Genomic DNA, 57671 nt, shown 5'->3' on the forward strand with positions numbered 1-57671 from the left:
CGTACCGGCGAGTTCATGTCCGTGCTGCGCCGTACGCTCACCTCGGCCGAGCCGTTCGATCACGAGGGTGAGTTCTACCGGTTCGAGGGCGCCTACAGCTCGGTCAGGGCCGACATTCCGCTCTACTTCGGCGGGGCCTCCCCGGCGGCCGTCCAGACCGGGGCCGAGCACGCCGACGTCTACATGCTGTGGGGCGAGCCGCTGGCCGAGACCGCCGAGCGGATCCGGCGCGTCAGGCAGGAGGCGGCCAGGCACGGCCGGGAGATCACCTTCAGCCTGTCCACCCGGCCGATCGTCGCCGCGACCGAGGCCGAGGCGTGGGAGCGGGCCGAGCGGATCAGGGCCGCGACCGCCGCGCGCGTCTCCGGCGGCGGACTCGGCTGGAGCAAGGGGAAGAGCGAATCGACCTCCGTCGGAGCCGCCAGGCTCCAGGAGCAGGGCGCCGAGCGGGAGGTGCACGACGAGCGGCTCTGGTACGGCGTGACCAACCTGATCGGTCCCGGCGGCAACTCCACGGCCGTGGTCGGCACCGCCGAGCAGGTCGCCGAGGCGCTGCTGAAGTACCACGACCTCGGCGTCACGACCTTCCTCATCCGCGGCTTCGACCCGGTGGACGACGTCGTGCGCTGGGGTGACGAGCTGGTGCCGCTGCTGCGGCAGGGGGCCGAGCGGCGCGAACCCGCGGGCGTGGGCGCGTGAGCGCGACACGCGCGGCCAGGGGCGCCGGACCCGAGGAACCTGGGCGCCTCCGGCCCGGCAGGGCCGGACACTCGCGGCGAACCGATCATCAGGGACACGGCACAGGAGGTGGTGGCACGATGAGCGCCGAGGCGGTCGGCGGCGGGCAGCCGCGCGATGTCTTCCTGTCCGCCTTCCGCAGGCACGCCGCCGGGGTCGCCGTCGTCACCGCCCCGGGTCCCGCCGGTTTCACCGCGACCTCGCTGACCTCGATGTCGCTCGATCCGCCGCTGCTGTCGTTCGGCATCTCGGTCGGCTCGTCGAGCTGGCCGGCGATCCGGGACGCGGACGCGTTCGTCGTCCACATCCTCGCCGGAGACCAGCGGGACGTGGCGGAGCTGTTCGCCAGGAAGGGCGCCGACAGGTTCGCCGACCGGGATCGCTGGGAACCCCTCCCCGGAGGGGAACCCCTGCTGTACGGGGTGGCCGCGTGGCTGCTCTGCCGCACCCAGGAGCGGTTCATCGCGGGGGACCATCGGCTGGTCGTCGGCCGGGTCGTGGGGGGGCACACCGACCCCGCCCACCCTCCGCTGCTGTACCACGATGGAGGTTTCGGCGCGCTCGCGCCGCACCCTTCCGACCGAGCCAGGAGTGACTGATGCCGATCGTCCTTCCCGAAGACCCCTTCCACCGCCGCCTGCACCACATCGCGCCCGGCGGTCTCACCTCCGAGACCGCCCAGACCGGCGGTATGCGCCGCCGCGCGGCCATCAGCGGAGCCACCGTCGGCTCCAGCCGTCTGTGGATGGGGCAGACCCACGTGGCGCCCGCCACCGCCTCGGCGAACCACCACCACGGCGAGTCCGAGACCGCCATTTACGTCGTCAGCGGCCACCCCTCGTTCGTCTTCGCCGACATCGAGGGGGAGGAGCCCGTCGAGGTGCGCATCGACACCGAACCCGGCGACTACATCTTCGTGCCGCCTTTCGTCCCCCACCGGGAGGAGAATCCCGACCCCGACCTGGAGGCGATCGTGGTCATCGCCCGCAGCACCCAGGACGCCATCGTGGTCAACCTGGACGATCTCACCTGGACGGGACCGGTTCTGACCTCACGGTGACGGCGGCCCGTCGCGGGCCGCCGTCACCGTGAGGTCAACGGGAAGTCACTGGGGGATCATCGCGAGGTCATCGCGTGCCCGCCGCCCGGAACGCCGGGCGGCGTCCAGGCCGGTCGCTTCTCGCCCACCGGCGCGGAGGGTGCGCCGGTGGTGAAAAGATCGCGGGCGTGTCCGAGGCGCCGGGCGGTGTCCGACCGGCCGTTCACCCGCCGGTGTCCCCGGCCGCCAGGCCGCCGGCCGCATCCCCGGCCAGCCGGTCGTCCGCCACGACCCCGGCGTACACCAGGGCGGGAGGTACGTTGCGCCAGATCGGCCCCAGGGCGTCGACGGTGGTGAACGTGCTGTTCATGAGGCCGCGGAAGTGCCGGGAACGCTGGAACGGCATCACGGTCAGCGTCGTGATCGTGCTGAAGGCGCCGCCGGGGGCGAGACAGGCCGCGATCTCCTCCAGAACGCGTTTCTGCTGGGCCTCCTCGAACAGGGTCCAGGGGAGCGAGGAGACGATCGCGTCGGCGTGGGACAGACCGGCCTCCCGCAGTATCTTGCCGAGGTCACCCGCGTCCCCGCAGATCACTTCCAGCCAGGGCCTGCTGCGCCGCAGGTGGTGCACCATGCCCTCGTTGAGCTCTATGGCGAGCTGCCGCCCTCCCACGGGGAGACGGTCGCGGATCGCGTCGCTGATCACTCCGCCGCCGGCGCCGAGTTCGACGACCGTGGCTCCGGGGGTTGTGGGAACGATCGAAGCCGCCAGGCGTGCGACGGCCTTCGAACTGGGAGCGATCGCCCCCAGCTGGTGGGGATTACGCATGATCGCACCGAGGAATGTGAACGTGTCACTACCGGCAGGACGATTTTGAGAGAGCATCGACAGCTTATTCCCCCTGTTGAGGGGGTTATGCCAGATAACGGGCTTCGATGATCGGGGTTCCACCGCCGTACGGTCGCCGTACAGGTGCCGGTCCGCCTGGCGAAGGAAACGGACGTTCCGGCGGCGGTGTGGTTCACCGTCGGTGACGATCGCGACCCTCCTCTGCCCCGGGAAGGCGGGGCGAGGTACCGTCGTCTTATCGGATCCCGGTCATGAGGGGAGCCGCCATGCCAGACGATTCCGATCACGTGCTCGACTCCATCGACGGTGCGGTCGACGAATGGCTCGCGATGAGCGACGACTCGATGCGCTGGACACCGCCGGAGAAGGCGCGGCCGAAGCCCCAGCTCGGCCTGCCGGTGCCGCCGCTGCCGCAGGTGCTGGAAGACTTCATTCAGGAGGTCGGAGCCCGTCTCGGCCCACCCGCCCAGGCCGTGGTCGACGCGTTCCGTCCGCTGGGGGAGGGGGTGGTCGACGCGGTCTCCACGTTCCTCGACAGCCCGCCCGTACGGCAGCTTCTCGATCCGCCCGACCCGTCGGGCGATCGGCCGGAGGCGCTCGGGGTTCACGCGTTTCCCGACACGTTCGGAACGCCGCCGGAGGGCGCGTCCAGGCCGCCGCGTATGATCGAGTCACGGCTGGAAGAGGTCGAGCCGCCCGCGGGCCCGTCCGATCGCGAGGGTCCGCTCGGGCCGCCGGATCGGTCCGGGGCCTCTCCCGTGCGGGAGCGACCGGACGCCGGGCCGTCAGGAGACGGGGATTCTCCGGCCGGGTCGCCACCGGCGTAGGTTCCGGGGACTTCCCGGTCGTCTCCGGTCATCGAGCCGGGTCGGCCAGGGCCGCAACCGCTCGCGCAGGGGCCCTTCGGACAGGGGCCCTTGGAAGGGACCCCTTGGACGAAGCCTCTTGAAGGAGGCCCCCGTTGGAGCGGGTTGGACGGACCCTCACCGTGGCCGGTCGCCGACGGTGCTTTGTTCGAAACTCCGGTGAGATCTTTCCGCGGAAACAGGTGAGTCTTCCCGTCGGAGGGGAAGCGGGTGTGTCCCGATCGCGGGGGAGCGGGCGCACAGTTTCACTTTCGCCCAAAGTGTGCGGTGAAGTGCGAAACTCCCTTTTTCGGGCAAAGAACAAAAAACGCATTAACCGGCGTAGTTCAGGGGTGATGAGGCAATGGCGGGTCTGGCGGGGCCGATCGCGGTCGGCGTCGAAGAGGAGTTCCACGTCGTCGATGTCGACACCCGGCACCTGGTCCCACGGGCCGGTGTCCTGCTGGAACAGCTGCCGGCCGAACGCTTCACCCATGAGCTGCAGCGTTCCGTGGTCGAGGCCAACAGCAGACCCTTCATGCACCTGGAGGACCTCGGGCACGACCTGACCGCGCTACGCCGCACGGTGATCCAGGCGGCGGACGGACTCGGCCTGGGAATCGTGGCGGCGGGCAGCGTACCGATGGTGGATCTGGAGGCGCTGAAGATCTCCCCTGACCCCCGCTACGAGCAGATGCTCGCCGACTACCAGCTGCTCACCCGCGAGCAGCTGATCTGCGGGACGCAGTTCCACGCCGACGTCGAGGACCGTGACCTGGCCGTGGCCGTCGCCCATCGCCTCGCCCCGTGGCTGCCCCCGTTGCTCGCCCTCAGCTCCAGCTCGCCGTACTGGCTGGGGTCCGACACCGGGTATGCCAGCTACCGCCCGCTGCTGTGGCAGCGCTGGCCCACCGCCGGCCCCGTCCCCAGGTTCGAGTCGGCCGCCGAGTACGACCAGGTGGTGCGAGACCTCGTCGCCTCCGGAGTGATCACCGACCCCGGCATGATCTACTTCGACATCCGGCCCTCGGCGCACCTGCCCACCATCGAACTGCGGGTCTGCGACGCCTGCCCCCGCGTGGGTGACATCGTGCTGATCGCCGGACTGTTCAGGGCCCTGGTGGCCAGGGAGCTGGACGCGGCGCAGAACGGCCCCGAGCGCACGGTCCGCCTGGAGATGGTCCGCGCCGCGTCGTGGCGGGCCTCGCGCTCCGGGCTGGAGGGTGACCTCGTCGACCCGGTCGAAGGCACCCCGCGACCGGCCGCCGAGGTGATCCGGCGGATGGTGAACAGCCTGCGCCCGCAGCTGGAGCAGTACGGCGACTGGGAGCTCGTCACCTCCCTGGCCACGGAGTCACTCGCCAGGGGGAGTTCGGCGGCCCGCCAGCGGCAGGCGTACGCCCGCGGCGGCCAGTTGTCCGACGTGGTCGACCTCGTCATCGCCGAGACGCGATCGGAGGAGTGGGAGACCGCCTTCGGCGGGCCGACGCCGAGGATGCACACCAGTCTCCTCGACGGCTACGAGGCCCCGGGCGACGAGGCGATCATCGAGGGCACGGTGCGCGAGTCCTACCAGCCGGTGCTGCGGGTCCTCGACCGCCTGGGCGTCGAGGGACTGCGCGAGCGGGAGGGCAGGCGCGACGCCTACCAGCGCGACAACGGCATGACCTTCCAGGTCGAGGGAGGCGGCGAGAGCCGGATCTACCCGTTCGACATGGTTCCCCGGCTCGTCCCGCCCGGCGAGTGGACGGGGATCCAGCGGGCGCTGCCGCAGCGGGTGCGCGCGCTGGAGGCGTTCCTGCACGACGTCTACGAGGGACGCGAGATCATCAGGGACGGCACGATCCCCGCGTGGGTGGTCGACGAGTCCCCCGGCTACCGCAGGCCGGGCCGCAGGGTGCCGCAGGGCACCGTACGCTGCGCCGTGGCCGGACTGGACCTGGTCCGCGACAACGTCGGCCGCTGGGCGGTGCTCGAGGACAACCTCCGGGTGCCCTCCGGGCTCGGATACGCCGTGACCAACAGGCGGCTGATCAACGAGCTGATGCCGGAACTCGCCCCCGGCGAGGAGGTCGCCGACCCGGGCGCGGGCCTGCGGATCCTGCGGGAGGCACTGCTCGCGGCGGGCTCCGGTGACCCGTCGGCCCTCGCCGTCGTCTCGGCGGGACCCGAGGACTCCGCCTACTACGAGCACAGGATGCTCGCCGAGGAACTGGGAGTGGTCCTCGCCGTACCGGCCGACCTGTCCTTCAAGAACGGTCATCTGGAGATCGACGGGCGCAGGATCGAGGTGCTCTACCGCAGGATCGAGGAGAGCGCGCTGCTCGGCGGGCGCCTCGGGCTGGAGATCATGGACGCCGTCGAGCGTTCCGCGCTCGTCCTGGCCAACGCGCCGGGCAACGGCGTGGCCGACGACAAGTGCCTGTACCGGTACGTGCCGCGCATCATCGAGTACTACCTCGGCGAGCGACCCCTCATCGACAACGTCCCCACCTACCTGTGCCGTGACGCCGCGGACCGCGAGCAGGTGCTCGACCGGCTGGCCGAGCTGGTCGTCAAGCCGGTGGACGGGTTCGGCGGGCAGGGCGTGGTCGTCGGCCCCGACGCCTCCGCCGACGAGCTCGAACAGGTCAGGAAGACGATCCTCGCCGCCCCCGAGGGGTGGGTCGCCCAGGAGACGGTCCGGTTGTCGACGCACCCGACCTTCGACGGAGACCGGTTGAGCCCGCGCGTCGTCGACCTTCGGGCCTTCGTCTGCTTCGGCGAGACCGCGAAGGTGCCGCCGACCGCGCTGACCCGCGTCGCCCCGGCCGGCAGCATGATCGTCAACTCCTCCCAGGGGGGTGGTTCCAAGGACACCTGGCTGCCGAGTGGGGACGTCGAGGTGGGGCTTGAGCGATGAGCTCAGGCGTGAGCCCGAGGCGTGAGATGTGCGATCTGAGCGGTGAGTTCCGGCGTGAGCCGGTCACCGGGGGGTTTCGATGTGTGGTTTGAGCGGTGAGCTCCGGTTCGACGGCCGCCCGGCGGACGTCGCCGCAGTGGCCCGGATGAACGATGTGATGCACGACAGGGGCCCCGACGGGGCCGGCCTGTGGTCGCTGGGGCCGGTCGCCCTCGGCCACCGGCGCCTGAGGATCATCGATCTGTCGGACCGGGGTGCCCAGCCGATGGTGGACAGCGACCTCGGCCTGACGGGAGTCTTCAACGGATGCCTGTACAACTACCGTGAGTTACGGCGCGAGCTGGAGGGTCTGGGCTACCGCTTCTTCTCCACCTCCGACACCGAGGTGCTGGTGAAGTCCTTCCACCGCTGGGGGAGTGGCTGCGTCGACCGCTTCAGGGGCATGTTCGCCTTCGCGGTCGCCGAGCGCGACACCGGCAGGCTCACCCTCGGCAGAGACCGGCTGGGGATAAAACCGCTGTACGTCACCCAGGACGCGAGGCGGCTGCGTTTCGCCTCGTCGCTGCCCGCGCTGCTCGCCGGGGGCGGGGTGGACACCGGCATCGACCGGGTCGCCCTGCACCACTACATGACGTTCCACTCGGTGGTGCCCGCCGAGCGCACCATCCTCGCCGGAGTGCGCAAGCTCCCCCCGGCCACGGTGCGCACCGTCGAACCCGACGGCACCGTCACCGACCACCTCTACTGGCAGCCGCTCCACACCCGCTCGGCCCTGCCCGAGTACGTCGGGCTCACCCCGGACGAGTGGTGCGAGGCCGTGCTCGACCAGCTGCGGACGGCCGTACGCAGGCGCATGGTCGCGGATGTGCCCGTGGGCGTGCTGCTGTCGGGAGGCCTGGACTCCAGCCTGATCGTCGCGCTGCTGGCCGAGGAGGGTCAGGCGGGCCTCGCGACCTTCAGCATCGGGTTCCCGTCGGCGGGAGGGGAGCGGGGGGACGAGTTCGTCTACTCCGACCTGGTCGCCAGGGAGTTCGGCACCGATCACCAGCGCATCCTCATCGACGACACCCGCATGCTGCCCGCCCTGGAGCACGCGGTGCTCGCCATGAGCGAGCCGATGGTGAGCCACGACTGCGTCGCCTTCCACCTGCTGTCGGAGGAGGTCTCCAAGCACGTCAAGGTCGTCCAGTCAGGCCAGGGCGCCGACGAGGTGTTCGCCGGCTACAGCTGGTATCCGCCGCTCGCCGGCGTGTCGCGCGAGGACGCCGCCGCCGTCTACGAGAGGGAGTTCTTCGACCGCTCGCACGCGGCGCTGGCCGGGATCCTGTCCCCCGAGTACCTGCTGGACGAGGACGTCAGCGGCGACTTCGTCCGCCGCCACCTCGCCAGGCCAGGCGCGGACACCGCGCTCGACGCGGCGCTGCGCCTGGACACGAACGTCATGCTCGTCGACGACCCGGTCAAGCGCGTGGACAACATGACCATGGCCTTCGGGCTTGAGGCCAGGACCCCGTTCCTCGACCACGAACTCGTCGAGCTGGCGGCGGCCTGCCCGCCCGAGCTCAAGCTCGCCTCCGGCGGCAAGGGCATCCTGAAGGGCGCCGCGCGCAAGCTGCTGCCCGCCGAGATCATCGACCGGCCCAAGGGGTACTTTCCGGTCCCGGCCATCAGGCACATCCACGGCCCGTATCTGGAACTCGTCAGGGAGGCGCTGACCGGCCCCGCGGCGAGGGCCCGCGGTCTGTTCGACCAGCCATATGTCGACAAGTTGCTGGCGGCTCCGGACGAACACCGCACTACCCTGGGTGCGAACGCGTTGTGGCAACTCGGACTCCTGGAGCTGTGGTTGCAGGCACAAGGAGTTTGATGACCGAAATTCTCGGCGCCCGTTCCCGCCCCTCGATGGGCACGGGCCTGACCGCCTGGAGCTGCCGGGCGCCCGCCCTGGCGCCCGACCTGAGCGCCGTCGCCTTCATCGGCGACAGGGACGGCTCGCCGAGGGTCTGGATCCAGCCCCTCGGAAGAGACCTGGAGGCGTGGCCTCCGGGAGAGCTCGAGGATCTCCTGGATCTCCACCAGGAAGACCGAGGCGCCTGGCCGATCGACACGGGGGCCGAGCCCGTCGCCGACGTGAGCTGGTCCCCCGACGCCCGGCGGCTCGCCGTCCTCGTCGTGCCCGGCGGCGGGGAGCACACGCAGGTCTGGACGGTGAGGGCCGACGGCGGCGACCTGCGCCCGCTGGCCGCGCCCGAGGGCGGGTCGGCGTCGTTCGTGCGCTGGACGGGCCAGGGGGAGGTCCTCCTCGTCGCGGAGGTCTCCTCCTCCGGCCGTACGGACGCGGTGCTGATCGACGCGGGCTCGGGAAGCCGGGAGGTGATCGCGGCGGGGGCGCTCATGCACCCGGCCGCGGTGAGCCGTGACCACCGGCGGATGCTGCTGCGGCGCGGCCCGCGCGGCGTGCGCCGGATGTACGTGGCCGATCTTCCGGCTCTCGCCGGCGACCCCACGGGCCACCCTCCCGCCCTCGCCGGCGATCCCGCGGGGCCCGGCGCCCTCGTGCCCGGCCTGTCCCATCCCGGGGATCTCGCCGCGGACCCGTCCGGTGACCTCTCCGCCGACCTTCCCGCCGGGATTCACCTCGACCTGTCCACCGAAGATCTCTCCGATCTCTCGCCCGGCCTGCCCGCCGACCCTCCGGCCGGGATTCGCGTCGATCTTCCCGCGGGCCATCTCGAAGATGTCCCGCCCGGCCTGCCCGCGAGCCTTCCCGACGAGGCCGCCGGTGACCTGCCGGGCCACGGGGAGCTGCCGTTGCTGGCCGGGCTGACCGGCACCACCGACTACGGCATCCTCTCTCCCGACGGGAGCACCGCCTACCTGCTGTCCGACGTCGGCCGCGACCGGGCCGCGCTGGTCGCGGTGGGCGAGGACGGGGTGGGCGTCGTGCTGGTCGAGCGCTCGGACGCCGAGCTGGACCAGTTCGCGCTGAGCTCCGACGGCCGCCGCGCGGTGCTGGTGTGGAACGACTCCGGCCGCTCGGGGCTGGAGGTGATCGAGCTGGACACCGGCCGGACGCGTCCGCTCCCGCCCCTGCCCGCCGAGGTGGTGTCCTCGATCAGGGTGTCCCTGGACGGCAGCCTCGCCGTCCTGGCCGCCGAAGGGCCCGGCCACCCCTCCCACGTGCTGCTCTGCGACCTGGAGGTGGGCGGCTACCGGCGGATCGCGGGATCGGACCGGATCCCCGAGGCGGCCGGCGCGGAGCTGATGCGCTTCCAGGCGGGCGACGGCATGGAGCTGACCGGCTGGCTCTACCGTGTCCCCGGCGTCCCCGGCCCCGCGCCCTTCGTCGTCTACCTGCACGGCGGCCCCGAGAGCCAGGAAAGACCCACCTTCAACCCGCTGTTCCAGAACCTGCTGGCCGCCGGGATCGGGGTGTTCGCGGCGAACATCCGCGGCTCGTCGGGTTTCGGCCGGGCCTTCCGCAACGCCGACAACCACGCCCTCCGCTTCGACGCGATCAACGACGTCGCCGACTGCGCCCTGGAACTGGCGCGGGCGGGCATCGCCGACCCGGCCAGGATCGCCTGCATGGGCCGCTCCTACGGGGGCTATCTCACGCTGGCCGCCCTCGTCACCCACCCGCGCCTCTTCCGCGCCGGAGTCGACGTCTGCGGCATGGCCGACTTCGAGACCTTCTACGAGCGGACCGAGCCGTGGATCGCCGCGGCGGCGGTCAGCGAGTACGGCCACCCCGTCACCGACCGCGAGCTGCTGCGGGCCCTGTCACCCCTGCACTCCTTCGACCGGCTCGCCGCTCCGCTGCTGGTCGTGCACGGTGCCCAGGACACCAACGTCCCCCTGTACGAGGCCGAGCAGGTGCTCCAGGCGGCGCGGGCCCGTCAGGTGCCCTGCGAGCTGCTGCTGTTCGAGGACGAGGGGCACGAGATCCGGCAGATCCCGAACCGGGTGACCTTCGTCAAGAACGTCGTCGAATGGCTCAGATGGCACCTCGCGGTCCCCGATTCGGAGTGAGGCCGCCTCACTCCGGCACCCCGGAGCGAGGCCGGTCACCGTGGCGAGGGAGGCCGTTGGCACCTGGCGGCCCCCGACCCGGCGTGAGGCCCGACACCGGTCTCACCTGGGCGTGAGACCACGAGGGGGATGATCGCGCCCATGTGGGGAGGGGCCCGACGCCGGTCTTAGCTGGGCGTGAGGCCGGTCACCGCGGCGTGGGGGGCGCCGCCTCCGTCTCGGTCCGGCCGGTCCTTGTGGCGAGCACCTCCAGGGGGTTGGCGAGGAGCTCGGAGAAGGCGAGTTCGGCCGCGCCGACCAGGGTGGCGTCGTCCCCGAGAGCCGAGACGCGCAGCCGCACCCTCTCCCGGGAGATCACCAGCACGTTCGCCTCCACCCGCCTGTGCACCTGGGCCGCCGCGCCCGGGTAGACCTCGCGCAACATCCCGCCGAAGATCACCAGGCCGGGGTTGAAGAGGTTGATCAGGTTCGCCACCCCGATGCCGAGCCAGTCGCCGATCCGGAGCAGCGCCTCCGTGGCCGCGGGGTCCCCTCGGTCGGCGGCCTCCACCACCGCCCGTACGCCCTCGCGGCCGGTGAGCTCGGAGGAGCGGCCGGCGGCGTCGATCAGGGCCTGCTCGCCGACCTCCGCCTCAAGACAGCCGCGCGAGCCGCACCCGCAGGGCCGCCCGTTGTACGGGTTCACCATCATGTGCCCGAGCTCGCAGCCGTACCCGCCGTCACCGTCGAGCAGCTTGCCGCCGACGATGATCCCGCCGCCCACGCCGACGTCCCCGTGCAGGTAGACCAGGTTCTGGAAGCCGACGCCCACCCCGCGTTCGAGCTCGGCCAGCGCGCCCAGGTGAGCCTCGTTGCCGACCGCCACCGGGAGCCCGAGTCCGAGCCTGAGACCGAGTTCGGTGCCGAAGGCCTGGTCCACCCAGCCCATGTTCGGCCCGAAACGCACCATCCCGTCACCGGGCCTGATCATGCCGCAGTAGGCGGCGCCGACCCCGACGCACACCGAGTCCGAGGGTGCCTCGCGGTCTATCTCGCGGGCGAAGGCGGCGAGGGTGCCGACCACGTCGTCGAGGTCGGCCCCGGCGCGGGGCCGGACCGCCTCCCTGCGGTCCAGGATCGTTCCGCCCAGCCCGACCCTGGCGGCGACCAGCCGGTCCACGCGCACGTCGAAGGCCATCACGTGGAACCGGCCGGACTCCGGGCGGACCACCAGCGACGGCCGGCCCGCCTTGCCGGTGTCCTTGGGGAGTTCCTCGCGGACCAGGCCCGCCGAGGCGAGGTCCCCGGTCAGCCCCATGATCGTGCTGCGGTTCAGGCCCATCCGGTCGGCCAGTGCCGTGCGGGAGAGCGGGCCGCCCAGGTGGACGTGCCGGAGCAGAACGCCAAGGTTGTGCCGGCGAATCTCCTCCTGGGAGCGACCGGCTTTCAGCATCGTGGGAATCCTGACGACTGAGGGCTTGCCAACGTGGTGCGCCACGACGGCGGGACAGGATTGCCACGCCGACCTGAGGCACTGCGATAGATCCTGTCACACCGGGGGAACCCCGGCCGATGGCTGCGGAAGCGTTTTCCGTCACTCCTGGCCGGCGCCTCGGGCTCGCCGTTCGGAAGGTGCCGGATCTCGCGATCACGGATTATGAATCTACATCGTAAAGGGCGTGGGCTGATGAAGAACGCCAGGGCGTACGGAGGTGTTCCGACTGTCGGAACTGTGAGGAGTGCGGTGCGGACAGCCACATTAGTGTCCGGACGTGACGACCGGCGACGCGGTGCAGGCACTCGTCGATCGTGTGGGCCGGCCGGAACGCGAAGAAAGGCGCTCGCGCGTTCGTCGGGCGCGGGCCTTCGGACTTCACCGATTCCTGACCATGCGGTGACATACCACCAAGCTGGAAAGGAAGACCGGTCCACCGGGCGGCGTCGGTACGGAGGGAAGGGAACAGTCACATATGTCAGGTCCTTTGGAAGGCGTCAGGGTCATCGACCTCGGCCGGGTCGCGTCGGCGCCGTTCGGAGCTCTCATACTGGGCGACCTCGGCGCGGAAGTCATCAAGATCGAGGATGTCAACGGCAGCTTCGACCGCCGGATCGGGCAGCCGAGCCGTAACGGTGTGGAGGCCTTCTTCATCAACACGAACCGGGGTAAGAAGTCCATCGCCCTGGATCTTCGTTCGCCCGAGGGGCGCGAGGCCGCACTCACGCTGATCGCTGATTCGGACGCGGTGGTCGCGAACTTCCGGCCGGGTGTGCTGACGGCGATGGGCCTGGACTACGAGGCGATCCACGCTCGCAACCCGCGGGTCGTCGTCGCCGAGATCACCGGCTTCGGGGAGAGCGGCCCGTACCGGGACATGCCCGCGTTCGATCCGGTGATCCAGGGGCTGGCCGGCATGATCGCCCTGCAGCGGCCGGCCGCCGGCGGGCCGCCGGACGTCATCCACAACATGATCGTCGACAAGATCACTTCGCTGTTCGCCGCCAACGCCATCAGCGCGGCCCTCTACGCGCGCGAGCGCACCGGTCTGGGGCAGCGGCTGGAGATTCCGATGCTCGACTCGGCCGTCTACTTCCTGTGGCCCGAGGGCATGGCGGACCAAACGTTCGTCGGCGACTTCGAGGCCGGCCGGATGGGGGTCAAGACGCTGCGGCTCACCGAGGTCGCCGACGGCTTCGTCGTCTACATGGCCATCGCCCTGAAGCAGCGGCTCGGTCTGCTCGACGCCGTCAACCGGTCCGACCTGCGCACCGACCCGCGGTTCGCCACGCAGAGCGAAATGATCAAGCGTGAGAATCTCGACGCGCTCGAAACGATCGTCCGCGAGGAGGCGTTGAAGTTTCCCAAGGAGGACTTCATCAAGCGCATGAACGACGCGGGGGTGCCCTGTGGGCCGGTGTTGGAGACCTCTCAGGTGGTGCGCAACGAACACGTCGAGCAGGTCGGTCTGCTGCGTCAGTGGACACATCCGGTCGGTGGTGAGGTGCGTTCGCCGCGCCCGCCGGTCCGGTTCAGTGACACCCCGGCCGATCCGACGCTGGAACTGCGCCCCTTGGGGGGCGACGGTCCTGATCTGTTGCGCGGCAGCGGCTACAGCGAGGAGCGCATCGCCGAACTGATCGAGGCGGGCGTGCTCAACCCGGGCGAGTCGCGGTAACGTCCGCGTGATCACGGCGGCACGCCGGAGCCGCCTGCGCTGCGCCGGTGTACGAGGGCCGGATCAGGCGGCCGGGGAGGAGTCCGGGCCGAGCACCGCCGGTCGGCACAGGTAAGCGGCGCCTGCGATGACGACGGCGGCCACGATCAGTGACGTCGGCAGTCCCGCCGTGTCGGCGAGTACCCCGGTGGCGGTGGTGGCTATCGGGCGTACACCGAGGAAGGCGAGGAACCACAGCGCCATCACCCGGCCCCGGACCGAGTCCGACGCCTTCTCCTGGATCAGCGTCGTGACGCAGATGAAGGCGAGGGTCATGCCGATACCGCTGAGTCCGAACGCCCCCAGCGCCACCGGCGGGATCCAGGCGACCGCGAGCGCGAGCAGCCCCACCGCCATCAGCAGCATGCTGGCACCGGTGAGACGTTGCATGCTGACCCAGCGGCGGATCACCCCGAACAGCAGGAAACCCACGCAGGCACCGATGCCGAAGCCGGACGTCAGCCAGCCCGCCAGCGCGGAGCCGCCACCGAGGTCGGCGGCGATCGTCGGGGACAGGGTCACCGACGGTTCCGCGGCGACCCCGATCGCCGCCACCGCCAGCAGCAACGCCGGCAACGGCGCATGGTCGCGGACATAGCGCAGCGACGCGGTCACCGACAGGTCGTCGGTATCGGTACCGACGGGTGTGGTGGCCCGCCGCACCCGCAGTGTCAGGACCGCGACAGCGTGGATGAGGTATCCCGCCGCGGCCACCAGCAGTGCCGCCACCGGTCCCAGATGCAGGGCCAGGAACGCGCCCGCCGCCGGCCCGATCGCCCGGGACAACGTCATCGGCACGCTACTCAACGCCATCGCCGCCGGCATCTCGCCGGGGCGGATCAGCAGCGGGATCATCGTCTGACTGGCCGGGCCGACGAGCACCAGACCGAAGCCCATCAGCGCCGCCGAGACGCACATCAAGACGGTGCCCTCGACGCTGCCGACCGGATCGAACGCCCACAGCCAGATCGCCATCGTCAGCGGCCCGACCGCCGACACCAGCCGGCCCAGCGCGATGAGCCGGCCGAGATGCCGGCGGTCGGCGAGTTTGCCGCTCAGCAGTGAGAAGATCTGCGGGACGTTCTGTGCCACGACCACCAGGGCGACGACGGAGGCGGAGTCGGTCAGTTCGTACGCCAGGATCGCGGTGACGATACTGAAGATCCACAGTCCGGTCGCGGCGCACGTGTTGGTCCAGAAGTACACTCCGTAGCGCGCGTCGAACATCAGCCGGTAGGAGCCCCGGGGGCGTGCCGTGCCGTGTAGTTTCGCCGTGGACACCGTGTTCCGCCTACTCCGCGACAGCGGTCAGCAGCGCCCACGTACCGCCGGTGCCGCCGGTGAGGGCGGCATCGGTCAGCCAGTCATCCCAGTGACGTACCGCCCCGAACTCGGAGCGCCATGCCAGAAGCCGGGTGGTGAACAGGTGGAGATCGTGTTCCGCGGTCGTGCCGATCGCCCCGTGCACCTGGTGGGAGTTGCGCACCACCACCGACGCCGCGTGCCCGACGCAGGAGCGCGCCACCGCCACCGCGAACAGGGCCTCGTCGGTCAGCAGCGACTTCGTCGCGACCCGTACGGCGGCGTCGGTCGCCGCCCGTGCCAGCGACGTCTCCGCGGCGAGATCGCTGACGAGCTGCTGCACCGCCTGCAGTTTCGCCAGCGGGCGTCCGAACTGCACCCGTTGCGTGGTGTGCTCGACGCACAGTTCGAGGATCTTCTCCATCGCGCCGCACATCTGCACCGTACGTGCCAGTGCTCCTCGCAGCCGGAACTCGGCGACGACCTCGTCGGCGATCGGAACCCCAGCGAGCCGGTCCGTGGCCACCGTGACATGGTCGCGGGGTTCCCCGGCGAGGTTGCGCCCGGGACGCAGGGAGACCTCGGCAAGTGCCACGTCCGCGGCGTACCAGGTGCCGCCGTCGGACCAGAGCACCACCAGCGACCGCACGTGGCGAGCCCAGGGCACGGCGGTGGCCGTCCCGTCGGCGTTCAGCACGCACGCCGAGCGCAGAGCGTTGTCGACGGGGAGCCCGGCCGTCTCCAGCAGCCAGCCGGCCAGCAGATCGTGTTCGGCCAGCGGCACCGTCGCGGCGTGTTCGGCGGCGGTGGCGAGCAGTGCCGCCGCCTCCGGCCAGCCCGCGCCGCTGCCGGAGTCGGACTCGCGGCCGGTCAGCCGGGTCAGGCCCAGCGATTCCAGGGTGTTCCACAGCTCGGCGTTGAAGGTGCGCTCGGTGGTCCGTGGACCGGCGGTCCGCGTGTGATCCTTGAAGACCTGCCGCATCATGTCGAGTAGTTCGGCGTTGTCGTGGCCGGACATCAGCGCATCCCCAATCCGCGGGCGATCACGCCGCGCAGTACCTCGTTCGTGCCGCCGCGCAGTGTGAAACCGGGCCGTTGGATCAGGCTCTCGCGCAGTAGTCGCTCGTAGCGTTCGGCGCCCAGTGTGTCGTCCGAGATCAGGTCGGCGAACTCCGCCAGGTCGCCCTCGGTCGTCGTGCCGAGTAGTTTCACCAGCGCCGCCGCCGTGTCCGCGGGCTCGTCCCGTTGCAGGGCGCCCGCCACCGCCAGCGACATGCGGTGCAACCCGGTGAGCCGGGCGAAGAGCCGTCCCAGGTTCGCGTCGCGGCGTAGTGAGCCGTCGCGCATCCCGTCGATGACCTCGGTGAACAGCTGGTAGGTCGAGAGCAGTCGCTCCGGGCCGCTGCGTTCGAAGCCGAGTTCGTGGTTGACCTGCTTCCAGCCCTCACCGATGGTGCCGAGCACCGACTCGTCGGTGACCAGCACGTCTTGGAGGAAGACCTCGTTGAAGTGGTGTGAACCGCCCATCGACACGATCGGCCGGATGTCGACACCCGGCGAACGCAGGTCGACGATGAACTGGCTCAACCCCTGGTGACGGTTCTTCGGGTCCTGCGGGGCGGAGCGGGCCAGTACGAAGAAGGCGTGTGAGCGGTGCGCGTTCGATGTCCACACCTTGTTGCCGGTGATCTGCCAGCCGCCGTCGACCCTGACCGCCCTGGTTCGTACGCTGGCCAGGTCCGAGCCCGAGTCGGGTTCGCTCATCCCGATACCGAAGTACGCCTCGCCGGCGGCGATCTTCGGAAGGTAGCGCTGTTTTTGCTCCTCGGTACCGAACGCGAGCAGTGACGGCGCGATCTGCCGGTCGGCGATCCAGTGCGCCGCGACCGGGGCGCCCGCGGCGAGCAGCTCCTCGGTGACGACGAACCGTTCCAGATGGGTGCGGCCCCGGCCGCCGTACTCGGTAGGGATGGTCATGCCGATCCAGCCGTGGGCGGCCAGCGTTCGGCTGAAGTCCTCGTCCCAGCCGGTGAGCCAGGTGTCCACCCCGGGGGTGAAAACGCCTTTCTGAGCGATCTCTCGGAGGAAACTTCGAACCTCAAGGCGGAGAGCCGTCATCTCTGACGTCTCCTCCAGAGCCGGAGGGACAAGATTGCCGAGCACCGTGCCTCCCTGATCGGTGGCAGTTTTTTCGTGAAAAACGCGTGAGGATCCTCAAAGCGCGTCGCCGCCGACTACAGCACACCGTTTATCCGGGTGACAAAGACGTTCTCGCAAACAATCGGATAGGAGCGACCTATGAGAGCGCCGAATACGTCCGCGTTCTTCGACGCCATAGGCGGCGCCTATCCGAATGTTCGACGGTTGCTCTTTGACGTTCCGGTGGCTCGTGCCGTGAACTGCTGTCGAGGATGGTCGGCTGGAGAGACGTCAAGGTCTGTGCGCCTTCGGCGGAAGGGAAGTGTCAGGCATGTCGAGCAGCACCGCAGCCGCCCCCGTCGGTTTCGCCGCCGTCGCCGCCGCCGATCCGGATCGTGTCGCCGTCATCGACACCGACGGCACGTCGATGACCTTCGGCGAGCTGGCGCGGCGGGTCAACCAGCTGTCCCGGGCACTGCGGGAGAGCGGCCTGCGGCCCGGAGAGTGTGTTGTGGCGATGCTGCCCAACCGGCGTGCGTACTACGAGTTGCGGCTGGCCACCTTCCAGGTCGGGCTTTACTTCACCCCGGTCAGCCACCATTTCACCGCGGCGGAGATCGCCTACATCCTGCGGGACAGCGGCGCCGGTGCCGTCGTCCTCGACGCGTCACTGATCGACGTCGTCGCGCCGGCCCTCGCCGAGGTGGACCTGGATCCGCGGCGGCGCATCTCTGTCGGCGGTACTCCCGGCTGGGTCGACTACGAGGCACTGCTGGCCGGGTATTCGACGGCGCCGCTGGAAGATCCGATCGCCGGTGAGTACATGGGCTACACCTCCGGCACCACCGGCCGTCCCAAGGGCGTCCGCAAGGGGTTGTCGGGGAGGGCACCCGCCGTGTCGGCGTTCACCCTCGGATTCATGGGGCGCCTCGGGATCCGTCCCGGCCGTGAGGTACACCTGGCGGCCGGCCCGCTGTACCACGCGGGACCGGGCACGTTCTCGTTCATGGCCCTGCAGTTCGGGCACACCGTCGTGGTCGCCGAGCGTCCTCGTCCGGAGAAGATCCTCGCCCTCATCGAGCGGCATCGGGTGTCGGTGACGTTCACCGTGCCGACGGTCGTGCATCGGCTGCTGCGGTTGCCCGAGGAGGTCCGCGCTCGCTACGACGTGTCCAGTATGCGTGCCATGGTGCTCTCCGGAGCGTCGTGCCCGCCGGAGGTCAAGCGGGCCGCCATCGCCTGGTTCGGGCCGGTCGTCTGTGAGTTCTACGGCACCACCGAGGGGTCGGCGGCCGCGCTGAACTCCGAGGAGTGGCTGAGCAAGCCGGGGAGCGTGGGACATCCCCTGCCGGGAATGCGGCTGCGGATCCTGGACGCCGACGGCGTCGAGTTGCCCACCGGAGAGATCGGCAACGTGTACTTCATGCCGCCGGTGCCGTTCGAGTACCACAACGATCCGGACAAGACCGCCTCGGCGATGCGTGACGGGTTCTTCTCCGCCGGTGATCTGGGTTACCTGGACGCCGACGGCTGGCTGTACATCGTCGACCGGCGCGTCGACCTGATCCTCTCCGGCGGAGTGAACGTCTACCCCGCCGAGATCGAGGTGGCGTTGATCACCCACCCGGCCGTCGCCGACGTCGCGGTCATCGGCGTGCCCGACCCCGACTGGGGGCAGCGGGTCGTCGCCGTCGTACAGCCCGAGCCCGGTACGCGGGCCGGCGACGCGCTCGCAGAGGAGCTCACCGAGCACTGCCGAGCCGTGCTGGCCGGATACAAGGTGCCCAAGGCTTTCGAGTTCCGTGGGGAGCTGCCCCGCAACGGTGCCGGCAAGCTGCGGCGCAGCGAGGTGCGAGAGACGTTCCTCGCCGATGAGTGAGATGAGTGACGAGTCGCACCACACCGTCGACCGCCGCGAGGCCACGATCGTAAGGGAAGAACCATGAGAGACGCGGTGATCGTCGACGCGGCCCGTACGCCGGTCGGTAAGCGCAACGGTGCTCTGGTCGGCCTGCATCCGGGTGATCTGTCGGCGTGCGTGCTGCGTGCGATCGCCGAGCGCAACGGCCTTGAACCCGCCGAGATCGACGACGTGGTGTGGGGCTGCGTGACGCAGGTGAGCGAGCAGTCCGGCAACATCGGGCGGGTGTCGGTGCTCAGCGCCGGGTGGCCCGAGTCGATCCCGGGCACCACCGTCGACCGGCGCTGCGGCTCGGGACAGCAGGCCGTGCACTTCGCGGCGGCGTCGGTGATCGCCGGGCACTACGACATCGCGATCGCCGGTGGCGTCGAGTCGATGAGCCGGGTACCGATGGGCTCCAACGTGCAAGACGGGCAGCAGTACCCGGAGTCGGTGCTGGAACGCTACGGCGTCGGCGGTTTCAACCAGGGCATCGGCGCGGAGCTGGTGGCCCAGAAGTGGAAGCTGTCGCGCGCCCGGCTCGACGAATACTCGGTGCGTTCGCACCGGCTGGCCGCGACGGCGATCGACGCGGGAGCCCTCGACGCGCAGCTCGTTTCGGTGAACGGGCTGCTCACCGCCGACGAGGGGGTGCGCCGGGGCAGCACCACCGAGGTGCTGTCCGGGCTGCGCACCGTGTTCCGCGAGGATGGTGTGATCACCGCCGGTAACTCGTCGCAGATCTCCGACGCGGCGGCGGCGTTGCTGATCACCACCGGTGAGCTGGCGGCGGCGCGAGGTCTGCGGCCGATCGCCCGGATCCACACGGTGGCGCTGGCCGGCGACGACCCGGTGATGATGCTGACCGCGCCGATCGAGGCGACCGCGAAGGCGCTGCGCCGGGCGGGCCTGAGCATTGACGACATCGGCGTCTTCGAGGTCAACGAGGCGTTCGCGCCGGTGCCGCTGGCCTGGCAGGCCGAGACCGGGGCGAGGACCGAGCGGCTGAACCCGCTGGGCGGGGCGATCGCGGTCGGGCACCCGCTGGGCGCCTCCGGCGGGGTGCTGATGACCCGGATGGTGCACCACATGCGTGACAACGGCATCCGTTACGGCCTGCAGACGATGTGCGAGGCCGGCGGCCTGGCGAATGCCACGATCCTCGAACTGCTGTAGACGGCGCTGGAAGAGACGAGACGATGAAGAGCACCCTGTACGGCCCCGATCACGAGGCGTTTCGCGCGACGGCGCGTGAGTTCCTCAACCGGGAGGTCGTGCCGCACTATCTCGACTGGGATGAGGCGAAGATCGTTCCCAGGGGCATCTTCCACAGGCTGGGTGAGCTGGGCGTGCTCGGTGTCCAGATCCCGGAGGAGTACGGCGGGGGCGGGCAGGACAGCTTCCTGTTCTCGGCGGTCTGGATGGAGGAGACCCAGCGCGCGTACGTGAACCTGGGCGGCCTGGCCGTGCACATGAACGTCGTGCTGCCGTACTTCCTGTCGTACGCGAACGAGGAGCAGAGGCGGCGCTGGCTGCCCGGCATGGCGTCCGGCGAGCTGATGACGGCGATCGCGATGACCGAGCCGGGAACGGGTTCGGACCTGGCCGGTATCGCCACCACCGCGCGGCTCGACGGTGAGCACTGGGTGCTCAACGGGGTGAAGACGTTCATCACCGGCGGTATCCACGCCGATCTGGTCGTGGTGGTGGCACGCACCGGCCAGGGCGGCGGACGTCGCGACGGGTTGTCGCTGCTGGTGGTCGAGAAGGAGATGGCGGGCTTCACCCGGGGCCGCAACCTCGACAAGGTGGGTCTGCGCACGCAGGACACCGCCGAGTTGTTCTTCGACGATGTCCGGGTGCCGGCGGCGAACCTGCTCGGTGAGGAGGGCGGGGCCTTCGGCTACCTGACCGGCAACCTGCCGCAGGAGCGTCTCGGTATCGCCGTCGCCGCGCAGGGCGCGGCGGAGGCGGCTTTGGCGGCGGCGCTGGAGTACGTGGCGAACCGCAAGGCGTTCGGTGTGCCGGTGGCGTCGTTCCAGAACACGAAGTTCGAGCTCGCGTCGTGCGCGGTGGAGATCGAGGCGGGCCGGGCACTGCTGGAGAAGGGCCTGGCGGAGCACGAGGCGGGCGAGCTCGGCCCCGTCGACGCCGCCAAGATCAAGATCTTCTGCACCGAGATGCAGTCCCGTGTCGTCGACCGCTGCCTTCAACTGCACGGCGGATACGGCTACATGCGCGAGTACCCGATCGCCCGGCTCTACGCCGACGCCCGGGTCACCCGCATCTACGGCGGCACCACCGAGGTACTCAAGACGATCATCGCGAAGTCGTTCGGGCTCTGACGGTCACAAGGGGAAGACATTGAATCTCGATGGACTCAACACGGCCGTCACCGGGGGGGCGTCCGGCCTCGGCCTGGCCACCGCCCGCCGGCTGATCGCCGCCGGCGGGACGGTCACCGTCATCGACCTGCCCACCTCCGACGGGGCCGCCGTCGCCAAGGAGCTGGGGGAGCGGGCGCACTTCGCGCCGGGCGACGTGACCGACCCGGAGTCGTTCGCCGCCGCCCTCGACGTCGCCGACGCGCGCGGCGGGCTGCGCGGGCTCGTGCACTGCGCCGGGGCGTCCCGCAAGGTGCGCGTCATCGACAGGGAGGGCCGCCCCGGCAGCCTGGAGGACTTCGAATGGACGATCAGGCTCAACCTGATCGGCTCGTTCAACGCGTTGCGCCTTGGCGCGGAGCGCATCGCCCGCCAGGAGGTCGTCGACGGTGAGCGCGGCGCGATCGTGATGACCGCCTCGGTGGCGGCGTTCGAAGGTCAGATCGGCCAGATCCCCTACACCGCGTCGAAGGCCGGCGTCGTCGGCATGACCATCGTCGCCGCCCGCGACCTGGCCGGCCGCGCTATCCGGGTCTGCACCATCGCCCCGGGCATCATGGACACACTGCTGCTGGCCCGGTTGCGCGACGACGTCAAGAAGTCGCTGGAGGCCACCGTGCCGAACCCGGCCCGGCTGGGTCGCACCGACGAGTTCGGGCAGCTCGCCGCCACCATTTTGGAGAACGGCTACCTCAACGGAGAGACCATCCGCCTCGACGGCGCCATCCGGATGGCACCCCGCTGACGTGCCGGCTCACCGTGGTGGGGCGCGTGCCGGACAGTAGGGTTCTCGGAGTGGACCTGCATAACCTTGAGTACTTCCTCGCGGTCGTCGACCATCAGGGCATCAACGCCGCCGCGGAGAGCCTGCACCTGTCCCAGCCGACGATCTCCCAGTCGATCCGCGGCCTCGAACGCGAGCTCGGCACCGAACTGTTCCACCGCATCGGCCGGGGCATGGTGCTGACCTCGGCAGGGCACTCCCTGGTCGGCCCTGCCCGGCAGATCCTGCGCGACGTCGTCGCGGCCGAGAGCTCTGTGGTCGACGCGGCGGGCCGGCTGCGCGGGCGGCTCGACATCGTCGCGTACGCCACCTTGTCGGCCGGGTCGCTCGCCGAACTGATCGGCCGGTTCCGGGAACGTAGTCCCCGGGTGCACATCCGCATCGGTGACCTGCAGGACGAGGAGGCCGCCGCATCGCTGATCGTCGACGGGCATTGCGAGATCGTCGTCTGCTATCTGCCCACGGCGACCGGTGGGTTGGACACCTTGCCGCTGGGTGTGCAGGAGTTCTGGGCGGTCTTCCCGCCCGGCACCGAGGTGTCGCGGGCCGATCCGCTGCCGAGGGCCCAGTTACCCGACGTACCCCTGATCGTCGTGCCGCCGGGCAGCTCCTGGGCGACCGAGATCGAACGCGCGGTGACCGCGGCGGGGCGGTTGCGCCGGCCCGCCGCGATCATCGCGCACCGGGAGGCTCGGCTCGCGTTCGTGCTGGCCGGGCTCGGCGGAACCTTCATGGAACGATCCACGGCCGAAGCCGCCGCCGCCCGTGGGGCGGTGGTCCGGGCGGTCGACCCTTGTTTCAGTCGCCCCTACGGGCTGCTGTTCGACCCGGAGGCGCTGTCGCCGGTCGGACGGGCCTTCATCGAGCTGGTACGGGAGCAGGTGGCGGATACAGCCGCCGCACACAGTCGATGAACGCCTGCGCGGCGGGTGACAGCGCTCCCGGCCGGAACACCAGGCCCACCGGACGCTCAAGACGCGGCGTCGTCGAGCGCACCACGACTCCGGTGACCTCCTGTTCGGCCACCTGGCGCGGCAGCAGGGTCGCCCCGGCGCCGTTGGCCACCAGCGCCCAGATGGCCTGCCGGTGGACGCACTCCACCACGACCTGCAACGTCACCCCGGCCGGTACGGCGTGTGCCGCCGCCCGGTTGGGTCCCGCCGCCCCCTCAAGGACGAGCGGGATCTCGGCGATGTGGGCCACCGGCACCGGATCGGGCAGCCGTTGTGCCAGCGCGGGTGGCAGCACCAGGCAGATCTCCTGGGTGAACAGCTCCATGGACCGCAGCGTGTCGCTGCGCACCGGCAGTTCGGAGAGTCCCAGCTCGACGCCTCCCTGGCGGACCATGGACACCACCCCGGCCGGACTGCCCGGGTCGCTGACACTGACCAGCACTCCGGGATGCTCCCGGTTGAACGCGCTGACCAGCCGGGGCAGTGGTTCGACGGCGAGGGTGGAGAGCGCGGCCATGTCGAGGCGTCCGCTGCGCAACTCCCGTACCGCCGCCACCCGCTGCCGGGCCCGGACCACGTCGGCGAGGATCCGGCGCGCCGACACCGTGAACGCCTCTCCCTCGTGGGTCAGCCGCAGTTGCCGTCCGGTCCGGTCGAACAGTTGCACGCCGAGCCGGCGTTCCAGGGTGCGGATCGCCTGTGACAGCGACGGTTGCGCGATGTAGAGCGCCTGCGCGGCCCGAGTGACCCCACCGTGATCGACAACGGCGATGAAATACTCTATGAGCCGGAGATCCACGCTGACACCCTACTGTCGCCCGGGGCCTGAATCCCGTCGGCATCCCGTCGGCGTCGCCGAGTTCCGTCCGGCGGCGACCGGAGCCGTGCGATTCAGAAAACAGCGCGCCATCTGGCCGGAAGCGCGACAGGAGAATCCGTTCCAGTCGTTGGAACAGAAACACGGCCCCGCTACGTCGGCAACTAGTTTGCATTCGAGTCACCAGTCCGGCCACCGGGAAACGCCATGTCGACGTTCCCGGCCGGCCCGTGCCGTGCATGTGTTTGCGGGCGCCGAAAGAGCAAGGGCGTTGCGATGGAGATCTGGCAGGTCAATTTTCCCATTCCAGGTCGTACCGGCCGGATGGCCAAACGGGCCGAGGACGCGGGCTGGGACGGTCTGGCTTTCGGCGACACCCAGTGCCTCACCGGTGACGTGTTCGTCGGCATGGCGCTGGCCGCGGAGGCCACCGAACGGCTGCTGGTGGCCCCGGGTATCTCCAACCCGGTGACCCGTCACCCGTCGGTGATGGCGGCGGCGGTGCAGTCGGTCCACGAGGCCTCCGGCGGCCGGGCCGTGCTCGGCATCGGCCGCGGTGACTCGTCGCTGACCTACATCAACCGCAAGCCCGCGAAGCTCGCTGACTTCGGTACGTATGTGCGCCAGGTACGCGGTTACCTGCGCGACGAGATCGTCGACCTCGACGGCTTCGAGAGCCGCTCGGAGTGGATCGGCAGGTCGACGCTGCCGCCGGTGCGTGTCGACGTGGCCGCCAGCGGCCCCAAGGCCATCGCGATGGCCGCTCGTGAGGCCGACGGCATCATGTTCGCCCTCGGCGCCGACCCGGAGCGGATCGCCGCCGCGATCGCCTGGGCCCGGCAGAGCCGCGCCGAGGCGGGCAAGGATCCCGCCGACCTCACCTTCGGCGCCTACATCAACGTGATGACCGGCTACGACGTCGAAGCGGCCCGTTCGATGCTGGCCGGCGCGGTGCTGACCATCGCCCGCTTCTCCGCCACCGCGCGGTTCGCCACCGAGGATCCCGCGCTCCAGGAGCAGTATCGGCGGGCCGCCGAGGCGTATGACCGGATCCACCACGCGAGCAGTGTCAGCGGACACGGCACGGTGCTGGAGCCCGAGTTCATCGACCGCTTCGCCGTGGCCGGGCCACCACAGGCGTGTGTCGACCGCCTCCAGGCGCTCAAGGCCGCCGGACTCGACCGGGTGGTGGTGCTGATGGGCGCCCGCGACGGCGACCGCGAGGTGGTGAACGCCGGTTTGAAGCTGTTCACCGAGAAGGTCCTGCCGAACGCGCGGTGAGCAGCCGTCGGCCGGTCTCCGCTTGAAGAAAGGTGCTCCATGTTTGTTCTTTCCTCGTCCGCCGAGGACCAGCTCATCGCCGAGACGGCGCGTCGGCTGGCACTCGGCCCCGTGGACCAGGCGGCACGTGAGGTGGACAGGACCGGCGTCATCGCGGAGGGGCTCTGGCGCCGGCTGCGAGACTTCGGCTTCACCGCCCCGGTGGCCGAGCATCTCGGCGGCACTCCGAACGCGGTCACGCAGCTGCGCGCCGTCGAGAACCTCGCCTACGGCGACCCGGGCATCGTGGGTACCGCCGTCCTGGCCGGTGGCTCCACGTTGATCATCGACGCCGCCGGCACCGGGGAGCAGCGGAACCGCTGGCTCGCCGGGGTCGCGGACGGGGCGCGTCCGGCGCCCGCCCCGGCCCTCTACGAGCGCCACGGCCTGCCGCCCGAGGAGTACGACACCACCATCACCGCCGAAGGCGACGGCTGGCGGGTGCGCGGCACCAAGTACGCGGTGGCGCTGCTCGACGGTGTCACCGAACTGCTCGTCGTCGGGGTGGACTCGCAGGGCGGTCTGCGCGCCGCCGTCGTCGGCCTCGACCGGGAGGGCGTCGACACGAAGCGTGTCTCCGGCACCTCGCACATCGCGCTGAGCGCGGCGCGACTGTCCAGGGTCCACCTCGATGTGCTCGTCGCGGCGGACGACCTGCTCGGCGGCGTGGACGCCGACGCGCGGTCACTCGCGTTCGCCGTCGCCCGGACTCGGCTGCTGGCGCCGGCGGTGGCGCTCGGTGGCGCGAACCGGGCCCGGGAGTACGCCACGAAGTACGCGACGGAGCGCATCGCGTTCGGCAGGCCGATCTTCGACTTCCAGGGAATCTCCTTCACCCTCGTCGACGACCAGATGCGGCTCGACGCGGCCCGGCTGGGCCTGCTGTCGGTGGCGAACGGGCTTGACCAGGGGCGCGAGAAGGCACTCGCCGACGTCGGCCGGATCGTCAACGAGACGCACGCCGCGGCGACCGAGGCGACCCGCAACGCCATCCAGGTGCTCGGTGGCCACGGATTCCTCACCGACCACCCGACGGAGCTGTGGTACCGCGCTGCCGCGCTGCTGTCGACCCTGGACGCCGACCCGTATTTCGCGAGCTTCGCGCCCGCGGTCTGAGAGGTAACCACAGTGACGCTCGCCTTTGAATTCAGCCCGGAGCTGCAGCGCTACGAGCGCGAGCTCAAGGAATGGTCGGTGGCCCGGATCCGGCCGCACGCGCGCCAGGCCGACACCGACCATCGGCCGCCCGCGAACTACCGGGAGATCTTCGAGACCTGCCCGGTGAAGATCAGTAAGCACGTCGCCAAAGGCCGCGACAACGACCTGCCGAAGTTCCCCGACGGTGAGCTGATGCGGGTGATGGCCCAGTACGAGGGCCTCAACTACGGCGACACGTGGGCGCAGAGCTACGTGAGCGGCGGCATCGGCCACGTCGTCGTCAGCCTGCTCGGCACGCCGGAACAGATCGACCGCTGGTACGAGCCGGTGGTGCGCGGTGGCGGCGTCACCGGGTTCGGTCTCTCCGAGCCGGGCGCGGGCTCCGACACCAGCGGGCTGGCGACCAGGGCCGTCCGTGACGGCGACTCGTGGGTCATCAACGGTTCGAAGATCTTCTGCAGCCACGCCGCGTCCGCCGAGTACGTGGTGGCGTTCGCCGTCACCGATTCCGAGAAGGGCATCGCCTCGGCCGAGGCGTTCGTCATCGAAAGGGGCACCCCCGGCCTGGTGATCCTCAAGGAGAACGAGGACAAGCTGGGTCTGCGGGCGTGGGAGACCACCCAGATCGGATTCGAGGACTGCGTCGTGCCGTTGGAGAACCGGCTCGGCCACGACCCGTCGGCCGGCACGAACGGCGCCGGTGGCGCCCGCCTCAGTGCGCTGTCGGTACTGAACCAGAACCGGCCCAACGTCTCCGCCTTGTCGACGACGGTGGCGCAGGCCGCCCTCGACCTGACCGGTGAGCTGCTGCACGAGCAGCGGCTGGGCTTCCGCGCCGACCGCTGGTCGCTGATCCAGCGCGAGCTGGAGGGCATGGCCGCGGCCCTCACGCGTAACCGGCACCTGAACCGGTACGCCCAGTGGATGCGGCAGCACGACCTGCAGAACCGCGTCGAGGCATCGATGGCGAAGGCGTTCGGCCCGCCCACGTCCGAGCGGGTGGTGCGGCGCTGCATGCAGCTGCTCGGGCCGGAGGGCACCAGCACCGAACTGCTGCTGGAGAAGTGGTACCGCGACCTGAAGATCCTGGACATCTTCGAGGGCACGGGTCAGATCCAGCGCGTCATCGTGGCCAAGGATTTCGCCAAGAAGGCTCGGGGCTGACCCGGCGCAACGCGAATCGGCCGGTTCCCCGCCCCGGGGAACCGGCCGATTCGCGTTGTCGCGCCGGTCAGTTCTTCAACGTCGGGGTCTTCGTGTCATAGCCGGCCTTCAGGAAGCGGCGCAGCAGGTCCCGATCGCCGACGACGCGCCGGAACCGTTGCACCTCCCGGTCGAGCCGTCGTGGATCGTCCATGTTGAAAACGAACTGCTTGAACTCCGACGACAGCGGTGAGGCGTGCTCGGTGAACGCCTGGCGGCGCAGCTGTGAGTAGCGGTCCAGCACGGCCGGGTCGTCGGCGTCGATGATCACCCGGGTCAACGTCTCGATCAGCGTCCACACGTCGAAGAACCCGCCGGCGAAGCCGACCGCCGACGACGGGTTGGTGACGTGGGCGGCATCGCCCACCAGTATGCCCCGGCCGACGCGGAAGCGGTCGGCGACCCGTTCGTGCATACGGAACGCCGACCAGGCGTGCACCTCGATGTCGTCACCGCCGGGCAGTGCCCGTTTCAGTGCCGCGGGAATCCGCTGCGCGATCTCCTCCACGGGCAGGCGCAGCGATTCGGCGTAGGTGTAGCGCCACAGGCCCTCACCGTCGATCTCGGCGACGAGCGCGCCGTCGATCGGGTCGATCATGCCGGTGCAGCGCTGGACACCGAGGCCGGCGAAGTCGTAGGTGATGTTGGTGGCGACGAAGCTTTCCGGCCAGGTCATGCCGGGGAAGCCGAGGCCCATGCCGCGCCGGACGACACTGTGGGCGCCGTCCGCCCCGATGACCCAGGAGGTGCGGTGTCGCAGATTCCCCTCGGGGCCGCCCGCGACGATGGTGGCGCCGTGCTCGTCGAGGGTCACCTCGGTGGCCCGGCTACCCCAGTGCACGGTGACATTGGGCAGCTTGGTGGCATGCCTGAGCAGGATCTCGGCCAGCCGGTCCTGTTCCAGGTGCAGGTTGAAGGGCCGGTTCACCTCGTCGCCGAGAACCCCGAGGTCGAACCGGAACGTCTCGCCGGTGGCGGTGACCCGCAGTGACCAGGAGTCCTGGACGAGGCCGGCGCTCAGTACGTCGTCGAGGATGCCCAGCCGGTCGAGGCCGTCGAGGACCGACCAGTGGATGATCATCGCACGGGGGGCTCGGACGACGTTGCTCGCGGCTTCCAGGACGGTCACGGGGATGCCGGCCTGTGCCAGGCCGAGTGCGGCGAGCAGCCCGATCGGGCCACCGCCGACTACGGTCACGTCATCGCGCGTCATCGCGTTCCTTCTCCACTGTCGAGTCCGCTGTTGAGGGATCACCGCTCCGCCCGGTGAGCAGGGCCACCGCGTTCGCCGAGCGCAGCGCGCCTGACTCGTCGTCGGTGATGGTCCCGTCGCGACGGGCCGTCTCGATGTCTTCGGTCGCGGTATGGATCTGGCGGGTGATGAACGGGTGGTCGGTGCCGGTCATCACCCGGTCGGCACCGAACCGGTCGATGATCAGACGCAGGTGCCCGGGATCGAAGGTGAGCGAGTCGACCCAGAACCGGCGGATGGCGGCGGCCAGGTCGATGGTGTGGTCGACGTCGCCGAGGCGGGCGCCCCTGGCCAGCCGGGGCCAGGCCCAGGGCAGGGTGCCGCCACCGTGCGAGAGCATCACCCGCAGCCTGGGGAAGCGCTGCATGACCCCGCCGAAGATGAGCGCTCCGGCGGCCATCGCCGTGTCGGTGAGCATGCCGAGGCCGAAGTCGTAGGGCTGACCGCGTCGGCGGATGGCGCCGCCGCCGCCGTCCATCGGGTGGACGAACACGATGGTGTCGGTGGCTTCGGCCGCCGCGAAGAAGGGGGTCAGCGCCTCGTCGTCGAGTTCGAGGCCGTTGACGGTGGTGCCGATCTCGACACCGGTCAGTCCGAGCGTGCCGGAGAGGTGTTCGAGTTCCCTGACGGCGGCGGCGGGATCCTGCAACGGTACGGTGCCCCAGGCGGTGAGCCGCCCGTCGGAGGCCCCGGCGGTCTGGGCGAGGGCCTCGTTGAGGGCGCGGGCGTAACGGGCCGCGGGTTCCGGCTCGGCGTCGTAGACGAGGGTGACAGGTACGGGGGAGATGACCTGGTGGTCGATGCCGGCCTCGTCGAGTTCGCGCAGGCGTTCGGTGACGTCCCAGAGGCTGGGGCGTACGCGCCGGAAGAGCGAGTCGCCGATCAGGATCTGACCTTCGGTGTCGCCGGTCCGAAGGCGTGGCCACCGGGGGCCCGCGGTCTCGTCCGGCCAGCCCGGCAGGTGCCCCGGGAGGAAGTGCGCGTGGACGTCGACAGTAGGCCGGCGTTCCTGCCCCATGGTGCCTCCTCCGCTGCGGGCGCGAGCAGGCGATGGTCGTCGCCGGGAGACGGTTCGGCTCCCGAGGGTCGCACTGCTGATTGATCCATTTACATCCGGGCATGTTAGGGCATCCGGAAATCGGTTGCGGAGATTTGTTCCAACCACCGGAATCTCCCCGGGGCCGGGTAACGTGCGTCACACTCTCCGCAAGATCCGCTGTGACTGTGTTATCCTCCACGAAACATGCAGGAAACAATGCGGGATTTTTGTGGAAAAAGGGTCTCGGCGTAGCTCTACCAGGCCGGATCAAGCTCGACGGGGGTGCCGATGGCGGAATTCGAATCGGTGGATCCCGTCGATGGGGATTCCCCTTCCATTCTCACCAAGGCATTCGATATTCTCCGGGCTTTCAGTGCCGACGACCGAGTAATGACCTTGAGTGAACTCGCGCGTGCGGCCGGATTGCCGAAATCCACGGTGCACCGCATCATCGCCCGCCTCATCGACCTGGGCGCCATCGAACAGCACCGGCGCGGCTACAAGATCGGCCTTGGCCTCTTCGAGATGGGTGTGATCACGCCGGCCGGCAGCATGCGGGACAAGGCGATGCCGTTCCTCGCGGCACTGCACCGGTGGACCGGGCTGACCGTGCACCTCGCCGTGCTGCGCCAGTTCGACGTCGTCTATCTGGAGAAGTTCGCGTCCGCGAACTCACCGGTCACCGTTTCCCGGGTCGGCGCGCGACTGCCCGCGAACTGCACCGCGATCGGTAAGGCGATGCTCGCGTGGGAGAACTTCGAGGATCTCGAGGCGTTCCTCCCCTCGCCGCTGCCGCGGCTGACGCCCGCGTCGGTCGCCACGATCGACGAACTGCTCGTCGAGCTCCGTAAGATCCGAGCCGAGAAGAGCGCGCACGAATCGAACGAGTCGCAGGCCGGTGTCGCCTGCATGGCCGTTCCCGTCATCGTCCAGGACGCCGCCGTCGCCGCCGTATCGGTCGCCTACGACTCGGCCACCCGGCTCGACTTCAAGGTCGAGGGCGCGTTGCGGCAGACCACCGCCCGGATCGCCGCGGCCTGCCGCATGGGTCTGGCCAACGGTCACTCACACTGGTTCCCCCGCGACTACTGAAGCACCCCCGGACGGGGTTCTTCGGCACGGATGTTCCGGTTGCCGGGACACGCTGTCGGAGTCGGCACCCATGGTGCCCGACAATCGGCGGCGTAGTAGACCGTGAGCGGCGACAAGGGGGACTGATGGAATGGCGTTTGGCCTGTGGTGTCGATGACCTGGAGCCGGGGACGTCCATGACGTGGAAAGGCGCGGGGGAGGAGCCCATCGCGATCTACCGCACCGAGGACGGCGAGTTCTATGCCACCCACGACGTCTGCACGCACGACAGATGGTCGCTCGGCGAGGACTCCGACCTCGAAGGCGCCGAGATCGTCTGCCCGCTGCACATGGCCCGCTTCGACATCCGCACCGGTGCGGCGCTGTGCCTGCCCGCGACCATCGGCCTGAAGACCTACGAGGTCCAGGTCGAGGACGGCAAGGTCTACGTCCAGTGCTGAGGGTTCCGGTGGCTGGCACCGGCACTTCCCGGCCATCGTGCCCTGCACGACGATGTCCGCCATGGGAATCCTGATCGTCGGGGCGTCGATCGCCGGAGTGCGAACCGCACAAAGCCTTCGCAAGTCCGGATTCGCCGGCCCCGTCACCATCGTGGGGGCCGAACCGTACCTTCCGTACGACAAGCCCCCCGTATCCAAGGACATGATCCTGCCGGAGACCGACGGCGCCCCGGTTCCCCTGCTCGGCGCCGAGGAACTCGACGCCCTCGGCGTCGACCTGCGCGTCGGGGTACGCGCGGTGGCGCTTGATCCGGTGGCCCGCGTCGTCGTCACCGACACCGGCGAGGAACTGGGCTACGACATCCTGGTGATCGCCACCGGTGTCTCCCCGCGAACGCTGCCCGGTGCCGAGGGACTGATCGGCGTGCACACCATGCGCACCGTCGAGGACGCCCTCGCCGTGCGCGCCGCGCTGCCCGCGGCCCGGCACGTGGTGGCGATCGGGGCCGGATTCATCGGGGCCGAGTTCGCCTCCGCGGCGAGGTCGCACGGCGCCGACGTGACCGTCGTCGAGGCTCAGCCCGTGCCGCTCGCCCATCTGCTCGGCGCGCGGGTCGGGGCGCTGCTGGGCGGCCTGCACGAGGCCAACGGCGTCACCCTGCTGACCGGAACGCAGGTCGAACGCTTCGAGGGCACCGGCCGGGTGACCGGGGTGACCCTCGCCGACGGCCGGACCCTGCCGGCCGACCTCGTCGTCGTCGGCGTCGGCGCGACCCCGGCCACCGGCTGGCTCGCCACGTCGGGGCTGCCCGTCGACGACGGCGTCGTCTGCGACGAGCGGCTGCGGGTCCGTGGCTTCGACGGCGTCTACGCCGCCGGTGACGTCGCCCGGTGGCCGCACCCGATGTACGGCGTCGAGATGCGCATCGAACACTGGACCAACGCCAACGAGCACGCCGAGATCGTCGCGGCGGCGGTCACCGGTGCTCCCGCGCCCCGTGTGCGGCCGCCGTACGTCTGGTCCGACCAGTACGGCCATCGGATCCAGATCGTCGGCCGACCCGGCCTCGGACGAGCGGTGCGGGTGCGTACCGCCGCCGACGACCACCAGGTCGCGGCCGTCTACGCCGACGAGGACGGCACGGTCGTGGCGGCCGTCGTCGTCGACGATCCCCGGCTGCTGATGAGGTTACGCCGCGCCGTCATGGCGCGCACACCGATCGACGCGCTCGACGCACCCTTCTGACACCGACCCGCATCGCCTCGCCGACCGGCGATCGGCGGCGCCCCACCATGTCGCACGCGCGTTCCCACCCCCTGCGAGGCGGCGGATCACGCGACGGGCAACCGAGAGGAGACAACGAGATGGCACTGACAGAGGAAGGCATCATCGAGGTTCCCGGCATGCACAGCCGCTGGGTACGGCTGGCCGGTGGCGCACGGGCGCACTACATGACCTCCGGCACCACCGGTCCTGCCGTGGTCCTGCTGCACGGAGGTCTGCCGGGCTCCTCCGGCACCGCGGGCTGGCGGTTCATGGCGTCGTTCCTCGGCGAGAATGGATTTCGGGTCTACTGTCCAGACATGCCGGGTTTCGGGCTGTCCGACACCCGCGAGGAGCACTGGCCCACCGGCCTGGAGAGCCACGTCGACTTCGTCCACGAGTTCGTCCAAGCGCTCTGCCTCGACCGGTTCCACCTCGCGGGAAACTCGATGGGGTGCATGAACACGGTCAACTACCTGGTCGCGCACCCGGAGAAAGTCGTCAGCTTCGCGCTGATCGCCGGCGACGTCGGCGATGTGGTGCCCGATGACGCCGTCAAGCCCCCGGCGAAGGTCGCGATCCCCAAGTACGACGGTACCGAGGAGGGCATGCGCGCCCTCATGGGGGCGATCATCCACCGCGAGGCGGCGATCAGCGACGACCTGCTGAAGATGCGCCACGCCGCCGCGGAACGGCACCGTGAGGCGCACGCCCGGCTCTGGCCGAGCGTGTTGCAGTACGGCCGGCGTATCCCGTGGCAGGACCAGAACATCGCCGCGAGGCTCACCACCCGGGGCCGCCTTGACCGGCTGACCATCCCCGGTGTCTACCTTTATGGCACCGAGGACGTGCTCACCCCCGTCGAGTGGGGTTATGAGCAGGAGAAGGTCCTGCCGAACATCCAGTTCTTCTATCCGGAAGAGTGCGGTCACCAGGGGCAGACCGACCGCCCAGATCTGTTCAACCCGCTGTTCTTGGAGTTTCTCCGGGACGGCCGGATCACCCGCGCCACCGCGGACGCGGCCGGGATCTCGAAGAACCGCCCCGAGATCGCGTCGCTCGTCGAGCAGTCCTGAGATCCGGACCGCGGGCGGCGAGATCAAGCCCGTCCAGCGGTCCGTCCGGTGATCCGGCCGGTGTTTCACCTCAGAGTCAGCACGGGAAGGAGCGCAGCGGTTTGACGGCCGAGACCGCGATCCGCTGGGAGCGCGACGACCATGGTGTGGTCACGCTCACCATGGACGACCCACATCAGAGGGTCAACACCCTCAACGAGCTGTTCATCCGGTCGTTCGCGGCCGTGATCGACCGGTTGGAGGCCGAGCGCGACACCGTCATCGGGGTCGTGCTCACCTCCGCCAAGAAAGGCTTCCTCGCCGGTGGCGACCTCAAACGGCTCGTCCGGATCGGCCCCGCCGACCGGCAGGCGTTCCTCGACGATCTCGAACTGCGCAAGTCCCGGATGCGACGGCTGGAGAGGCTGGGACGCCCTGTCGTCGCGCTCGTCGAGGGCGGCGCCTTCGGCGGTGGCCTGGAACTCGCCCTGGTCTGCCACCACCGGATCGCGCTGGACTCCACCGAGGTGATGGTGGGGCTGCCCGAGGTGACGCTGGGGCTGCTACCGGGAGGTGGCGGCATCACCCGTACCACCCGGCTGATCGGCCTGCCGCGTGCCCTGCGACTGCTGGTCGGCGGCACCAGGCTGAACGCCCGCCAGGCTCACGGACTCGGCCTGATCGACGACCTCGCCGCCTCGCGCGCCGAGGCGCTGGAGAAGGCCCGCGCCTGGATTCTGGCCAACCCCGACGCGACCCAGCCGTGGGACCGGGGCCGACCGGCGGCGTTCGGTGACGAGGCCGGTGAGGACCCGGTCGTGCCGCAACCGGCGCGCGACCTCGCCCCCGCCGTCGCCACCATCCGCGAGGTCGCGATGATCGCGGCGAGTGCCGACGTCGACACGGCCCTGCGTGCCGAGAGCGAGGGACTGGCCGACCTCGTCGTCTCCGACGCGGCGCGGGCGACCATCGCGGTGGCCTTCTTCGACACGGTCCGGACCCGATCGCGGCTGCGTCAGGCAGCCGGGGACGCACCGGCCCGCACACCGGTGCTGGTGGTCGCCGGGCCGGTGGGCCGCCGGACACTCGCCGCCGGCGGAATCGCGTCGGTGGCCGTCGTCAGCGACGGTGACGCCGCAGGGCTGTCCCGGCTGCGCGCCGAGGAGGGCAACGTCGTGCTCACCGTCGCCGAGCCGGGCGTCGAGCCGCCCGCCGGTGATCCGGTGCTCTGGATAGCCCCGGACCGCCTGGGCGACGGCGGATACGTCATCGAGTACGCGGCCGCGGACGAACCGGTCGACGACGTCGTCGCGCGGCTCGCGCGCACCGGAGCACTGGCGGTGCCGCTGGCCGACGGGGAGCGCGAGGGGTTCGGAGGTCGCGTCGCGGAGGCCGTGAGGGCCGCCGCCGACGAGGCGCGCCGTGCCGGGACCGACCCGGCCGTGATCGAGCGGGCGCTGGTCGTGGCGGGACTGCGGCCCGCGCCGCTGACCGCCGCCCCCTTCGCGCGAGAGCCGGTGGTGACCGAGGAGGAGGCAGGTCTGGGCAGGCGTTTCGTCGACGCGGCGGTGGCCACGGCGGTGAGGCTGTGTGATGAGGGTGTGCTGCGCCACGCCGACGACCTGGACGTGGCCTCGGTACGCGCCGGAGGTGTTCCCGCCTGGACGGGAGGCGCCGGCCGCTGGTCGGCGGACGTCCGACAGAGAAGCAGAGAGAAGGAAGAAGAACGATGACCGAGTTCACGAAGCTCACGGCCGACGGCCCGATCCGGCACCTGATGCTCGACGCGCCGCAGCGGCGCAACGCCCTCAACCTGCCGATGCTGCGGGAGATCGCGGAGGCGGTCCGGACGGTGGCCGCCGACGACGAGGCCCGCGCGCTAGTGGTGAGCGGCGCGGGCAAGGCGTTCTGCGCCGGCGCCGACCTGAACACCATGTTCGGAGACATCGACCGGAGACCGGCGGAGATCCGCGAGGACCTCAAGCGGGTGTACGCGTCGTTCCTCGGTATCAAGGATCTGACGATCCCCACGATCGCGGCGGTAGGCGGGGTGGCGGTAGGTGCGGGCGTGAACATCGCCCTGGCCTGCGACATCGTGATAGCCGGCCCGCGGGCGAAGTTCGCGCTGACCTTCGCCGAGATCGGGCTGCACCCGGGGGGCGGGTCGAGCTGGTTCCTGACCCGCAGGATGGGGACCGGGCGGGCGATGTGCGCACTGCTGGGTGCGGAGGTGCTCGACGCCGGGCAGGCGTACGAGACGGGCCTGGCGACCCGGCTCGCGGACGATCCGCTGGCCGAGGCGACGAGCCTGGCCCGGCTTTACGCGCGGCGTGACCCCGCGCTGGTGCGGGACCTGAAGCGGGCCGTCCAGATGTCGCAGGCCGCGGATCTGGACACGGTGCTGGAATTCGAGTCGTGGGCACAGGCGTCGGCCGTGACCAAGCCCCGCTTCCAGGAGTACATGGCGGACTTCCTGAGATAACCGGCTGAGACGACGCGGGGAGCACCGGATGAGTGAGACCACCGCGCTCACCGGCCCTCGCGGATTCGTTCCGGGAACCGGAACGGTGGCTTGAGGCCTGGCACGCACTGCCCGCACCCTGACCGGGAGCCACCCGGCAGCACGTTGCGAGGAGATGACATGGCGTTCCCCCGTACCTCGTCGGAGATCACTCTGCCCTGGCTGGCCGAGCTGCTCCGCGAGCACCATCCGGACGCGGCGGCGCCGGTGGCGTTCGAGACGACCCCCCTGAAGTCCGGGGTCGGCGAGATGGGAACCCTCGTCCGTGTCGGCCTCGGCTACGCCGACGGAGACCAGGGCGGACCCGTGAGCCTCATCGCCAAGTTCGCCACCGACAACGAGCACCACCGCGAGCGGGCCCGGAGCATCCGGCTCTACGAGCGCGAGGTGCGCTTCTACCGGGAACTCGCCGCGCATGTGCCGGCCCGGGTGCCCCACGCCTACCTCGCCGCCGTCGATGACGACAGCGCCCGCTACTGCCTGGTCCTGGAGGACTTCTCCGACCATATTCCCGGCGACGAGGTGCGCGGCTGCACGCCGGGGGAGGCGGCCCTGGCGGTGGCCGAGGTCGCCAAGGTCCACGCCGCGTTCTGGAACCGCACCGATGGCCCCGAACTGGCGTGGGTCCCTCGCCACGACGGCGTCTTCGCCGCCAACCGCCACCGGGCCGTCATCCAGGGATGGCCGAACATGATCGCCAATCATGAGGCGCGGTTCGGCGACCAGGTCCGCGCCTACGAGCAGGCGTACGTCCAGGCCTTCCCCCGGTTGCTGCGTCTGATGGCGCGGCAACCGGTCACCTTCGTCCACGGCGACCTGCGGATGGACAACCTGCTGTTCGGCCGATCCGGCCGGCCCGATCCGGTGGTCCTGCTCGACTGGCAGGGCAGTGTCGTCGGCCGCGGCGTCCAGGACGTCGCCTACCTGGTCACCCACAGCATGACCACGAACGACCGGCGCGCCGCCGAGAGCGAGCTGATCGACCTTTACGTACGCACCCTCAACGACGCCGGGGTCGACTACCGCCGTGACGAGGCCGAGGAGCACTACCGCCTCGCCATGCTGTTCATCTTCTCCATCGTCGTCGGTATCACCGGGGGCATGAACAACAAGGACCCGCGTGCCATCGCGCGCAAGAAGGGACTGGTCGACCGCGCGTTGACGGCGATGGACGACTGGAAGGTCTGGGATCTGCTCTGAGCGCTCCCAGCACGGCAGAACCACTCACCACGAACCGAAGGACCATCCATGCTGCTTCCCGCCGACGAGTCGATCCACGAACCCCCCCAAAGTGAGGCCTGGCAGGAGAACTACCTGTTCCACGGCTGGGACGAGGCGTTCGGCAACGGGGTCTACCTGCATCTCCAGCACATCCCTGCCGAAGGTCTCGTGGACGTGCGCGCCGCCTCGTGTGTCGACGGCGTGCTGACCTCGACGGTCAGGCAGCAGGCGGGCGGCAGTGCTTTCGGCGCCGACGGCTTCGACGTCGACATCGCCGTGCCGTTCGAGAAGATGCGACTCGGTTATGACGGCCGTGGCCGGGTCGGTCTGGACGAGTCCGGCTGGCTCTGCTCCGGGGCGGGGGACTCCCCGTTCGGCTTCGACATCGAGATCGGCACCCGTTGTGCGCCGATCTCTTGGCGGCCGATCACCACCGAGCTGTTCCCGGTCGACCCGACCAACATCTTCACCGTCGCCGAGCACTACGAGGTCGGCTCGGTGTGGAAGGGCACGGTGTGGAGCGGCGGCCGGAAGATCGAGGCGAGCGGCCTGATGTGGCGTGACCACTCGTGGGGCCAACGCCGCTTCCGCAGCAACGCCGGATACTGGACGCCGGTCGTGCTCGACGGCGGGCGGCGCTTCCTCACCGCGCTGACCAAGCGCTATGAGGACACCTGGTACAGCTTCGCCGCCGAAGCCGTCGACGACCAGGTCGTCGACGTCTACACCGACTATCTCGTGCGGCAGAACACCGCCCACGGCGAGGTGTTCACCGACGCCAGTTCGCTCGCGGTGCGCGACGAGCGGGTGACCCGCTTCGACATCGACGTCGTCCGGGTGATGGGCGCCCCCCGTAACTGGGACGTCAACGGCCTGCCGAACTGGGGCCTGGTCGACCACGTCGGGCACGTGCGCTCGGGCGATTCCGCGGGCATCGGCTCGTTCCAGACGGCCCCGGTGTCGACCGCGTCGATCATCAAGGCATCGGGTTCCGGCGCGGTGCGCTGACCTGCGCGCTCAGAGCCGCGCCCGTGGTGTTTCCGCGATCCGGAGGAGAGGTTTCCCGGGCGTGGTAGCAGGCTGCCCTCTGACACGTCAGCCCCGGTCAAGAGGCTGTGTCGGGCCGGTGACGCCGATGTTCCAGTGCTCGGAACTTCTGGTGGCTGTGCGTATTCGGTCATCTTAGTGTCCCCCCAAGTGGTCCAGGGGGCGCTCGCGCAGCGCGGTCCCGTCGACCTCCGAGAGGCGACAAAGAACCTGGGGCGAGGTTCGGAAATCCAAGTCAGTACGCGACTCGGGGCAGGGCCGCGCGAAGCGGTGAGAAGCTCCCCGATTCCAAATGTGAGGCAGCGGATGTTCAAGCGTAAGAGAGTCTCAGCAATCCTCACGGCCGGTCTGCTGGCCGTCGTGACCCTGGCGGCCTGTGGCGGCTCCGATGACGAGGTTGCCACCGGTGCGGCCGGTGCCGCCGGTGAAACCAAGGTCCGGCTGCTGCTCGCCGCGGACACCACCGGTTTCGCCGACGTGATCACCGCCAAGAGCGCCGGCTACTTCGAGAAGAACGGGCTGAACGTCGAGTTCCTCCCCTATATCGCGAACTCGGGCACCCAGGTGCAGGCGGCCGTCACGGGTGACACCGACATCGTCGGCGGGGCGATCTCCGCGCTCTTCTTCGGCACCGCGAGCGATCGTGACGTCGTCGCCGTCGCCCGGGCGTCGAACACCCAGAACGGCGTCCTGCTCGTCAACAGCGACTTCGTCAAGGCGCAGGAGGCCAAGGGGGTCACCCAGGCGTCTTCGGTCGAGGAGCGCATCAAGGCGCTTGAGGGCGCCAAGTTCGGCGTCGCCTCCCGCGGTCCCGGTAGTGAGGCGTCGCTGCGGGCGCTGCTGCTGCACTACAAGGTTCCGTTCGGTGAGAACAGCTTCGTCGCCCTGGGCTCGCCCGCCGGCCTGGACTCCGGTCTGAAGGCCAAGCGCGTCGACGCGATCTACACCGGCCTGCCCGGTGGCCTCAATCCGGTCAAGAACGACTACGGCGCGATCTGGCTCGGCCCGGCGGACTATGCCGAGACCGGTGCCTGGGACGCGGGCAACATCGCCTACATGGCGGCCGGTCCGTGGGTCGAGCAGAACCGCGAGACGGTCAAGAAGTTCCTCGCCTCGCTCAACGAGGCCCGTCAACTGCTCGCCGGTGACCCCTCCAAGGCCGCTGAGGCGTATCTGACGTTCTCGCCGAAGAACGACGCGGCGTCGGTCAAGGAGTCGTTCGAGATGGTCAAGGCGAACTACGAGGGAGACGCCAAGATGACCGAGAACTACTTCGAGAAGAACAAGGCGATCTACGAAATCTCCAGCGACAAGCCGTCGACCCTCACCTTCGCCGACGGTGTTTGGACGGAATAGGAGATGTCCTTCACCGGAACGCGGCAGACCACCACCGCCGGCGCCCAGACATCGGGCGCCGGCGGGGACGAGAACTTCCTCCGCGCCGAGAACGTCTCCGTCAAATTCGGCAAACGAGGCAAGAACGAAGTGCAGGCGCTGTCGAACGTCAGCCTCGGTATCCGGCGCGGGCGGTTCGTATGCTTCGTCGGGCCCAGTGGCTGCGGCAAGTCGACGCTGCTCAACGTCTTCGCGGGGCTCCTGCGCCAGACCGAGGGCCAGGTGTACTTCGACGGCAGGGAACTGGGCGGCGTCAACACCGGTGCCGGGTACATCACCCAGCACGACACCCTGCTCCCGTGGTCGACCGTCGAGTCGAACATCGAACTGGCGCTGCGGGTACGCGGCTACGGCAAGGCCGAGCGCAAGGCACGCGTCGAGCGGGCACTGGAGAGCGTCGGCCTGGAAGGTTTCCGTACCCTCTACCCGTCGCAGCTCTCCGGCGGCATGCGCAAGCGGGTGCTGCTGGCCCGTACGCTCGCCTACGAGCCGTCACTGATCCTGATGGACGAGCCGTACGGCGCGCTCGACGCACAGATGCGCCAGCGCCTCCAGACGCAGCTGCTGGAGACCTGGAGCGCCGGTGACAAGACGATCGTCTTCGTCACCCACGACCTGGACGAGGCTCTGCTGCTCGCCGACGAGATCGTCGTCTTCGCGGCGCGTCCCGGCCGGATCGTCTACCGCACCGAGGTGAACCTGCCCCGGCCGCGCGACCTCACGTCGCTCCGTACCGACCCGGGCTTCGGCGAGCTGTGGCAGGACCTGTGGAACCGGATGGACCACACGGCTCAGGAGGACGAATGAAAGGCAGAGTCGCGCCGGCCGAGGAGGCGGAACCGGCGCGGGCGCCCGCCGGCCGGCCGCCGGTCGCGGAGCCCGGCAAGCTTTCACAGCGCCGTACGATCGGCACCCGGGTGCGGGAACGGATCACGCCGCGCGCCTTGGTCGTCGGCGCCGGAAACATCGGGGTCCTGGCACTGCTCATCCTGGCCTGGCAGGTCTTCGCCGGTCGTCCCGGTGAAGGGCTCGCCATCGTCGACGAGTTCTACGTCGGCCGTCCCGGTGAGGCGTGGGCCGCGTTCGTCGGGTGGGTCGAGGACGGCACGCTGCTCACGAACACCGTCATCACCCTGCGCGAGACGCTGTACGGTTTCGCGATCGGTTGTTCCCTGGGCGTCCTGGCCGGTTTCGCGCTGGGCCTCAGCAACATCCTCGGCGACATCCTGCGGCCGCTGGTCATGGCGGCGAACACGATCCCGAAGCTGGCGCTCGCGCCGATGCTGATCATGTGGTTCGGCATCGGTGAGGCGTCAAAGGTCGCCGTCGCCGCCCTGCTGGTCTTCTTTCTCGTCTTCAACAACACCTACCAGGGTGTCCGTGAGGTCGACCAGCACCTCGTGAACGCGTTGAAGATGCTGGGCGCCTCGCGGATGCTCATCCTGCGGCGCGTCACGATTCCGTCCAGCCTGGTCTGGGTGGTGACCAGCATGCGGATCTCGGTGCCGTACGCGTTCCTCGGGGCCGTGGTCGGCGAGATGATGGCCGCCCAGGACGGGCTGGGCACGCTCATCCAGAAGTCCAGCAACGCTTTCCAGCCGTCCGCGATGGTGGCCGCGATCCTCGTGCTCATCGTCATGGCGCTGATACTCAACGCGGTGATCAGCGTGCTGGAGCGGGTGCTGTTGCGATGGAGGTACGTCTGATGAACCTCAAGAACGATGCCGCCCTCTCGCCGGCGACCGTCGCCGATGTCACGGCCGGCTGGCTTTCCCCGATCCTCGCCGCCGACGGGGTGGCCTCGCCGCCGACCGGTGTGCGTGTCCAACCCCTGGGGGAGGGCGTCGGTGAGATGTCCCAGGTGGCGCGGGTGCACCTCGACTACGGCCCGTCCGAGTCGGGCACCGGGCCGGACAGCGTCATCGTCAAGCTCTCCAGTTCGTTGCCCAAGCGCATCGAGATGGCCGTCGAGATGTCGACGTACAAGCGGGAGTTCCGCTTCTACGAGACCATCGGCGACGACAGCCCGCTGCGCTCACCTCGGTGCCACCACCGGGAGATCGACGACGACGGGGCCCGGTTCGTCCTGGTCATGGAGGACTTCCCGCATCACATCCCCGGCGACGACGTCGCCGGGTGCACCGTGGAGCAGGCCGCCCTCGCCCTGGAGTCGGTAGCCTCGCTGCACGCCCGGTACTGGCGCACCCAGGATCCGGTGCTGCATCGGACGTTCGCCCGGCACGACGCGAGCCACGGGCCGTCGATCGCGGCGAAGGTCGAGAGCGGCTGGGCCACGATGATCGCCGACTTCGGCGACCTGCTGCCGGAGCGGCTGCGCGGCATGCGTGACGAATATCTGGCAGCCCTGCGGTCGCTGCAGACCTGGCTGTCGGAGGACGCCACCATCGTGCACGGCGACTTCCGGCTCGACAACCTCATGTTCGGCCCGCCGGGACACCCGGACGCGTTCGTCGCCCTCGACTGGCAGGGCATCATGCGGGCCAAGGGCATCCAGGACGTGTCGTACCTGGTCACCCACTGCATGGACACCGAGGTCCGGCGACGCCACGAGCAGGATCTGCTCGGCGTCTACAGCGCCGCCCTCGGCCGGCACGGGGTCGCCTACGGCCTGGAACAGGCCTGGCAGGAGCACCGGCTCGCGACGCTGCTGTTCTTCTCCTACGGGGTGGTCGTCTGCGGCTCGCTGAAGACGGACAACCCTCGGGCCCGCCGCCGCGCCGCCGGCCTCGTGCGGCGACTAGGCCAGACCCTGCTCGACCACGATTCGATCACGTTGATCGACGAGATCAACGCGAAGGGGGTGTGAGGTGATGGCGGAGTTGACCGGTGCCGACGAGTTCGCGCACGTTCCCGGCGAGGGCTCCTGGCAGGAGAACTACGCGTTCTACGGCGGCAACGCCGCGCTGACCGAGGGCCTCAGCCTGCACCTGCAGCACGTCGCCCGGGACGGGACCCTGGACGTACGCGCGGGGGTGACCGTCGGCGGCGTTTCCACGACCACCACCACGCACAGCTCCGGTGAGGACTGTTTCGCCTCACCCGGGCTCACCGTGGAGGTCGTCGAACCGTTCCGGCGATGGCGGCTGCGCTACGAAGGCCGCGGCTTCGTCGGGCCGGACGCCGACGGCTGGTACTTCACCCAGGACGGCGACGTGCCATTCGGCTTCGACGTGGAGTTGACGACCCGGCACCACCCGGTCTTCGTCTCCGAACTCGCCGCCAAGTTGTTCGCCGACGATCCGGGCGCCCGCGAGATGGGCATCTGGTTCGTCGCGAACCACTACCAGGCCGGCGCCGAATGGACCGGCAGGCTGTTCAGCGGTGACACGGTCACCGAGGCGTCGGGGCTGCTGGTGCGTGATCACACGTGGGGTCCGCGCGACATCAGGATCGACGACATCTTCTGGACGCCGATGGTCTTCGACGGCGCCCGGCGCTTCGTCGCCTCCAGCTGTGCCCTCTACGACGGGGTTTGGCGCAGCTACTTCATCGAGGCCGACGAGACCGGCATCGTGCACGTGCTCCCGGACTACCGGGTCCGCACGAACGCCGTCGGGTCCAGGCCGGCCTTCACCGCGGCCGACTCCATCGCCGTCGGCGACGGAGTCGTGCGCCGCTTCACCCATCCACGCGGCGTACACGTTCCGGCCGGGCGCAAGAAGACCTTCCAGGGCAGCACCCGCGGCCTGGTCAACTTCCTGGCCGAGGTGCACTCCGACGCGTCCGTGGGGTTCGGCACGGTCCAGTACGTGCCGATCAGGCCCTGACCCTCGATGACCCTCGATGACCCTCGATGACCCTCGATGGGTTCCGGAGACCAGAACGTGAAGTGGTCTGCTGCCGAGGAACCCCGGAGCATGGCCCCACGTGACAACCGGCCGTCCGTACGCGACCCGGGCGGTCCGCGTTCCCGACTCGCAGAGGATTCAACATGGCAGACGTGATCGGCCTGGGCATGACCCACTACCCGATGGTGGCCACGGACAACGCGAACATGGCGAGCCTGCTTCGCGGAACGCTGAAGGACCCCGACATCCCGGCCGACCGCAAGGATCCGGAGAACTGGTCCGAGCAGGCGCGGCGTGAATGGGGCGACGACGCCGGTGCCGCCGCGGCGCAGGGGCACCGTGAGGCGCTGCGCGCCGGCTTCGACCGCATCCGGGCCGAGCTCGACGAGTTCCGGCCGGACGTGATGGTGGTCTGGGGCGACGACCAGTACGAGAACTTCCGCGAGGAGGTCGTCCCGTCGTTCTGCGTGCTGGCCTACCAGGACACCGTCGTGGACCCGCTGGCGCTGCTCCGCAAGCGCAACCATCCGAACGCGTGGGGCCTGCCCGACGAGGGCCAGAGCTTCGTCATGCGGGGCCGGCCGGACTTCGCCAAGCGGCTCGTCACCGACGTGATCAACTCAGGTTTCGACATCGCCTACTCGTACGAGAAACGCAGCGGGATCAACTTCCCGCACGCCTTCGCCAACACCCAGCTCTTCCTCGACTGGGACAACGTCGGCAAGGAGTTCCCGTACCCGATCGTGCCGATCGCGGTGAACTGCTACGGCGAGCACGTCATCGCCCGCCAGGGCGGCATCGCCCGCTTCGCCGACATCAACGCCGGTGAGGACCTGGACCCGCCGGGGCCGTCGCCGCTGCGCTGCTTCGAGCTGGGCCGGGCCGTCGGCCGGTCCGTGCGCGCCGGCGGTCGGCGAGTGGCGCTGGTCGCCTCGTCGAGCTGGTCGCACGCCTTCCTCAACGACAAGGACTGGCACCTGCGTCCGGACACCGAGGCCGACCTGCGGCTCTACGAGGCCATGGTGGCGGGCGACTACGACACCTGGCGCGCGGCCACCACCGGCGAGGTCGTCGCGGCGGGCCAGCACGAGATGCTGAACTGGTTCTGCCTGCTCGGGGCCATGTCGGAGCTGGGACTGGAGCTGCGGTGGAGCGAATTCGTCACCACCGAGGTCTTCAACTCCAACAAGGCGTTCGCCGTCTACCGCTGAGCGGAGGAACATCCCATGACTGAGACGACAACCGTGAGGCCGGCCGCTGCCCCGGTCTCCGACGCGGAGCTGCGCGCGGTGGAGCGGTACCTGTTCCAGGACGCCGATCTGCTCGACGAATGGCGGTTGCACGAGTGGCTCGGGCGTTTCGCCCTCGAATGCCGCTACCTGGTGCCCTCAACCGACCTGCCGGACGGAGATCCGAGCCGGCACCTGTTCCTGGTGCAGGACGACCGCTTCCTGCTGGAGCAGCGGGTGAACTCGCTGCTGACCCGGTCGGCGCACGCCGAGTACCCGCATTCGAAGACGCGGCGGCTGATCACCAACATCCGGGCCGTCGACGAGGGCGACGACCGGCTGACGGTGCACGCCAACTTCGCGATCTATCGCACGCGCCCGGGGGTGTTCGACACCTACGTCGGCCGGTACCGGCACGTGCTGCGCCGCGACGCCGAGCACGGCTTCGTCTTCATCGAGCGGCGGGCGGTCCTGGACCTCGACACGCTGCGCCCGCAGGGAAAGGTGAGCATCATCCTGTGAACAGGTTGGCGGGACGTATCGCGATCGTGACCGGTGCCAGCCCGAACATCGGCGGCGCGCTGGCCCGCGGGCTGGCGGCCGAGGGCGCCAAGGTCGTCTGCACGGATCTGTCGGCGGACACCGCCGAGGCGTGCGCGAAGAGCATCGTCGAGGCCGGGGGGCAGGCGCTGGCCGTGGCCGGCGACGTCACCGACCCGGCGCACAGCGAGGAGGCCGTCGCCCTGGCGGTCTCGAACTGGGGCGGGGTCGACATCCTCGTCAACAACGCCGTTCTGTTCAACCAGAAAGGCATCCTGACGATGCCGATCGAGCAGTACCGGCGTCAGCTGGACGTCATTCTCTCCGGCGCCTTCCTGTTCACCCGCGCCGCCGCGAAGGCGATGATCGCCGCCGGTTCGCCGGGCAGCGTCGTCAACGTGCTGTCGACGGCGGCATGGCAGGGGCAGCCGGGCAACATCGGATACTCGACCGGCAAGAGCGGTCTGATCAACTTCACCCGGTCGGCGGCGATGGAACTGGCCGAGCACCGCATCCGGGTGAACGCCTTCACCCCGACGGCGACCAAACCGGTCGACCCGGTCAGCATCGAGAGGACGGCGAAGATCAAGGCGACCTCGGCCCGCGACTACACGATGGATTTCGCGGGCCTGATGCCGTGGCATCGGCTTCCGGTGCCCGATGACTACGTGCCGACGGTGGTCTTCCTGGCCTCTGACGAGTCCGCCATGATCAACGGAACGAACATCACCGTCGACGCGGGCGCCACGGCCAAGTACTGGCCCTGGAACCCGCACGGTGCCTAGGTCACGCGCCGGTGCCGGGCCATGAGGATCTTGGCGCCTGCCGGGCGCCGCGCCCCGCTCGGACAGGGAGCGGACACCGGTTCGCCGCAGAGTTCCGGCCGCTGAGACGGTAGATGGAACGGGACGCCGCGCACTGCGAGAGTGACGTCGTCGCCGTTCTCCGACGACGTCAGCGAGATCCTCCCGCCGCTGCCGGGAGAGTGAGCGAAGGAGTGCCTCGAAGGTGGACGCCTTGATCCGGATCAAGCCGGCGCGACGCACGGTCGTCGTCGGGACCCGGACCATCCGGGCCGAACAGATCCATCTGGGCGGTGCCCTCCGGGGTGCCGCGCTGGTCCTGTGCGACGCGGGCGACCTCGGCCCGGACAGTGAGGCCGTCGCCAACGACCTGCTCATGCAGGGGTACGAACCGCTGGTCGCCGAGATCGACGGCGACACGGCGGAGCGGGATCACCGCGCGGACATCGGCGCGTTGCTCGATGTTCTCGCCGAGCGCGGCTGGGAACACCAGCAGGTCGGGGTCCTGGGCTACGGCACCGGCGCGCGAGTGGCCCTCACCGCGGCCTTCGGTTTCGATCTCGGCGCCGTCGTCAGCATCTCGTCGGCGGCGGCCGATGTCGCCGCTCACGCGCTCCATCTGCTCGACCGGCCCGCGGTCATGCGCGTCCCCTGGCTGGGACTGTTCGCCGGCACCGCGACACAGGCCGCCGGCACGCTGGCCGATCTGCGGCGCAGGCTGCGCGCGGACGCTCCGGTGTACACGCGGGTGGTCGGCTACGCGGACGGGTCGGCGTGGCCGCACCTCGACGATCGCGACGCGGTCGATCACGCGGCCTCCTTCGACTCCTGGCAGAGGGCGATGGAGTGGCTGAACCTCCGGGTCGTCCCGCGACCCACCGAGCTCGCTCTGGCATGGGCACGGCGGCAGGCGAACGAATGACCGCCGCCGAGCCCGGAGCACGATTGGAGAATCGAGTTTCCATGTACATCGACGATGACCGGACCAAACCGCGATTCAGGGTCCACCGGTCGGTGATGGTGGACACGGAGGTCTTCAGGCTCGAGAAAGAGAAGATCTTCAACCACACCTGGTTGTACGTCGGTCACGAGTCCGAGCTGTCCAAGCCGAACGACTTCAAGACCCGTTCGGTCGGTGGACGGCCACTGATCTTCGCCAGGAACAACAAGGGTGAGATCAAGGTCTGGATCAACTCGTGCCCGCACCGCGGTGCCCTTCTCTGCCGGGAGCCGAAGGGCAACGCCCGATTCATGACGTGCTTCTACCACGGCTGGGCGTTCTCGATCTCCGGTGAGATGGTGTCGCTGCCCGGCGACCAGTCCTACGGCCCCGACTTCGAACGCCCGTCGCTCACCGCGGCCCCCAGGATCGACTCCTACCGCGGGTTCGTCTTCGTCTCCTTCGACCCCGACATCGTCGACCTGAAGACCTACCTGGCCGGTGCCGCCGAATACCTGGACCTGATCTGTGACCAGTCCGAGGTCGGCATGCAGGTGATCGAGGGCACCCACGAGTATTCGGTCCGGGCCAACTGGAAGCTGCTCGTCGAGAACAGCTACGACGGCTACCACGCGGTCACCGCCCACCAGCGCTACTTCGAGATGGTCAAGGCCGCCCGGGGCAGCCTCGACGGCTCGGCACTGGGCAAGTCCTCGGCGATCGACCTGGGCAACGGCCACGCCGTCATCGCCGGGGCCGTCTCCGCCCTCGACACGTTCGGCCGGCCGCTGTCGGAGGAGGGCCGGCGGGAGAAGGCCGAGCGGCTCGGGCGGCTGCGCCAGATCCACGGCGACGCCTGGGTCGACAGGATGGAGGGCGCCCGCAACTTGGTGATCTTCCCGAACCTGGTGGTCATCGACCTGACCATGGGCGTCGTGATCCGCAAGATCGACCCGCTGGCACCGGACCACATGGAGGTCACCGGCTGGGAGCTGATCCCGCCGGAGGAGGGCGACGACCTCAGGCGTCAGCGGCTCGACAACTATCTGACGTTCTGGGGGCCGGGCGGCCTCGCCACCCCGGACGACGTCGAAGCCCTGGAAGCCTGCCAGCGAGGTTTCGCCGCCTTCCAGGAACTGTCCTGGTCGGACATCTCCCGCGGCATGGCGAAGCCCGACCCGTCCGGCTCCGACGAGCTGCAGATGCGCACCTGGTGGCGGCAGTGGAACCGGCTCGTCACCGGTGAGCGACTCCCTCCGGAGGAGCACGCCCCGCTGGCGCCACACTACTCGGGCCGATCCATCCTGCGCGCGGATCTGGAGGCCAGCCCCACCTCCTGACCTCGATCCCGAGGACACCCGCCCGACCTCCGAACTATCCCCCCGCGTCATCGAAGGATGTGAAACGCCGATGTTCGATCTTTCACCCACCGCCGCCCAGCAGAGCGCGGTGGAGGAACTACGCAGCTTCCGCCCCCGGATCAGAGAGATCGCCCGAGAGGTCAACCGCACCGGGAGGCTCCCCGCCGATCTGAGGACCGACCTGAGCCGTGCCGCCGGGGCGACGCCGGAGGCCGTCGCCGACGGCAGCTCCGTGCTGCTGGACCCGGTCGGCCTCGTTCTCGTCGCCGAGGAACTCGCCATCGCCGACGCCGGAACCGCACTGGAGATCATCGGTGCCGCCCAGGCGCAGCTGCTCGCCGCGGCCCTCGGCGACAGCGCCGCCGTCGAGCGCGTCGGCGCCCTGCGGGCCTTCGGCGACGTGGCCCTCGGTCTGTACGAGGGCTACGGCCGGGCCCCGTCCGAGTACCGGCTGCGCGCGGAACGGCAGGGCGACCGGTGGTCGCTGACCGGCCGCAAGGACCCGGTGTCGCACGGCGCCGACGCCTCCGCCGTCCTGCTCGCGGGCCGCACCGACGACGACGCCTCCGCCGCCTTCCTCGTCGAGGCAGCCGGTGTGCAGGTCGAACGCGACGACCGCAAGGAGGGCAAGCTCGCCCTCGGCCTGGTCGCCTCCGCGGCCGTGCGCGTCGACGGCGCGACGGTGCCCGCCACCGCTCGGATCGGTGCGAGCGCCGAGGAGTTCACCGTGCTGCGCGCGTTCAACACGCAGCGCCTGCTCGTCCCCGCCGTCTCCATCGGACTGGGCCAGGCCGCCGTCGACACCACCGCCGAGTGGGTGTCCGGGCGCAAGGTGCGCGGTGCCGCCCTCGGCCGCAACCAGGGAGTCATGTTCCCGCTGGTCGACGCGGGCATCGCGCTCAGCCGGGCCCGGCTGCAGATCTGGGACCTCGCCTCCCGGCTCGCCGAGTTCGACACCGGAGCCGTACTGGAACGCCGCGTCGGCCGTGCCGTCGCCGCCGCCTGCGCCGCCGGCACCCAGGCCGCCCGAATCGCCTGCAACACGATGGGCTGGCGCGGCCTGAGCCAGCAGTTTCTCGCCGAGGCCCGCTACCGGGACGCCGGTGTGCTCTCGGCCGTCGACTTCGACGTGCTCCACCACAACGTCCCCGTCATCGAAGCGGCCTGAGGTTCCTCCTCTCGACCGGCGAAGCGACCACCGATCCCTGCGGAGCAAAGGAATTCAGCGATGGCGATCTCCCTCAAACCCTCTCAGAAGACCGTCGAACTCGTCGAGCTGACCCGCCGCTGGTCGCTCGACGTCGTCCGCCCGTACGCGCGCGAAGCCGACACCAACGAGATCTACCCCGACGTGCCCGAGGTCATCGAGGCCTGTCCGCTCGACGTGGCCCCCGTCGGGTTCGCCACCCTGCGAGACGACGAGTACGTCGACCGGGCCCACACCCTGAAGACCGACATCGAGTTCGGCCCCAACGTGTTGTCGGTCTTCATGACCGAACCGCTGTCGCAGGGCGACTCGTGGGCCTGGCAGATGCTGCACGGCGGCACCGTCTCCGAGGACTTCATCAACCTCATCGGCACGCCCGAGCAGGTCGAGAAGTGGTGCACCGGCGAGCACGTGCTCACCGCCATCGCCATGACCGAGGACCAGAGCGGCACCGACCTGGCCGGCATCCAGACCACCGCCGTGCGCGACGGCGACGAGTGGGTGCTCAACGGCAAGAAGGTCTTCATCTCCAACCTGCTCGAATGCGAGTGGATCGTGCTGCTCGCCACGATCGACCCGGAGGCCGGCAGTGCCGGGGTCCGCGCGTTCATCCTCGACAGGGACGACATAGCGAAGTTCGACGTCACCACCGACAAGGAAGACAAGATCGGGTTCCGGTTCATCCGGAACGCGACGTTCGAACTGCATGACATCCGCATCCCGTTCGACCGTTGCGTCGGCGGTCCTGAGGCCCCCGGCGTCGCCGCCGCCCTCGGTGTCTTCTCGAAGAACCGGGCTACCTGCGCCGTCTGGGGCACCAGCATCGCCCGAGGCTGCCTGGGCTTCACCGAGCAGTGGATCGACGAGCGCGCCGAGGAGTACTCCCCGGCGCGGCTCACGCGCATCCGCGCCGACTTCGCCGAGATGCACGACACCCTCGACGACGTCGTGCGCCTGGCGCTGAAGTCCGCCTGGCTCAAGGACAGGGGCGAGAACGCCGCCGTGACGGCCTGTGAGGCCAAGGCCGTCACACCGAAACTCGCCGAGTCGATCGTCCTTCGCTGCCTTCAGCTCGTCGGCGCGGAAGGCGCCTCCGAGCGGCACCTGTTGGAGAAGTGGTACCGCGACATCAAGATGACCGACGCCATGCTCGGCCCCGGTCAGGTCCAGCGTCGCAGCGTGTCGCAGATGCTGCTGCGCGGGGGAGCGGGCCGGTGAGCGCGTCGTTCGATCTGACCCTGCCCGACGAGGTCGTCGCCATGCGGCAGGCCGCGCGCGGCCTCGCGCTCGGCCGGCTCGACGCGGTCGCCCGCGAGGTCGACACGACCGGGCAGGTGCCCGCAGATGTGGCCGGGCACCTGCGCGACATGGGCTTCACCTGCGTCGTCGACAGCGAGTTCGGTGGCGGTGGTGTCCCCGACACCCACACCCAGCTGATCGGCGTCGAGGCACTGGCTCACGGCGATCCGTCGATCGTCGGCGCGGAGGTGTTCACCGGCGGCGGAGCGCTGCTGCTCAGCCTGCTCGGCACCGCCGGGCAACGGCGGTGCTTCCTGCCAGGGGCCGCCGCCGGCTCGGCCGCCGCGCCGGCGGTGGCGCTCTACGAACGCTTCGAGCCCTCTCCGCGCGCCTATGACACAGAGATCACCCGGATGACCGACGGCCGCTACCTGGTACGCGGCGAGAAGGTCGCCGTCGCCCTGGGCGGCGGGGCCGATCATGTGATCGTGGTGGGCCGTGACCCCGAACAGAACGTGTTGCGGGCCGCTGTCGTCGCACTCGCCGACATCGAGGTGGCGAGCGCGCCGGCCCAGGGCCATCTGGCGATGTCCAGTGCCGGGCTGACCCGAATCCGATTCGACGTCACCGTCGACGCCGACGCGCTGCTGCGCGACGAGGCCGACGGTGTCACCCTCGCCCAGGCGGTCGCGCGGACCCGGCTGCTCCCGGCCGCCGTCGCGCTGGGCGGGGCGACCCGGGCTCGCGAGTACGCCACCCGTTATGCCACCGAACGCGTCGCGTTCGGCCGGCCGATCATCTCCTTCCAGGGGGTGTCGTTCACCCTCGCCGACAACCACATGCAGCTCGACGCGGCCCGGCTGGGTCTGTGGAGCATCGCGACGGCACTCGACGGGTTCGACGACGACCGGCTCGCCGACGAGGTCGGCCGCATCGTCGCCGAATGCCACGCGGCGGCGACGACGGCGACCCGCGACGCGATCCAGATCCTCGGCGGGCACGGGTTCCTCACCGACCACCCGGTCGAGCTCTGGTACCGCTGCACCGCCCTGCTGTCGACGATCGACTGTGATCCACGTTTCACCCGGTTCGCACCGGCCGTCTGAGGGAGCCACACATGGTGAATCTGGAGCTCAGCCCGGAGCTGCGGCGCTACGAGCGAGAACTGCGCGAGTGGTCGGTGGGGATGGTGCGCCCGCACGCCCGCAAGGCCGACACCGACCACGAGCCACCCGCGAACTGGAAGGAGATCATCGACTCCTGCCCGGTGCCACTGTCGAAGAACACCGCTCCGGCCGGTGCCGCCGATCACCCCGAGGATCTGCCCACCTTCCCCGACGGGGAGCTGATGCGTGGCCTCGTGCAGTACGAGATGCTGAACTACGGCGACATCTGGGCCATGCACTGCATGGGCGGCGGCATCGCCCACATCGTGGTGCGGTTGCTCGGCACCGAGGAACAGTCGAAGCGCTGGTACGAACCGATCATCAGCGGTGGTGGCACGACCGGTTTCGCGCTCACCGAGCCGCAGTTCGGCTCGGACACCAGCATGATCCAGACACGGGCCGTTCGTGACGGTGACACCTGGGTGCTCAAGGGCCAGAAGATCTTCTGCAGTCACGGTGCCTCCGCCGACTTCGTCGTCGCGTTCGCCACGACGGACCCCGCGCGCGGCGCCGCCGCGTCGGAGGCGTTCGTCGTCGAGCGAGGCACCCCCGGCTTCGAGATCATCCGGGCCAACGAGGACAAGCTCGGCCTGCGTTCCTGGGAGACCTCGCAGCTCGGCTTCGACGACTGCCGGATCCCGCTGGAGAACCGGCTCGGCTATGTCCCCGGTGCCGACGACACCGCGGGCGGTGGGCGGCTGGGCGCGCTCAGCGTGCTCAACAACAACCGCCCCAACGTCGGCAGCATGGCCATCGGCATCGCCCAGGCCGCCCTGGACGTCACCGTCGAGGTGCTGAGGGAACAGCGGCACGGCTACAGGCCGCACCGCTGGTCGGCGATCCAGGACGATCTCGACGCCATGTCGGCGGCGCTGGAACGGGGCCGGCGGATGTGCCGCCGCGCCCAGTGGATGCGCGGGCAGGGCCTGCCGAACAGGCTGGAGGCCTCCGCGGCGAAGGCGTTCTCGCCGGACACCGCCGAACGCGTCGTCCGCCGCTGCATGCAGATCCTCGGCCCGGACGGGGCCAGTACGGACCTGCTGCTGGAGAAGTGGTACCGGGACTTGAAGATCCTGGACATCTTCGAGGGCACCGGGCAGATCCAGCGCATGGTTGTCGGCAAGGAACTGGCGAAGCAGGCCGGATAGGAGTCGGGTTGAGTTGCGGGCCATGAATGTCAACGAGGGGGAGCGTGGTGTGTCGGCGGAGGGCGGGGAGCCCGCTCGACTCGACGACGTGCTGGAGCGGATCCTGGCCGGACGCCACAGCCACCGGGCCTTCCGTTCCGAGCAGGTGCCGCCGGAGCTGATCGAGCGGATGTTCGCCCTCGCCCAGCGCACCGCCTCCTGGTGCAACTCCCAGCCATGGCAGGTGATCCTCACCAGTGGTGAGGCGACCGAGCGGTTCCGTACCGTGCTGTACGAGGCGGCCTCGACTCGTGACGGCAGTTCGGACATTCCACAACCGCAGGAGTACCGGGGCGTTTACCGGATACGACGGCGGGAGGCGGGCCACGGGCTCTACGAGAGCCTGGGGATCGACCGGAAGGACTTCGAGGCGCGAAGGCGCCAGGGCATGGAGAACTTCCGCTTCTTCGGCGCGCCCCATGTCGCAGTGATCACATCGGAGCGGTCACTCGGTCCCTACGGCTACGTCGACTGCGGCGCGTACGTATCCATGCTCCTGCTGGCCGCCGAGAGCCTGGGGATCGCGGCGGTCGCGCAGGGCGCGATCGCGATGCACTCCGATACCGTGCGCGCGCACTTCCGGATTCCCGACGACCGGATGATCGTCTGCGGTGTCTCCTTCGGCTACGCCGACGAGGAGCACCCGGCGAACCTTTTCCGCACCGGCCGAGAGGAACCGACGAACGTGGTCGACCGGCGCGACCGGTGACCGTGGAGGGTCGGTCTTTCATAGCTTTTCTTTGTCTTTGCGGCCTGCTGCTGATAACGGATCGGTAAGACCGTACTGTCATGGGCCGCATACAGTGTGTGATTTTGCCAGGGTGGGAGGGCGAAGCGCGGGACGGGAGGCGAGATGCACGATGAGCATGATCGGACTCACGGTCACGGCCTCACGGCGAGACCGCGAGGGCGCATGCCGTACGGCGATCCGCCGCCCCGGCAGCCGTCGCCGTCCGCCGGGCAGCCGCCTTCCGAGCCGTCGCACGCCCCAGAGGCGCCGAGTGCCATCGGAGTCCCGGATCTCCCTGAGCCGCCGGAGCCGGCCCAGCCTCCGCGCCCCGTACGGCCTCCAGGGTCCCGGGCGCCCGTAGGGCCGCCCTCTCCTCCTGAGCCGCCGGAGTGGCCGGAGTGGGAAGAGGCGACGGTGCCGCGCGGGCCCGCGCGGCACCGCAAGGACGAGTGGGACGGGGAGAGCGGTGGCCTCGCCCCCCGTTCACCGGTCCGCGACTCCCGGACATACCTCGACAGCAGGCCGTTCTCCATGCCCCCGCCTCCCAGCCCGTGGCGGCGGCCGTGGTCGCGTCTGTCGCGCGACCAACTCCTGAGGCCCGCGCTGATCGCGGGATTCCTCGCCGCGGCGGGGGTCGGTGTCTGGTCGTCGGGATGGTCCCCGTGGGACGGCGTTCCCACCGCGGGCACGTCGCCCGCGTCTTCCGGGGAGGGCGTTCTCCGGGGGCACGACATGGTGATCACCGCCTCGCGAGCCCCCGGGGTGGACGCGAAGGTCCCGCCGGGGACGGGGAGGGCTCCCGAAGGCGGAAAGGAAGCGGACGCGAAGGCCCGCAAAGGAAGGGCTCACGGGGGAGGGAAGGGATCGGGCCATGAGGGGGGCGGTAGGGCCGGCGGGGACGGGAAGGTCCCGGGCCGTGCCCCGGCGGGGACGCTTCCGGCGGAACGCGCCCTCTCCTCTGACAGAGACATCGAAAACGAGTGGATCGAGCGGGTGGAGCGGGCAGGAGCCGCCAAGAAGCCGGCCGAGCGGCACGCACGGCACCGCGAGGGCGATTCCGCGCGGGCCGCCGCCGGGGCGGAGACGGGGCGGGCGAAAGAAGGCGCGCGGCAGGAGAGCGGGCGCGGGGCCGCGTCGAAGGCCGGTGCGGGACGGGGGAACGCGAGCGGCGGGCGAGGGGACGGAAGCGCCGGGCGCCGAGCGAGGGACGCCGGTGGGACGGCGGGACGGTCGCGCTCCGAGGCGCGGGAGGACGGGGCGCAGCCCCGGGCGGGCCGGACGGGGGCACCGGCCACCGGGTCGCCGCCACCCTCGGCCTCCAGGAGCAGGCCGTCGTCCGGGGGCGGCATCAGCGCCGGCTACGCCTGCCGTCATCTGTCCTCCACGGACTGGCGCCACGCCTACTGCGTACAGGTATGGAACGACTACAGAAACAGAAACGGCCTGCGTTGACCCGCTTTCCGTGGGTGACTTCGGTTGACGCGGAGTGATGATTAACCGCCGGGCCGGGTCGGACAAGAACGCTGACCCGCGACGATGCGGCACGCGAGGAAAACGGGCACGAATATGTTTTCACCCTGAGCACCGGGTGATCGTCACATCGGCTCGCATCCCCGATCTCATCGAAGGATCCGCCGCATAGAAGGGGGGAGGTTCGGGCGTTTCCGCGTTGGTGTGCCTGACCTGGGAAGCCTTGACAGGGGGTTTACAGGCAATTTCCGGCGTGTTAAAAATCTGTAACTCGTGCAGCGGGTCGCGAAAAACCAGATTGTTGGTTGTCGCGGCATCGCTGGTTTTCACGGTTCCGTTCTCGGAGACGGCACCCTCCGAGAACGCGCGCACCACCGCACGAACCCGGTATCACCGCACCACCGCACGAACCCTGGTATCACCGGCAGCGCATGACAACGCCGCCGGCGGCATAAGCGCGGCGGCGCGCGCCTTGCCTGACTGTCCCCCCAAGTCAGGAAAGGACCCTCCATGTCCCCACGCCCTCGGCCGTGGGCCAGGCTGCTGACCGCAGTCCTGCTCATCACCACCGGCGTCGCGGCCACCGGATCGACGGCCCAGGCGGTCACCGGATCGGCCACCGGCGCGGCGGCCCGCGCGATGATCGACATCCCGGCCTCCGACTATCAGCAGGTCGCCCTGGCCAGGGGCTCCGGCTCGCTGGGCGAGGCGATGTCGCTGACGGTGCTGCCCGACAGGTCGGTCCTGCACACGGCGCGTGACGGCACGATCCGCCGTACGACCGCGGCCGGGAGCACCGCGACGGCCGGCAAGCTCAACGTCTACACGCACGACGAGGAGGGGCTGCAGGGCATCGCGGCCGACCCCGCCTTCGCCACCAACCGCTACGTGTACGTGTACTACTCGCCCAGGCTGAGCACCCCGAGCGGTGACGCGCCCACCACCGGCAGCGCGGCGACCTTCGACCAGTGGAAGGGGCACCTGAATCTCTCCAGGTTCACCCTCAAAACCGACAACACCCTGGACATGGCGAGCGAGAAGGTCGTCCTGCAGGTGGCGAACGACCGTGGCCAGTGCTGCCACGTGGGCGGTGACATCGACTTCGACGCGGCGGGCAACCTGTACCTGACCACGGGCGACGACACCAACCCGTTCGAGTCGAACTCCTACGCCCCCATCGACGAGCGCACCGACCGCAACCCGCAGTTCGACGCCCAACGCTCCTCGGCCAACACCAACGACCTGCGCGGCAAGGTGCTCCGCATCAAGCCGCAGGCCGACGGGACCTACACCATCCCCAGCGGAAACCTGTTCCCTCCGGGCACGGCCAAGACCCGTCCCGAGATCTACGCGATGGGCCTGCGCAACCCGTTCCGCATGTCGGTCGACAAGGCCACCGGCATCGTCTACCTGGGCGACTACGGGCCGGACGCCGGCAGCAGCAACTCCAGCCGCGGCCCGTCCGGCCAGGTGGAGTTCAACCGCATCACCGCCCCGGGCAACTACGGCTGGCCGTACTGCACCGGCACCAACACCACCGCCGAGACCTACAACGAGTACACCTTCCCGTCCGGCCCCTCCCAGGCGAAGTACAACTGCACCGGAGGCCCGACGAACAACTCGTTCCGCAACACCGGTCTGACCACCCTGCCCGCGGCCAAGCCCAGCTGGATCCGTTACGGCGGCGACGCCGGATCGCCGCCGGAGTTCGGCAGCGGCTCCGAGTCGCCGATGGGCGGCCCGGTCTACCGCTACGACGCGAACCTGAACTCAAGCGTCAAGTTCCCCCAGACGCTCAACGGACGGTTCTTCGCCGGTGAGTACGGCCGCCGCTGGATCAAGGCGATCGAGGTCACCTCCTCGGGGGCGCCCGGCGAGATCTCCGCCTTCCCGTGGACCGGCACCCAGGTCATGGACATGTCCTTCGGCCCCGACGGCGCCCTGTACGTGCTCGACTACGGCACCGGCTCGGGCAACCAGGCCCTCTACCGCATCGAGTACATCGGGGGCGGCAACCGCAACCCGATCGCGAGGGCCGCCGCGAACAAGACCTCCGGGGCCGCGCCGCTCGCCGTCACCTTCTCCTCGGCCGGCAGCTCCGACCCCG

50 protein-coding genes (2 of these 50 only partly in view) are annotated in these 57671 nt (G+C 69.9%); 41 read left to right on the top strand and 9 right to left on the bottom strand.

The genetic code is table 11. The annotated features are described in order from the left end of the window. The 3 genes from ACFY3V_RS35265 to ACFY3V_RS35275 form a co-directional block, all read left to right on the top strand. A protein-coding gene (locus ACFY3V_RS35265; RefSeq protein ID WP_350948817.1) for an LLM class flavin-dependent oxidoreductase crosses the window boundary here: on the top strand, positions 1-699 show its 3' portion. It extends 393 nt beyond the left edge of the window; the window shows 699 of its 1092 coding nt (coding positions 394-1092); its start codon lies off the left edge, out of view; it ends in the stop codon at positions 697-699. Between the two features lie 119 nt (positions 700-818). Then, a complete protein-coding gene (locus ACFY3V_RS35270; RefSeq protein WP_389779506.1) occupies positions 819-1337 on the top strand; it encodes a flavin reductase family protein in 519 nt (172 codons plus the stop codon). Then, positions 1337-1798 (top strand): cupin domain-containing protein, encoded by a 462-nt coding sequence (locus ACFY3V_RS35275; RefSeq protein WP_362767607.1) that lies wholly within the window; start codon positions 1337-1339, stop codon positions 1796-1798. Before ACFY3V_RS35270 ends, ACFY3V_RS35275 begins: the two co-directional genes overlap by 1 nt. Positions 1799-2000: 202 nt before the next feature. On the opposite strand, the gene ACFY3V_RS35280 is transcribed toward ACFY3V_RS35275, so the two are convergent. Beyond that, complete coding sequence (locus tag ACFY3V_RS35280) at positions 2001-2606, bottom strand: methyltransferase domain-containing protein (RefSeq protein WP_350948814.1); 606 nt, start codon at positions 2604-2606, stop codon at positions 2001-2003. A 287-nt stretch (positions 2607-2893) separates the two neighbouring features. Between ACFY3V_RS35280 and ACFY3V_RS35285 the strand changes: the two genes are divergently transcribed. The 4 genes from ACFY3V_RS35285 to ACFY3V_RS35300 all read left to right on the top strand — a co-directional run bounded on the left by ACFY3V_RS35285 (position 2894) and on the right by ACFY3V_RS35300 (position 10406). After that, the gene (locus ACFY3V_RS35285) at positions 2894-3454 is read left to right on the top strand and encodes a hypothetical protein (RefSeq protein WP_362902949.1); all 561 of its coding nucleotides are present in this window, start codon (positions 2894-2896) and stop codon (positions 3452-3454) included. Positions 3455-3836: 382 nt separating this feature from the next. Beyond that, entirely contained in the window at positions 3837-6374 is a 2538-nt protein-coding gene (locus ACFY3V_RS35290) for a carboxylate--amine ligase/circularly permuted type 2 ATP-grasp protein (protein ID WP_362902947.1), read from the top strand. A gap of 79 nt (positions 6375-6453) precedes the next feature. Beyond that, entirely contained in the window at positions 6454-8241 is a 1788-nt protein-coding gene (locus tag ACFY3V_RS35295) for an N-acetylglutaminylglutamine amidotransferase (RefSeq protein ID WP_389779510.1), read from the top strand. Continuing rightward, the gene (locus ACFY3V_RS35300) at positions 8241-10406 is read left to right on the top strand and encodes a prolyl oligopeptidase family serine peptidase (RefSeq protein WP_389779512.1); all 2166 of its coding nucleotides are present in this window, start codon (positions 8241-8243) and stop codon (positions 10404-10406) included. The genes ACFY3V_RS35295 and ACFY3V_RS35300 overlap by 1 nt, the downstream gene beginning before the upstream one ends. Positions 10407-10593: 187 nt before the next feature. Here ACFY3V_RS35300 and ACFY3V_RS35305 read toward each other — a convergent pair whose 3' ends face one another. Beyond that, on the bottom strand, positions 10594-11838 hold the full coding sequence (locus ACFY3V_RS35305) for an ROK family transcriptional regulator (RefSeq protein ID WP_362902941.1): 1245 nt from the start codon (positions 11836-11838) through the stop codon (positions 10594-10596). A gap of 517 nt (positions 11839-12355) precedes the next feature. Between ACFY3V_RS35305 and ACFY3V_RS35310 the strand changes: the two genes are divergently transcribed. Then, positions 12356-13558 carry a CaiB/BaiF CoA transferase family protein gene (locus ACFY3V_RS35310; RefSeq protein WP_389779515.1) on the top strand — a complete coding sequence of 401 codons (1203 nt, stop codon included), beginning with the start codon at positions 12356-12358 and terminating at the stop codon, positions 13556-13558. Positions 13559-13621: 63 nt separating this feature from the next. On the opposite strand, the gene ACFY3V_RS35315 is transcribed toward ACFY3V_RS35310, so the two are convergent. From ACFY3V_RS35315 to ACFY3V_RS35325, 3 genes are read right to left on the bottom strand one after another with little or no spacing between them, the layout of a single operon-like run. Continuing rightward, positions 13622-14878, bottom strand: a complete 1257-nt coding sequence (locus tag ACFY3V_RS35315) for an MFS transporter (protein WP_362902939.1) — start codon at positions 14876-14878, stop codon at positions 13622-13624. A gap of 10 nt (positions 14879-14888) precedes the next feature. Further along, positions 14889-15917 carry an acyl-CoA dehydrogenase family protein gene (locus ACFY3V_RS35320; RefSeq protein ID WP_362902937.1) on the bottom strand — a complete coding sequence of 343 codons (1029 nt, stop codon included), beginning with the start codon at positions 15915-15917 and terminating at the stop codon, positions 14889-14891. Beyond that, on the bottom strand, positions 15917-17017 hold the full coding sequence (locus ACFY3V_RS35325) for an acyl-CoA dehydrogenase family protein (RefSeq protein WP_362902935.1): 1101 nt from the start codon (positions 17015-17017) through the stop codon (positions 15917-15919). Before ACFY3V_RS35325 ends, ACFY3V_RS35320 begins: the two co-directional genes overlap by 1 nt. Before the next feature lie 352 nt (positions 17018-17369). On the opposite strand from ACFY3V_RS35325, the gene ACFY3V_RS35330 reads away from it, so the two are divergent. The 5 genes from ACFY3V_RS35330 to ACFY3V_RS35350 all read left to right on the top strand — a co-directional run bounded on the left by ACFY3V_RS35330 (position 17370) and on the right by ACFY3V_RS35350 (position 23020). After that, positions 17370-18917: an AMP-binding protein gene (locus ACFY3V_RS35330; RefSeq protein ID WP_389779518.1), complete on the top strand. Its 1548-nt coding sequence runs from the start codon at positions 17370-17372 to the stop codon at positions 18915-18917. A gap of 63 nt (positions 18918-18980) precedes the next feature. Continuing rightward, positions 18981-20114, top strand: coding sequence for an acetyl-CoA C-acyltransferase (locus tag ACFY3V_RS35335; protein WP_362902931.1), 1134 nt, complete (start codon positions 18981-18983; stop codon positions 20112-20114). A 23-nt stretch (positions 20115-20137) separates the two neighbouring features. Continuing rightward, the gene (locus tag ACFY3V_RS35340) at positions 20138-21283 is read left to right on the top strand and encodes an acyl-CoA dehydrogenase family protein (RefSeq protein WP_389779521.1); all 1146 of its coding nucleotides are present in this window, start codon (positions 20138-20140) and stop codon (positions 21281-21283) included. Positions 21284-21302: 19 nt separating this feature from the next. Further along, positions 21303-22067, top strand: coding sequence for an SDR family NAD(P)-dependent oxidoreductase (locus ACFY3V_RS35345; protein ID WP_389779523.1), 765 nt, complete (start codon positions 21303-21305; stop codon positions 22065-22067). Between the two features lie 50 nt (positions 22068-22117). Then, on the top strand, positions 22118-23020 hold the full coding sequence (locus ACFY3V_RS35350; RefSeq protein ID WP_362902925.1) for a LysR family transcriptional regulator: 903 nt from the start codon (positions 22118-22120) through the stop codon (positions 23018-23020). On the opposite strand, the gene ACFY3V_RS35355 is transcribed toward ACFY3V_RS35350, so the two are convergent. Further along, positions 22965-23858: a LysR substrate-binding domain-containing protein gene (locus ACFY3V_RS35355; protein ID WP_362902923.1), complete on the bottom strand. Its 894-nt coding sequence runs from the start codon at positions 23856-23858 to the stop codon at positions 22965-22967. The genes ACFY3V_RS35350 and ACFY3V_RS35355 overlap by 56 nt on opposite strands. A gap of 294 nt (positions 23859-24152) precedes the next feature. Between ACFY3V_RS35355 and ACFY3V_RS35360 the strand changes: the two genes are divergently transcribed. Genes ACFY3V_RS35360 through ACFY3V_RS35370 form a run of 3 tightly spaced genes read left to right on the top strand, consistent with a single transcriptional unit; the run spans position 24153 to position 27518 of the window. Continuing rightward, positions 24153-25157, top strand: coding sequence for an LLM class flavin-dependent oxidoreductase (locus ACFY3V_RS35360; RefSeq protein WP_362921746.1), 1005 nt, complete (start codon positions 24153-24155; stop codon positions 25155-25157). 39 nt (positions 25158-25196) lie between these two features. After that, the gene (locus tag ACFY3V_RS35365; RefSeq protein ID WP_362902919.1) at positions 25197-26312 is read left to right on the top strand and encodes an acyl-CoA dehydrogenase family protein; all 1116 of its coding nucleotides are present in this window, start codon (positions 25197-25199) and stop codon (positions 26310-26312) included. Positions 26313-26324: 12 nt separating this feature from the next. Continuing rightward, positions 26325-27518 (top strand): acyl-CoA dehydrogenase family protein, encoded by a 1194-nt coding sequence (locus tag ACFY3V_RS35370; RefSeq protein WP_389779526.1) that lies wholly within the window; start codon positions 26325-26327, stop codon positions 27516-27518. A 67-nt stretch (positions 27519-27585) separates the two neighbouring features. Here the strand turns inward: ACFY3V_RS35370 and ACFY3V_RS35375 are convergent, their stop codons facing one another. Together ACFY3V_RS35375 and ACFY3V_RS35380 are read right to left on the bottom strand one after the other, a co-directional pair. Then, a complete protein-coding gene (locus ACFY3V_RS35375) occupies positions 27586-28770 on the bottom strand; it encodes an FAD-dependent oxidoreductase (RefSeq protein ID WP_389779528.1) in 1185 nt (394 codons plus the stop codon). Further along, on the bottom strand, positions 28757-29827 hold the full coding sequence (locus ACFY3V_RS35380; protein ID WP_389779530.1) for an amidohydrolase family protein: 1071 nt from the start codon (positions 29825-29827) through the stop codon (positions 28757-28759). Before ACFY3V_RS35380 ends, ACFY3V_RS35375 begins: the two co-directional genes overlap by 14 nt. A 309-nt stretch (positions 29828-30136) precedes the next feature. Between ACFY3V_RS35380 and ACFY3V_RS35385 the strand changes: the two genes are divergently transcribed. The 24 genes from ACFY3V_RS35385 to ACFY3V_RS35500 all read left to right on the top strand — a co-directional run bounded on the left by ACFY3V_RS35385 (position 30137) and on the right by ACFY3V_RS35500 (position 55546). Beyond that, a complete protein-coding gene (locus ACFY3V_RS35385) occupies positions 30137-30940 on the top strand; it encodes an IclR family transcriptional regulator (RefSeq protein ID WP_350948862.1) in 804 nt (267 codons plus the stop codon). 125 nt (positions 30941-31065) lie between these two features. After that, a complete protein-coding gene (locus ACFY3V_RS35390) occupies positions 31066-31380 on the top strand; it encodes a non-heme iron oxygenase ferredoxin subunit (RefSeq protein ID WP_362902913.1) in 315 nt (104 codons plus the stop codon). 61 nt (positions 31381-31441) lie between these two features. Further along, entirely contained in the window at positions 31442-32626 is a 1185-nt protein-coding gene (locus ACFY3V_RS35395) for an NAD(P)/FAD-dependent oxidoreductase (protein WP_389779533.1), read from the top strand. Between the two features lie 119 nt (positions 32627-32745). Next, complete coding sequence (locus ACFY3V_RS35400; protein WP_389779535.1) at positions 32746-33720, top strand: alpha/beta fold hydrolase; 975 nt, start codon at positions 32746-32748, stop codon at positions 33718-33720. Positions 33721-33821: 101 nt separating this feature from the next. Further along, a complete protein-coding gene (locus tag ACFY3V_RS35405; RefSeq protein ID WP_350948789.1) occupies positions 33822-35432 on the top strand; it encodes an enoyl-CoA hydratase-related protein in 1611 nt (536 codons plus the stop codon). Beyond that, the gene (locus ACFY3V_RS35410; RefSeq protein WP_350948788.1) at positions 35429-36181 is read left to right on the top strand and encodes an enoyl-CoA hydratase; all 753 of its coding nucleotides are present in this window, start codon (positions 35429-35431) and stop codon (positions 36179-36181) included. The genes ACFY3V_RS35405 and ACFY3V_RS35410 overlap by 4 nt, the downstream gene beginning before the upstream one ends. A 159-nt stretch (positions 36182-36340) precedes the next feature. Beyond that, positions 36341-37420 carry a phosphotransferase gene (locus ACFY3V_RS35415; RefSeq protein ID WP_389779538.1) on the top strand — a complete coding sequence of 360 codons (1080 nt, stop codon included), beginning with the start codon at positions 36341-36343 and terminating at the stop codon, positions 37418-37420. 48 nt (positions 37421-37468) lie between these two features. After that, on the top strand, positions 37469-38449 hold the full coding sequence (locus tag ACFY3V_RS35420; protein ID WP_389779540.1) for a hypothetical protein: 981 nt from the start codon (positions 37469-37471) through the stop codon (positions 38447-38449). Positions 38450-38794: 345 nt separating this feature from the next. Further along, on the top strand, positions 38795-39844 hold the full coding sequence (locus ACFY3V_RS35425) for an ABC transporter substrate-binding protein (protein ID WP_350948785.1): 1050 nt from the start codon (positions 38795-38797) through the stop codon (positions 39842-39844). Positions 39845-39847: 3 nt separating this feature from the next. Beyond that, the gene (locus ACFY3V_RS35430) at positions 39848-40690 is read left to right on the top strand and encodes an ABC transporter ATP-binding protein (protein WP_362902901.1); all 843 of its coding nucleotides are present in this window, start codon (positions 39848-39850) and stop codon (positions 40688-40690) included. Then, positions 40687-41589 carry an ABC transporter permease gene (locus ACFY3V_RS35435; RefSeq protein WP_350948783.1) on the top strand — a complete coding sequence of 301 codons (903 nt, stop codon included), beginning with the start codon at positions 40687-40689 and terminating at the stop codon, positions 41587-41589. The genes ACFY3V_RS35430 and ACFY3V_RS35435 overlap by 4 nt, the downstream gene beginning before the upstream one ends. Next, complete coding sequence (locus tag ACFY3V_RS35440; protein WP_350948782.1) at positions 41589-42710, top strand: phosphotransferase; 1122 nt, start codon at positions 41589-41591, stop codon at positions 42708-42710. The genes ACFY3V_RS35435 and ACFY3V_RS35440 overlap by 1 nt, the downstream gene beginning before the upstream one ends. Positions 42711-42714: 4 nt before the next feature. Next, positions 42715-43671 carry a hypothetical protein gene (locus ACFY3V_RS35445; RefSeq protein WP_362902895.1) on the top strand — a complete coding sequence of 319 codons (957 nt, stop codon included), beginning with the start codon at positions 42715-42717 and terminating at the stop codon, positions 43669-43671. 164 nt (positions 43672-43835) lie between these two features. After that, positions 43836-44903 carry a hypothetical protein gene (locus ACFY3V_RS35450; protein ID WP_350948780.1) on the top strand — a complete coding sequence of 356 codons (1068 nt, stop codon included), beginning with the start codon at positions 43836-43838 and terminating at the stop codon, positions 44901-44903. Between the two features lie 15 nt (positions 44904-44918). Next, entirely contained in the window at positions 44919-45443 is a 525-nt protein-coding gene (locus tag ACFY3V_RS35455; protein WP_350948779.1) for an aromatic-ring-hydroxylating dioxygenase subunit beta, read from the top strand. Beyond that, positions 45440-46246, top strand: a complete 807-nt coding sequence (locus ACFY3V_RS35460; protein ID WP_350948778.1) for an SDR family oxidoreductase — start codon at positions 45440-45442, stop codon at positions 46244-46246. The genes ACFY3V_RS35455 and ACFY3V_RS35460 overlap by 4 nt, the downstream gene beginning before the upstream one ends. Positions 46247-46469: 223 nt before the next feature. Further along, the gene (locus ACFY3V_RS35465; protein WP_362921723.1) at positions 46470-47186 is read left to right on the top strand and encodes a hypothetical protein; all 717 of its coding nucleotides are present in this window, start codon (positions 46470-46472) and stop codon (positions 47184-47186) included. A 41-nt stretch (positions 47187-47227) separates the two neighbouring features. Continuing rightward, positions 47228-48544 (top strand): aromatic ring-hydroxylating dioxygenase subunit alpha, encoded by a 1317-nt coding sequence (locus ACFY3V_RS35470; RefSeq protein WP_362902885.1) that lies wholly within the window; start codon positions 47228-47230, stop codon positions 48542-48544. Between the two features lie 70 nt (positions 48545-48614). After that, entirely contained in the window at positions 48615-49733 is a 1119-nt protein-coding gene (locus ACFY3V_RS35475) for an acyl-CoA dehydrogenase (protein WP_362921720.1), read from the top strand. 60 nt (positions 49734-49793) lie between these two features. Beyond that, positions 49794-50990: an acyl-CoA dehydrogenase family protein gene (locus tag ACFY3V_RS35480; protein ID WP_389779545.1), complete on the top strand. Its 1197-nt coding sequence runs from the start codon at positions 49794-49796 to the stop codon at positions 50988-50990. After that, a complete protein-coding gene (locus tag ACFY3V_RS35485; RefSeq protein ID WP_389779547.1) occupies positions 50987-52117 on the top strand; it encodes an acyl-CoA dehydrogenase family protein in 1131 nt (376 codons plus the stop codon). Before ACFY3V_RS35480 ends, ACFY3V_RS35485 begins: the two co-directional genes overlap by 4 nt. Positions 52118-52128: 11 nt before the next feature. Beyond that, positions 52129-53325: an acyl-CoA dehydrogenase family protein gene (locus ACFY3V_RS35490; RefSeq protein ID WP_362902877.1), complete on the top strand. Its 1197-nt coding sequence runs from the start codon at positions 52129-52131 to the stop codon at positions 53323-53325. A gap of 22 nt (positions 53326-53347) precedes the next feature. Beyond that, positions 53348-54073 carry a nitroreductase gene (locus ACFY3V_RS35495; RefSeq protein ID WP_362902875.1) on the top strand — a complete coding sequence of 242 codons (726 nt, stop codon included), beginning with the start codon at positions 53348-53350 and terminating at the stop codon, positions 54071-54073. Positions 54074-54508: 435 nt separating this feature from the next. Then, the gene (locus tag ACFY3V_RS35500) at positions 54509-55546 is read left to right on the top strand and encodes a hypothetical protein (protein ID WP_389779550.1); all 1038 of its coding nucleotides are present in this window, start codon (positions 54509-54511) and stop codon (positions 55544-55546) included. Positions 55547-55666: 120 nt separating this feature from the next. On the opposite strand, the gene ACFY3V_RS35505 is transcribed toward ACFY3V_RS35500, so the two are convergent. Next, positions 55667-55939: a hypothetical protein gene (locus ACFY3V_RS35505; protein ID WP_389779552.1), complete on the bottom strand. Its 273-nt coding sequence runs from the start codon at positions 55937-55939 to the stop codon at positions 55667-55669. Between the two features lie 135 nt (positions 55940-56074). On the opposite strand from ACFY3V_RS35505, the gene ACFY3V_RS35510 reads away from it, so the two are divergent. Further along, positions 56075-57671, top strand: the 5' portion of a protein-coding gene (locus ACFY3V_RS35510; RefSeq protein WP_362902869.1) for a carbohydrate-binding protein. Its footprint extends 1262 nt past the window's final position; 1597 of the gene's 2859 nt are visible here — the first part of the coding sequence; it begins with the start codon at positions 56075-56077; its stop codon lies off the right edge, out of view.

Source organism: Streptosporangium sp. NPDC000095 (assembly GCF_042899335.1).
GTDB lineage: Bacteria > Actinomycetota > Actinomycetes > Streptosporangiales > Streptosporangiaceae > Streptosporangium.

What these genes read in the sequence shown, in the direction of transcription:
- ACFY3V_RS35435 (WP_350948783.1), top strand. Translation starts at nt 40,687, where the DNA reads ATGAAAGGCAGAGTCGCGCCGGCCGAGGAGGCGGAACCGGCGCGGGCG.
- ACFY3V_RS35330 (WP_389779518.1), top strand. Translation starts at nt 17,370, where the DNA reads ATGTCGAGCAGCACCGCAGCCGCCCCCGTCGGTTTCGCCGCCGTCGCC.
- ACFY3V_RS35410 (WP_350948788.1), top strand. Translation starts at nt 35,429, where the DNA reads ATGACCGAGTTCACGAAGCTCACGGCCGACGGCCCGATCCGGCACCTG.
- ACFY3V_RS35455 (WP_350948779.1), top strand. Translation starts at nt 44,919, where the DNA reads ATGACTGAGACGACAACCGTGAGGCCGGCCGCTGCCCCGGTCTCCGAC.
- ACFY3V_RS35290 (WP_362902947.1), top strand. Translation starts at nt 3,837, where the DNA reads ATGGCGGGTCTGGCGGGGCCGATCGCGGTCGGCGTCGAAGAGGAGTTC.
- ACFY3V_RS35285 (WP_362902949.1), top strand. Translation starts at nt 2,894, where the DNA reads ATGCCAGACGATTCCGATCACGTGCTCGACTCCATCGACGGTGCGGTC.
- ACFY3V_RS35470 (WP_362902885.1), top strand. Translation starts at nt 47,228, where the DNA reads ATGTACATCGACGATGACCGGACCAAACCGCGATTCAGGGTCCACCGG.
- ACFY3V_RS35295 (WP_389779510.1), top strand. Translation starts at nt 6,454, where the DNA reads ATGTGTGGTTTGAGCGGTGAGCTCCGGTTCGACGGCCGCCCGGCGGAC.
- ACFY3V_RS35400 (WP_389779535.1), top strand. Translation starts at nt 32,746, where the DNA reads ATGGCACTGACAGAGGAAGGCATCATCGAGGTTCCCGGCATGCACAGC.
- ACFY3V_RS35430 (WP_362902901.1), top strand. Translation starts at nt 39,848, where the DNA reads ATGTCCTTCACCGGAACGCGGCAGACCACCACCGCCGGCGCCCAGACA.
- ACFY3V_RS35495 (WP_362902875.1), top strand. Translation starts at nt 53,348, where the DNA reads ATGAATGTCAACGAGGGGGAGCGTGGTGTGTCGGCGGAGGGCGGGGAG.
- ACFY3V_RS35395 (WP_389779533.1), top strand. Translation starts at nt 31,442, where the DNA reads ATGGGAATCCTGATCGTCGGGGCGTCGATCGCCGGAGTGCGAACCGCA.
- ACFY3V_RS35340 (WP_389779521.1), top strand. Translation starts at nt 20,138, where the DNA reads ATGAAGAGCACCCTGTACGGCCCCGATCACGAGGCGTTTCGCGCGACG.
- ACFY3V_RS35445 (WP_362902895.1), top strand. Translation starts at nt 42,715, where the DNA reads ATGGCGGAGTTGACCGGTGCCGACGAGTTCGCGCACGTTCCCGGCGAG.
- ACFY3V_RS35365 (WP_362902919.1), top strand. Translation starts at nt 25,197, where the DNA reads ATGTTTGTTCTTTCCTCGTCCGCCGAGGACCAGCTCATCGCCGAGACG.
- ACFY3V_RS35420 (WP_389779540.1), top strand. Translation starts at nt 37,469, where the DNA reads ATGCTGCTTCCCGCCGACGAGTCGATCCACGAACCCCCCCAAAGTGAG.
- ACFY3V_RS35490 (WP_362902877.1), top strand. Translation starts at nt 52,129, where the DNA reads ATGGTGAATCTGGAGCTCAGCCCGGAGCTGCGGCGCTACGAGCGAGAA.
- ACFY3V_RS35380 (WP_389779530.1), bottom strand. Translation starts at nt 29,827, where the DNA reads ATGGGGCAGGAACGCCGGCCTACTGTCGACGTCCACGCGCACTTCCTC.
- ACFY3V_RS35360 (WP_362921746.1), top strand. Translation starts at nt 24,153, where the DNA reads ATGGAGATCTGGCAGGTCAATTTTCCCATTCCAGGTCGTACCGGCCGG.
- ACFY3V_RS35440 (WP_350948782.1), top strand. Translation starts at nt 41,589, where the DNA reads ATGAACCTCAAGAACGATGCCGCCCTCTCGCCGGCGACCGTCGCCGAT.
- ACFY3V_RS35280 (WP_350948814.1), bottom strand. Translation starts at nt 2,606, where the DNA reads ATGCGTAATCCCCACCAGCTGGGGGCGATCGCTCCCAGTTCGAAGGCC.
- ACFY3V_RS35480 (WP_389779545.1), top strand. Translation starts at nt 49,794, where the DNA reads ATGGCGATCTCCCTCAAACCCTCTCAGAAGACCGTCGAACTCGTCGAG.
- ACFY3V_RS35325 (WP_362902935.1), bottom strand. Translation starts at nt 17,017, where the DNA reads ATGACGGCTCTCCGCCTTGAGGTTCGAAGTTTCCTCCGAGAGATCGCT.
- ACFY3V_RS35415 (WP_389779538.1), top strand. Translation starts at nt 36,341, where the DNA reads ATGGCGTTCCCCCGTACCTCGTCGGAGATCACTCTGCCCTGGCTGGCC.
- ACFY3V_RS35310 (WP_389779515.1), top strand. Translation starts at nt 12,356, where the DNA reads ATGTCAGGTCCTTTGGAAGGCGTCAGGGTCATCGACCTCGGCCGGGTC.
- ACFY3V_RS35320 (WP_362902937.1), bottom strand. Translation starts at nt 15,917, where the DNA reads ATGTCCGGCCACGACAACGCCGAACTACTCGACATGATGCGGCAGGTC.
- ACFY3V_RS35305 (WP_362902941.1), bottom strand. Translation starts at nt 11,838, where the DNA reads ATGCTGAAAGCCGGTCGCTCCCAGGAGGAGATTCGCCGGCACAACCTT.
- ACFY3V_RS35390 (WP_362902913.1), top strand. Translation starts at nt 31,066, where the DNA reads ATGGAATGGCGTTTGGCCTGTGGTGTCGATGACCTGGAGCCGGGGACG.
- ACFY3V_RS35275 (WP_362767607.1), top strand. Translation starts at nt 1,337, where the DNA reads ATGCCGATCGTCCTTCCCGAAGACCCCTTCCACCGCCGCCTGCACCAC.
- ACFY3V_RS35450 (WP_350948780.1), top strand. Translation starts at nt 43,836, where the DNA reads ATGGCAGACGTGATCGGCCTGGGCATGACCCACTACCCGATGGTGGCC.
- ACFY3V_RS35270 (WP_389779506.1), top strand. Translation starts at nt 819, where the DNA reads ATGAGCGCCGAGGCGGTCGGCGGCGGGCAGCCGCGCGATGTCTTCCTG.
- ACFY3V_RS35375 (WP_389779528.1), bottom strand. Translation starts at nt 28,770, where the DNA reads ATGACGCGCGATGACGTGACCGTAGTCGGCGGTGGCCCGATCGGGCTG.
- ACFY3V_RS35335 (WP_362902931.1), top strand. Translation starts at nt 18,981, where the DNA reads ATGAGAGACGCGGTGATCGTCGACGCGGCCCGTACGCCGGTCGGTAAG.
- ACFY3V_RS35385 (WP_350948862.1), top strand. Translation starts at nt 30,137, where the DNA reads ATGGCGGAATTCGAATCGGTGGATCCCGTCGATGGGGATTCCCCTTCC.
- ACFY3V_RS35300 (WP_389779512.1), top strand. Translation starts at nt 8,241, where the DNA reads ATGACCGAAATTCTCGGCGCCCGTTCCCGCCCCTCGATGGGCACGGGC.
- ACFY3V_RS35475 (WP_362921720.1), top strand. Translation starts at nt 48,615, where the DNA reads ATGTTCGATCTTTCACCCACCGCCGCCCAGCAGAGCGCGGTGGAGGAA.
- ACFY3V_RS35425 (WP_350948785.1), top strand. Translation starts at nt 38,795, where the DNA reads ATGTTCAAGCGTAAGAGAGTCTCAGCAATCCTCACGGCCGGTCTGCTG.